Genomic DNA, 57,671 nt, shown 5'->3' on the forward strand with positions numbered 1-57,671 from the left:
ATATTGGTTGGTAAATTGATAATAAATTCGAGGTTCTTATCATAAGCCTGGTAGGCAAACATGTCTGCAAGGTTACTTAACACTTCCTCTAAATCAAAAGGAATCGCTTCAATAGTTAATTTGCCAGCCTCGATTTTGGCAAAGTCGAGCATGTCATTAACAATACCTAATAAAATGCGAGAGGAGCTTTCAATAGAGCGCAAGTAACCGCGCTGTTGCTCGTCTAAGTTGGTTTTTAAGCTAAGCTGTGTCATTCCCAGAATTGCATTGATCGGGGTGCGAATTTCATGGCTCATATTTGCCAAAAACTCACTTTTAGCTTGGTTTGCTGCTGCAGCGTCTTGCAACTCACGCTCTCGTTCGGCTAAGCGGGTTGCATTAATAGAAAGGTCGTCACGTTGCTGGGTTGAGAAAAAACGTTGGCACAACCTTTTAAGAAAAGACTGAGACAATTGTGTTTGTTGCCGCTGTTTAGCCATATCAGACGCTAACCCTTTGGATAATCTATATGGCTTCTATCATGCCACGGTGAGGGTTCGCTGCCAATGCCAAACCATGATCAACTGCAATGGACGACAGCGCAATAAAACAGTACTATTTCGCTATCACTTATGGCTTGACGATATAAGGCAGGGAAAAAATTTGCAGTCATTATTTGCCGATGCGTTAGCACAACTTTCGCGCCCCGAAAACACCCACACGCTTCGCGATATTCACCGTGGTGTGGAACGTGAAACTTTACGAATTACTAAACAAGGAAGGCTAGCGCCGACTGGGCATCCAAAGCAACTCGGCTCGGCGTTTAAACACCCATTAATTACCACCGATTACTCAGAAGCCCTGATGGAGTTTATCACGCCTGTTGCCAATGATATTTCGATAACAATGCAGCAGCTCGAAGACATTCATGCGCATGCGTACCGTCATTTGGGCGATGAATTGTTATGGCCTCTTAGCATGCCGTGTTTTGTCGGAGATGAGAGCGATATTGTTATCGCGCAATACGGTAGCTCTCACAGTGGGCGTATGAAAACTCTATATCGTCAGGGCTTAACCCATCGATATGGCGGTGCGATGCAAATTATTGCTGGGGTGCATTACAACTTTTCGCTTCCCGAAAGCGTGTGGAAGGTGCTTGCCGAGCAGCAGGGCGAGCCACTAACTCAGTCATTTATTTCACAGCGATACTTTCACCTTATTCGTAACTACAAACGCGTTAGTTGGGTTATACCTTATTTATTTGGCGCCTCGCCGGCAATTTGTAAGTCATTTTTGCAGCACACGGAAGATAACATCGAATTCTCTGAAATGGGTAAGGGGACCGTTTATCGACCTTACGGTACGTCGTTGCGGATGAGCGACTTAGGGTATACCAATAAAGAGCAAGCTGACCTGAAAATTACCTATAACACGCTCGATGAGTATGTCGCTGGGCTGCGCCGTGCAATTTCGACTCCGTCGTCAAGGTTTAGCAAAATTGGTGTTAAAGTTGACGGTGAATATCGTCAACTGAACAGCAATATTCTACAAATAGAAAATGAGTTTTATTCGCCGATTCGGCCAAAACGAGTGACGCGAGCCGGCGAAACACCGACGCAAGCACTTGAACGAGGTGGTGTTGAATACATTGAAGTGCGCGCTTTAGATGTAAACCCGTTTAGCCCTGTAGGTATTACCGCGGAACAAATGCGCATGTTAGACGTATTGCTTGTTTACTGTGCATTAAAACCAAGCCCTGAGTTGAGCTGGGATGAACAAGTTCTTACAGATAAAAATTTTAATCGGGTTGTTATGGACGGTCGTAATCCACGCTTGACCCTTTTAGATCAAGGTTATGAGCGACCAATTTCAGACTGGCTTGAAGAGATGTTTGCCGACTTTCATGAAGTGGCCACCTTATTAGATAAAGCGCATCAGGCAACAGATTTTTCCCTGGCGGTTACCGCGCAGTACCGTTCAGTTCTAAATCCGGAGCTGACATTGTCAGGGCAGTTTATGGCGCTATTGCGTGACAATAAATGGGATAACAGTGAGTTAGGTATGAAACTTGCGCAACAATACAAAGCGCAGTTAACGCCAGCGCCATTGCATTACTTCACTGAGCATGAATTTGAGAAGTTACGGGATGCATCACTAAGTGCGCAACACGAACTTGAGAGACAAGATGCAAGTACAAGTTTTGATGTGTTTTTACAGGAGTACTTCCGGCGTGCTGAGTGCAAAACACCAACCTGTGAGTAGCCGGAGTGTGAAGTAATGAAGTTTAAAGTATTACTTTTAACCGCCGTTGTGACGTTAGCTGGATGTGCTTCGGCACCACCGAAAGAACCCGAAAATCTGTGTCGGATTTTTTATGAAAAACGCGATTGGTATGATGCGGCCGCAGATATGCGAGACAAGTGGGGCGTGCCTATTCAAGTTCCAATGGCAATGATGTATCAAGAGAGCTCGTTCAAACACGATGCGGTGCCGCCTCGAGATTATATTCTTTGGATTATCCCTTGGGGTCGGGTAAGCAGTGCGTATGGTTATTCGCAGGCAAAAACAGGAACTTGGGATGATTACGTCCGTGAAACGGGTAATTCGTGGTCGTCACGTTCAGATTTTGCGGATGCCATAGACTTTATGGGGTGGTTTATTAGTAAGACCCACCAAATCAATGGGGTATCCAAGTGGGATGCTTACGGGCAATACTTAAATTATCACGAGGGGTGGGGGGGCTACCGTCGGCAAACCTATCGTAATAAACAATGGTTGGTAAACACTTCGCAGCGTGTTAAAGATCGCGCTAGTCGCTATGGTGCACAACTACGCAGTTGTGAAGAAGATTTGCAGCGCGGATGGTTATGGCGTTTATTTTTCGGCTAAACGTCAACGTATTCACGAAAGTATTTATGACAGTGGGTATGTGCCTGAAGCTTCAAGAGAACAGGCACATTTCGTCAGTCACTATTGGTTAGGCAAAAAGCGGACCAACTTAACCAAGTTATCGCTGCTTTCTACAATTTCTAGAGCGTAACCGTTTATACGTAAGCACAAAGGCGCCTGTGGAATATCACCGAGCTGCTCAATAATAAGGCCGCTGACCGTTTTTGGACCGTCCGTCGGTAATTCCCAGTTCATTTCTTTGTTTAACTCACGAATATTGGCAATGCCTTCAATCAAGACTGAACCATCCGGTTGAATTTTGGATGTTTCACTCGGTGCTGGCGCTATATTCGTGGTAAAGTCCCCAACAATTTCTTCCAATATATCTTCCAAGGTGACTAGCCCTTGAATATCACCGTATTCATCGACGACTAAGCCAATACGTTCTTTATTGCGCTGAAATTTTAGTAACTGCACATTAAGCGGCGTTCCTTCGGGAATGTAATAAATATCACGCGCCGCGCGAATTATTTCGGACTTGTCGATATCTGAGTTATTCTTGGTCATTATTTGCATGATGTCACGGGCATGCAAAAATCCAATTGCGTCATCTATTTCATTGCGATAGAGCAAAATGCGCGTGTACTGAGCTTGGCCTAGTTGCTTGATAATAGATTTTACGTCGTCTTGTACATCAATTCCGGAAATATCAGCGCGGGGAATCATCACATCTTCCACCGTCACTTTCTCTAAATCCAAAATACTCAAGAGCATTTCTTGGTGACTTGAAGGGATCATTGAGTTGGCTTCATTGACCACGGTACGAAGCTCTTCTGAACTCAATGCATCGCCACCGTTTGCCGCACTAGGGTTTATCCCGAGTAGCCGCATAAAGCCATTCGTTATAAAATTCACCGCGGCAACAAATGGATACATAATTGTCAGCAACGGCTTCAAGATAATTGAACTTGGAAATGCCACCCGTTCAGGATGTAATGCAGCGATGGTTTTCGGCGTAACTTCGGAGAAAATTAAAACGGCTAGGGTTAAGCCAAATGTGGCAACAACAATACCTGCATCGCCAAACAGACGCAGACAAATTATCGTAGCAATTGAAGATGCCGCAATATTGACTAGATTATTACCAATGAGAATAAGCCCGATAAGTCGATCGGGGCGATCTAACAAGTATTGCACCCGGCTGGCACCGGCATTTCCTTGCTGCGCGAGGTGGCGTAAGCGATAACGGTTAACCGACATCATGCCGGTTTCCGAACCCGAGAAGTATGCGGAAAGCAATAGCAACACCCCTAGAATGATAAAGAGGGTTGCGGTGGATATCTCGTCCAAAAAATAATCCTATAACTTAAAACTGAACGCTTAATTTAGCCAGATGACATCACAAGTCAAGTGATTCAGAGCGAATAAGCCCACAACTACACCGAAAGTAGAATATCTTTCACAAAACGGCTGCCAAAATAGGCAAGTGAAAGCAGCGTGCTTGCAACCACACTCGTAATGACCAGCGCCTTACCACGCGAGTGTTTAACCGCGTGCAAAAACAGTACGACAACGTACATACTAAATGCGACTAGGCTCAATATTGTCTTATGAGCTTGTCCTTGGGCAAACATGTCATCTAAGAATATGAAACCACTTAATATCGACACAAATAGCAACAAAGTTCCGGTGCTTAATAACCGGAAAAAATAGCGCTCAACTGTCATTAACGGTGGTAGGTAATTAATCACTAAATGACTACGATGGTGCTTGAGTAGATAATTTAAATACAGCAACTGAATCGCATAAAGAGTTGCGAGCATCAGCACCGCATAAGCTATCAACGATAGTACAATATGAACGACTAGGCCTTGGCTTTCTGCTAGCTGTGCGCCCCAATTGGCTGGGCTAATAACCATTAAGATGACGCTAACAGCAGCAAACACGTAAATGATAGGGGTTAATAACAGGCCGCCCACGTGCCGAGCTCGAACAAAAGCAAGTAATGACAGAAACAATGAGACTGTGCTTAAGCTGGTTGTAATATTGAGATGGTCAAAATCATCATAGTTTAGATATTGCCACAGTAATCCCGCATGGCTAGCAATTGCTAGTAGCGGCGCAGCTACAGTAAGCCAAGTTGACACCGTTGAACGACGCAGCTGACGCCATAAAAGGACGGCGCTTAAGCCGTATAAAAAAACCGTTATTGGAAGCAAAATGGCCATGTTCATTATCGTTTTATAATGCCGATGAAAAAGAATAACCTCAGTATATGCATTGTGCTGGCGAAACCCAATAGGATCAGGAAACTTTGCTTGAATTAGGATATACTCGGCGCCATATCGTTTTCAATTTTATAGACAGTCACCTAAGAAAGTGAGCGAATTCGCATGTTTGAGAATTTAAGCGAACGGTTGTCGCAATCGTTAAAGAATATTACCGGCCGTGGCCGTTTAACTGAAGATAATATTAAAGACACCCTGCGTGAAGTTCGCATGGCGTTGTTAGAAGCCGATGTTGCTTTGCCTGTGGTGCGTGAGTTTGTAAGCCGCGTGAAAGAGCAGGCCCTTGGTGCTGAGGTGAACAAAAGCTTAACGCCGGGCCAAGTGTTCTTAAAAATTGTGCAAAAAGAACTTGAGCATGCCATGGGCGAAGGCAATGCGCCTATCAACTTGGCAGCACAACCACCGGCTGTGATTTTAATGGCAGGTCTGCAAGGTGCTGGTAAAACCACCAGCGTTGGTAAGCTTGGGCGTTATTTGCGTGAAAAGCTGAAGAAAAAAGTTTTGGTTGTTAGTGCCGACGTTTATCGTCCAGCTGCTATTAAACAGCTTGAAACCCTGGCCAATGAAGTGGAGGTTGAGTTTTTCCCATCGTCTACTGAGCAAAAACCAGTAGCTATTGCGCAAGCTGCAATTGACCACGCTCGCAAAAAATTTATTGATGTGGTGTTGGTGGATACCGCCGGTCGTACCGCTATCGATGATGCCATGATGGATGAAATTAAAGCCTTACATCAGGCTATCAATCCAATTGAAACCTTGTTTGTGGTTGACGCCATGACCGGCCAAGACGCCGCGAATACAGCTAAAGCTTTTAGTGAAGCGCTGCCATTGACCGGTGTCATTTTGACGAAAACTGATGGTGATGCCCGTGGTGGTGCCGCTCTTTCCATTCGTCATATTACCGGCAAGCCGATTAAATTTCTGGGCGTTGGTGAGAAAAATACAGCCCTTGAGCCGTTCCACCCGGATCGCGTGGCCTCACGTATTTTGGGCATGGGCGACGTATTATCACTAATTGATGAGCTTGAAACCAAGGTTGATAAAGCCAAAGCCGAGAAAGTTGCCCAAAAGGTTATGAAAGAAGGCAAGTTTTCACTGGAAGACTTCCGCGACCAACTTGCTCAAATGCGAGATATGGGCGGCATGATGGGGCTGATGGATAAATTACCTGGTATGGGCAAAATGACAGCCCAAGTGAAAGGCCAGCTTGATGACAAAGTGACCGTTCGTATGGAAGCCATTATTAATTCAATGACGCCCAAAGAACGTCAGCACCCTGACTTAATCAAAGGCTCACGCAAGCGTCGCATTGCTTTAGGTTCTGGTACGCAAGTACAGGATGTGAACAAATTGCTGAAGCAATTTATGCAGATGCAAAAAATGATGAAGAAAATGAAAGGCGGCGGTATGGCGAAGATGATGCGCGGCCTTGGCGGAATGGGCGGGAAAATGCCCCCAGGAATGTTCCCGAAACGCTAGTAAAAACTTGCATTCGGACCAAATTTCGGGTAAATTCCACGACCTCTTCGACCCCGGTCGGAGACTTTTTTATTTACTTAACATTAGAAACTGTATCGAGGAACGTAATGGTAACCATTCGTTTACAACGTGGTGGCGCTAAAAAACGCCCATTCTACCAAATGGTAGTTACTGACAGTCGCAATGCCCGCGACGGTCGTTTTATTGAAAATGTAGGCTTCTTCAACCCGGTTGCTCGCGGCCAGGAAGAAAAACTGCGCGTAGACTTAGATCGTGTTGATCACTGGGTATCTAACGGTGCTTCATTGTCTGAGCGTGTAGCGAAGTTAGTTAAAGACGCGCGCAGCGCGGCTTAATTAAAGTTTTATTCCGAATTGGGTGACTATGAACAATCCTGCTGAAACCGTCGTTGTTGGTCAACTTGGCGCAGTATATGGCGTAAAAGGCTGGATTAAAGTTCAAAGTTTCACTGACGATCCGGAAGCCATTTTTGAATACCGTCCTTGGCAACTTGTATTACAAGGCAAGGCGCAAGCAGTTCAAGTCGAAGAATGGCGTCGACACAATAAAGGACTGATTGCAAAGCTAGTTGGCGTAGAAGATCGTGACCAAGCACACCGTTTGACGGGCGCTGAAATTGTGATTGCAGCCGAGCTGCTACCTGAATTGCCAGAGGATGAATTTTACTGGCGCGATTTGATTGGTATGGCCGTGGTAAATACCGATGGTTATAACATGGGAGTCGTAGACCAGTTAATGGCCACAGCATCGAACGATGTCATGGTGGTGAAAGCGAATAGCAATGATGCATTTGGTCGTTCTGAACGTTTGATTCCGTTTATTCAGAGTCAATACGTGCAAGAAGTCGACAAAGAAAACAAGCGCATTATTGTGGATTGGCCGTCGGACTTTTAATGAGTGCGAACTTACAGGTTGGGGTGATCAGCCTTTTTCCTGAAATGTTTCAAGCCATTACCGACATCGGTGTGACCGGCAGGGCAGTGCGCGATGGGTTATTGGATATCCAATTAATCAATCCGCGTGACTTCACCCATGACCGCCATCGTACCGTTGATGACCGCCCCTATGGCGGTGGGCCGGGAATGTTGATGATGGTGCAACCGCTCACAGACGCGATTGCTGCCGCCAAGCAACAACTCGGGGCCAATACCAAGGTGATTTATATGTCACCTCAAGGTCGCAAGCTTGACCATGCGGGCGCACAAGAATTAGCGCAACATGGCAAGCTCATTTTAATTGCCGGTCGCTATGAAGGCATCGATGAACGCGTAATAACGCGCCACGTTGATGAAGAATGGTCGATTGGGGATTACGTGTTAAGTGGTGGTGAGTTACCGGCTATGGTGATGATCGACACGGTTGCGCGCTTGATACCCGGGGTTCTTGGGCATCAAGGCTCAGCCAGTGAAGATTCGTTTGCTGAAGGCCTGTTAGATTGCCCACACTATACACGACCAGAAATCTTAGATGGTGAGGCGGTTCCTGCTGTACTACTCAGCGGTAACCACGAAAATATACGTAAGTGGCGTTTGCAACAGTCTTTAGGTAGAACCTGGTTGCGCCGCCCTGAATTGTTAAAACACCTAGCTCTGACTGACGAGCAGAGGCAGTTACTGGATGACTTCATTCAGCAACATCAAGACGCTTCTGATACAGGTTCGGGCAGTTAATCTAGGCAAGTGAGGCTATCATGGCAAAAGTAAATCAAAATTTGATCAAAGCGATCGAAGACGAGCAGTTGAAAACCGACCTTCCGGCGTACGCGCCAGGTGATACAGTGGTCGTTAATGTTAAGGTTGTTGAAGGTAACCGTGAGCGTGTTCAGGCATTTGAAGGCGTGGTTATCGCTAAACGTAATCGTGGCTTACACAGCGCAGTAACCGTTCGTAAAATCTCAAACGGTGAAGGCGTTGAGCGTACTTTCCAAGTACACAGCCCAATTATTGACAGCATCGTTGTGAAGCGTAAAGGTGCGGTACGTCGTGCTAAGCTTTACTACCTACGTGAGCGTTCAGGTAAATCTGCACGTATTCGCGAGAAGTTGTCTTAATATAAGCATTTGCTTAGACGAAAAAACCCGCCGCCGGCGGGTTTTTTTATGGTACAAATGCAACACAGATGAGTGTTGATTAGTTGCTGTGGAGCTGTTGTCATGTCAAACCCTGAACTTGAGCTAGAAAGTTTACGCCAACGTATTGATGAAACCGACAGCGAGTTGGTGCGTTTACTATTGCAACGGCGCGAATTAGCCGCGCATGTTGGGGTTGTGAAACAGCAGCTAGGCCAACCATTATATGTACCCGATCGCGAAGAAAAAATGCTGAAGGCACGCCGCCAACAAGCGGCAGATATGGGCTTGTCGGCAGACTTAATTGAGGATGTATTACGCCGGGTTATTCGCGAGTCATATCAACAGCAACAAGCAGCTGATGTGCACTTACAAGGCAAAAATGTTGTGGTGGTTGGCGGTGCCGGCGCCTTAGGTAAGCTTTTTGTACGCTTGTTTGAGTCAGCCGGAGCGGTGGTAAATGTGTTAGATAAGGGCGATTGGACATTAGCGGCTGCCTACTGTGCTGATGCCGATTTGGTGCTTGTGGCTGTTCCTGTTGCCTTAACCGAAAATGTCATTGAGCAGCTACCAACGCTGCCGCGAAGTTGTGTCTTAGCTGATGTCACTAGTATTAAGCGTCGGCCGTTGGCGGCAATGCTAGCGAAACACAGTGGGCCTGTGGTTGGTTTGCACCCAATGTTTGGGCCGCAGCAGGCGACACTCGCTAAACAACTGATGGTGGTTTGCCATGGCCGCGAGGAAGACAGTTATCAATGGCTATTGCAAAGTATTGAGCGTTGGGGGGCCCAACTACACCATATCGACGCTCATCAACACGATGAGGCAATGGCTTTTGTACAAGTGCTGCGCCATTTATCGACCTTTGTGTATGGCGCGCATTTGGCCGAAGAAAATGCGGACGTGCAGCAACTATTGAATCTTAGCTCGCCGATTTATCGGTTAGAGCTGATGATGGTTGGGCGGTTGTTTGCGCAAAACGCCAACCTATATGCCGATATTATTTTATCAGAACCGCGAAACTTCCAGATGCTGCGACGCTATGTGCGTTTATTTGAGCAAGTTATTGATCAGCTCGAACATGGCAAAAAGCAAGAATTTGTCGAATCTTTCGCCGAAGTTAGGCGTTATTTCGGCGAATTTTCAGATAAATTCTTAGTTGAAAGTCAACGCTTACTCGACACTGCTGGCGATGCGCAATAATTCAGCCAACTCAATTGGTTGTACTGGCTTGTGTAAGCGTTTATTAATACCCGCAGCTTCGCAGCGCTGAGCAAAGTCGTCACCTTGATGGCCGGTAACCATAGCAACTAACGGAATCTGATCACCAAGTTGATCAGCAAGCTGACAATACACATCGATTCCGTCAATATCAGGCAACTCATGGTCGAGCAAAATCAAACGAGGTTTTTCTGCCATTGCAATATCGATAGCTTCTTGACCCGATTGCGCTGTTAGTATTTCGACTGAATACTGACCGACCATAGCTTTTAATACTTCAAGTGAAATAAAATCGTCATCAACAATCAATACTTTATTGGCTGAGTTACTCATCTTACTATCCTATACTTCACCTCAGGTAAGTTATGAATACTATTGAACATAAGGAAGCATCAAAATGCAACGAGTAAAAATTTGGGATGGCTTTGTGCGTTTAGGTCATTGGCTAATGGTATTACTAGTTGTGCTGATGTGGTTTACCGCAGAAGAAGGCTATATGGAGTGGCACTTACGCTTGGCTGCGGTACTAGGCGCTGTGGTTATAACTCGCATACTGTGGGGCTTTTTCGGCAGTGAGTCGGCGCGTTTTTCATATTTTTTAAAGGGGCCTAAAGCGGTTATTCACCACATTAGTGAGTTCAAACAAAGTACATATCAACCATCTAATACTCATAACGCCGCAGGGGGCTGGGCAGTGGTGCTGCTGTTATTGTTATTATTACTGCAGTTTGCTTCAGGTTTATTCGCTACCGATGACATTTTTTATTCGGGGCCTCTGGCAAGCTCGGTGAGCTCTGAGTTCAGCGAGGTTGCTAGTGACATTCATGAAATAGCTTTCAATATGTTGCTGGCGTTAGTTATTGTGCACATCGTTGCAATCGTGCTTTACCGTATCAAAGGCATTAACCTTATTGCTGCCATGTTGCATGGGTATCGTGAAGGTGTTGTTGCACCGCGGTTGGTCTCGGGTTTGCTTGGAATAATTGCGGCAGCATTGATTGCTGCCGCACTTTTCTATTGGATTAACTAACCTTGGTGTCAGTTAGTCTTTGTATTGGTCGTGGCAGCCTTTGCAATTGCGTGCCGCGGCCATAAATGCTTTGCGAATATCACCTTGGTCACCGGCAGCAGCAGCTTCTTGCAATGCTTTAGCGTCGTTTTGAAATTGCTCTGCACGCTCGACAAAGTCATCCCAGTTATCCCAGATAGCAGGGAGTGCATCGGTGTTGTTGCCCGGCTGTGCGCCTGGTTGACTAAAGCCTATCCATGGAATTGCGCTAAGTGCGGCAAAATCAGTGGCGCGCTCGGCAAAAATAACACCGTCAAATTCAATGTCTCCTTTGACCATGTCACCCATCACTGCAAAGTTGTTTTGCATAATAGACAAAGCTTTTTGACGATATTCTACAGCCTTATCAGCGTTGTTAAACGCGTGCTGCGAGGTTGCCGAAAATGACATGGCTAAAAGTGTTGCGCCTACAAGTCCCATTCCTAATTGTGCTGTAAATTTCATAGGTTGCCTCTTTTGTGTTGTTTAACGACTGCAATACGCTTTTCATCCCTAAACGGATTGCGCCGAACTGTCGTTCCCCAGTACTGTAAGCATCATAACCAAAAAATCCACGAAAGGGGAACCAGATGAACGGGAAGAAACACCTAAGTAAGCTGACATTGGCTGTTTGTGCCGCGTTGCCGCTAGTTGCCGCCGCCTCACAAACGACGCCAGTGCGAGGCTTACATGATAATTCTTCGAGCTACGTTGCGTTACAAAATGCGACAATTTATACCGAACCTGGGAAAAAGCTCGAGAATGCGACGCTTGTTATCCGTAACGGTAAAATTGTGAGTGTCGCGAAGAATAACCGAGCCCCTGAAGGCGCTCGAGTGATTGATGCTAGTGGGCATACAATTTATCCCGGCTTTATTGATGCTTATAGCAATTATGGTGTTCCCGCGGCTGAAAAACCTGAGCGTGCCCCATACCGCAGTGCCACTCCTCAGTACAATAACAAACGTGAGGGCGGTAATGCTTCGAATGACGCTATTCACTCACAGGTAGACTGGGTAGATAAATTCGCCACCGACGCAAAGGGCGCAAAAGATTATATTGAGCAAGGTTTTACTGCAGTACAAAGTGCTCGCATTGACGGTATCTTTCAAGGCCAAGCAGTGACAGTATCGTTGGCCGACACGATTGCGAATAACGCGGTATACAATCCGCGAGCGCGGCATTTTGGTTCGTTCGACAAAGGTTCATCGCTGCAGCAATATCCCTCATCATTAATGGGATCTATAGCGCTTATTCGTCAAACCTTGGCCGATGCGAATTGGTATGAGCAAGCGTATGGAAAAGATGCATATAACGGTCCTGTTGAATACAACAACGCATTAGCTGAGCTAGCAAACATAGAACAAGAAGGTATCGTCTTCAAAGTTAGCGACGATAAGTCTTTGTTGCGCGCCCATGATGTGTTTAAAGGCTTTAAGGTTCCCGTTACTTACGTCGGCTCGGGCTATGAATATGCCCGTATAGACGCCATAAAAAATACCCAAGCTTCGGTTATTTTACCGCTGGACTTTCCTGCCGCACCTGACGTGAAAGGTATTGATGAACACTTGGATGTTAGTTTGGCAGACTTGCGCCATTGGGAACGCGCTCCTGGCAATGCTGCGGCCCTTGCGCAGGCGGACATAGACTTTTCCTTTACCTTGCATCAATTAAAAAAAGCAGGTGATTTTTGGCCGAATTTGCGCCGAGCTGTGCAGCACGGTTTAAGTGCCGATAAAGCATTAGCTGCGTTAACAACGGTACCGGCAAAAATAGCCGGTGTGAGCGATAAGGCAGGTAAGTTGGCGCCAGGCTATATGGCTGACTTTGTGATTGCTGAAGGTGACTTGTTCATTAACGGAGATATCAAATCAGTATGGCTGCAAGGCACCCCAGTTGAATTGGCTCCACTGCAGCAAGCTGACTTTGGCGGTTCGTTAACGTTGACTATTGCCAACCAAGAAGCACAATTGAAAATTACCGATGGTCAGCGCGTGTCAGGTTCATTGTCTGTTGGTGAACAAGACAGCAAGTTACGCGACGCAAAGCGTGATGAGTCCATGTTAGAGTTTGTCGTCGACGCTAAATTTGCGGAATTATCAGGCGCTTGGCGCATGCGTTTAGAACAAACGGCTGAAGATAAATTCACTGGTATTGCAATTGCTCCAGATGGTCGGCAGTTACCGCTGCAAGCCCAACGCACTGAGGCTGCAGAAGCGTCGAACAAGGACGATACACAAGCAACAGTCGATTATTTAAGTCGTTTAACTTTCCCGAACGTCGCTTACGGACTAGATGGATTACCTGAACGGCAAGACATCCACATAAAAAATGCCACGGTTTGGACCGCCGATGAAGCAGGCGTGTTGGAAAATACCGATGTGCTGATTCGTGATGGCGAGTTTTACCGAATTGGCAAAGACTTGAGTACGCCACGCGGTTACATCGTCATTGATGGTACCGGCAAACACATTACGCCAGGTATTATCGATGAACATTCACATATTGCTATTGATGGCGGTGTGAACGAAGGTTCAGAAGCAATCACTGCAGAAGTACGTATTGGTGATGTGGTCAACTCGGATGATATCCACATTTATCGTTCGTTAGCTGGTGGCACAACCATGGCGCAATTGCTGCATGGTTCGGCTAACCCAATGGGCGGTCAAGCCCAAGTAATCAAGTTGCGTTGGGGTGCAGATGCAAATACCTTGAAGTTTGATGCGGCACCGCCGAGCATCAAATTTGCGCTCGGTGAAAACGTCAAACAAAGTAACTGGGGAACGCAATATACAGTTCGCTACCCGCAAACTCGTATGGGCGTAGAAGCGGTCATGCGTGATGGTTTTATCGCGGCACGTGAGTACCAACAACGCGTTGATGCATACAACAAGTTAAGTCGTAGTGAAAAGGCCAAGACAGCACCGCCGCGTACTGACTATCGTTTGGATACTTTACTCGAAATTCTGAACAGCGAGCGGTTTGTTCACGCGCACTCGTATGTTCAGTCGGAAATCTTGATGCTCATTCGTTTAGCGGAAGAATTTGATTTCACCTTAGCAACCTTTACGCACATTCTTGAAGGTTACAAAGTAGCCTCAGAAATGGCGAAGCACGGCGCCGGTGGGTCTACCTTTGCCGACTGGTGGGCGTATAAATTTGAGGTTTATGACTCGATTCCGCAAAACGCCTGCTTGATGGCAAATAAAGGTGTACTGACAAGTATCAATTCGGATAGTAACGACTTGCAACGTCGTTTGAACACCGAAGCGGCTAAATCGGTAACCTATTGTGGTATGTCGGAACATGAAGCGTTGCAGATGGTTACCTTGAATCCAGCGAAGCAACTGAAAATCGATAACTATGTGGGCAGCATTAAAGCCGGCAAACATGCCGACTTTGTGGTGTGGAGTGGGCACCCATTGAGTGCGTATTCTCACCCAGAGCAAACCTGGATTAATGCACGTAAATACTTTGACCGTGAGCGTGATCAAAAACTACGAGCAGCGTTAGAAGCTGAGAAGCAAAACTTAGTGCAAAAAGTGTTAGCTAGCCCAGAAAGTGCGCGCAATGGTAATGGCAACGGTTACAAAAAACCGCAGCCAACATGGCATTGCGAAGACAATCTTGACGTGTGGAGTGACCAATTCACTCTGCACGGCGAACACTTGCATTCACACTAAGGAGAGCAACCATGAAAAAATTAATAACGACTATAGTTGCTGCCAGTTTCAGTGTGGCAGCCGCAGCTCACGATATGGTACCGGGCGAGCCTCAGTCACAGCCAATATTGCTGCAGGGCGGCACCTTGCACACCGTAACTCAAGGGGTGCAAGCGAACACCGATATTTTGTTCGAGAATGGCAAAATTACGGCAATGGGTGAGAATCTTTCCGCACCGGAAAATGCCCGCGTGATTGATGTGAGCAATAAACATGTCTATCCAGGTTTAATTGCGTTGGACACCACACTTGGTTTGATTGAAATAGAAGCGGTAAGGGCAACCGACGACACTCGAGAAATTGGCAATGTTACGCCTGAGGTAAGTGGTCACACTGCTTATAACCCTGATTCGGAGGTTATCCCTACAATTCGTTTCAACGGTATCACTCATGCTCAAATTGTGCCTCAACGCAACTTGATTGCTGGCCGCTCTAGTCTGTTGCAAACGGATGGTTGGACTTTCGAAGATGCTGCTGAGGCGTTAAACGTTGGGGTTCATGTCAACTGGCCGCGGGCTGGTTTGAATACTGCTTGGTGGGAGCGTCGTTCTGCCGAGGAACAACGAAAAGCAAACGCTGAGGCACTCAAGAATTTGAAGCAAGCTTTTGTTGACGCAAAAGCATACTTTGATGCGAAACAAGCCGGTAAGCTTAATGGTACCGACGTGCGTTGGGAGGCAATGACTGGGCTGTTTGATGGGTCCAGCAAGCTGTTTGTGCATGCGCACGATCAACGCCAATTAGAGCAAGCGATAGATTTTGCGAAAGAGCAGGGCTTTGAGTTGGTGCTTGTTGGTGCTCGTGATGCATGGCGTATTGCTGATCAATTAGCAGCAGAAGACATCATGGTTGTCTACGGCGAACCATATGGTTTACCAACCCGTCACGACGAAGCCTATGATCAGGCCTATGCAACGCCGGCGGCGCTTGCTGCGGCAGGAGTAAACTTTGCGATAGCCTATTCAACGGGCTACTGGGATATTCGAAACTTAGCATTCGCCGCAGGTAACGCTGTGTCTTATGGTTTGTCGAAAGAACAAGCGCTAGCAGCGATTACAATTAAGCCTGCTGAAGTGATGGGCGTTGCCGACAAAATTGGCTCGCTTGAAGTGGGTAAACACGCCTCCTTGTTTGTTTCAGAAGGTGATGTCATGGACCACCTAGGGCAACAAGTGCAGTTAATGTTTATTGATGGCGCCGAAGTTGATCTTAACAATCGTCATAGTCAGCTTTATCAAAAATATCGCCAAAAGCCTTAATTTTAAGCTTATGTATAAAGCGTTAGCAAAAAGCCGGATGACTATCCGGCTTTTTTTATTGTTTTTTCGTGCAGAATCAAAAGTAACTATTGTGTTAAGGTGCTGCAATTGGCAGTATTTCATTAGAGCGCTATAACGAGGATATACACATGCCATTACACCGCCAGTTTGCCAATGACGGCAAAGAGCTGATTATTGCAATAAAAGGGAAGTTTGACTTTGGGTTAGTACAGGAGTTTCGCCAAGCTTATGGCGATGTTGGTGACCAACAGCCGACAGTGTTTATCGATTTGCGAGAAACGGAATATCTTGATAGTTCAGCGTTGGGCATGTTGCTAAATATGCGCAAGTCTCTCGGTAAGTCAGTAAAGGCAATTCATATTATTAATTGCCGCCCTGAAGTGCGAAGTATTCTTGATATTTCACGCTTTGATAAATTATTCGTGATTGAATAATGTGACTGTAAATGGATATTTATATTGAGCCTCCCATCGATAAAGCGCCAACTTGGCTGATCGTTGATGACTCAACTTTTGCGCAAGATGCGGCAGCACAACTTCAGCAACTTGGGCTGAAGAATTTAAAAATATCATCCTACAAGAACGTCAATCAGCAACACATTCGACCGCCGATGATTTGGCTAATGTCAGCGGCTACATTAAATAACCAAACGGATATAGCACCGCAGGCAAGCCAGTCTCAGGTTGGATTGTTAATCACGGAGGCTGATGTAAATATTGATACTTGGTTGGCGTGCGTACCTGACATCTTATTGTGGCCTGAGCCTTTGGGATTAGTGCGAATGCGCATCGAATTGTTGCGGCGACTGTATGAAAATGAAAGCCAAGTTGATGCCATGCGTCGCTCGCTGGCGTGGCACAAGGCACGAGTTGAGCGAGAACATCAACTGGTTGAGCATATTTTCCAGAATGCACTGAGTCGAAATTATCTTGATTTCGAGTTTGTACAAACGTACTTAACACCAGTGTCAAAATTTAATGGCGACTTGTGCTTAATTTCGCCAGGCCCCTTGGGCAACATCTATATGCTAATGGCTGACTTCACTGGGCACGGGCTGGCTCCCGCAACTGGTGCGCTGCCACTTTCTCAAGCTTTTTTTGCGATGTCAGATCGGGGTGTTTCGGTAGCTGAAATGGTGACCGAGTTTAACTACCGAATGAACCGGTTGCTGCCAAATGATATGTTTTGCGCTGCTATTTTGCTGGAGCTTTCTGCCAATGGTGAACGAGTAACCTATTGGAATGGGGGCATGCCCCCGGCGCTGTTGTTCAATGATACTGGCGAAATTTTGCGACGTCTCAGTCCAGGTCATATGGCATTAGGCGTGGTCGATGACGATGAGTTTGATAGCCGCGTCACTACATTTAGAACCCCAGCTCGTAGTTCCATTGCTCTGTTCACCGACGGTGTTACCGAGCTGCTTGGGCATCAACATCAATTTTTAGGTTCAGAAGCACTCGAGATTTTATTGAGTAAACACCCGCAAGCTGAAGAATTTACTAAAATCGTTGAGGCTCTCGAAGGATTTCGAGGCGAAACCCCCTTACATGATGATTTGTCATTGGCTATTTTGCAGTGCAGGGCAACCGGTTTAGGAGCGGTTCAGCCAGAGGCCGACATGTATGGTTTACCCTTTGAAATAAAGGTAGAGTTGACGCCTGAACACCTCAAAACAATCGATCCGGTAAGTCATATTCTTGCTGCGCTGAGCCAATTGCCGTTTTTGCGTCGCCATCGCACAACTATTTATCTTTTTTTGGCCGAGGCATTTAATAATGCCTTGGAGCACGGACTGTTGGGCTTAGACTCGTCAATAAAGCAAGATGTAGACGGTTTTGCTCACTACTATCAACTGCGCCATGAGCGTCTTGCAGAGCTTGACCAAGGGCATATCACGATTAGCGTAGCCTTTGCCACGGAACAACGACAATTGCGTGTTAGCGTGGCCGATAGCGGACATGGTTTTGCCGCTACGGCCAATAAACACGATTTAACCAAAAGTTATGGACGCGGCCTTGATTTACTTCGTCAAATGACAAGTAATTTGTGCTGGGACCAAGAGAAACGTGAAGTATCCTTTAATTATCAGCTTTAGCCGCCGGCAAGCTTAACGGAAAAGCCTTTTTGCTCAAGCCAACGCTTCGCTTTTTCTCGTTGGTCGCCTTGTAATTCGATCGTATCGTCTTTTACAGCCCCCCCTACGCCGCAAAGTTTACGCAATGCCGATGCGTACTCTTGCAGGAGAGCCGGCTGGGTTGGCAGCTCGAAAATTACCGTGACGCCTTTACCTTTTCGTCCTTTGGTTTGCCTTTGAATTCGCACAGGTACCGAAGTGTCAGGTGTCTCGTTATTGCGGGTTGAGTCTGCAGCGTTCGTTTCAGACTCATCGGGCGGAGCCTTAAAACCGAGATTTTTCAACTGTTCTTGTAAACTGCTCACTATTTCCTCAAATTCGTCTTGGAATAAATAGCTAAGGTGTTATATATTTTTGGCATAAGCATTTAACTTTGGATCAAGCCATGAAGTTGCAGCAACTGCGCTATATTGTCGAAGTATTAAATCATAATCTCAACGTTTCAGCGACTGCTGATAGTTTGTATACCTCGCAACCAGGTATAAGTAAGCAGGTGCGCATGCTTGAAGATGAACTTGGCATTCAAATATTTGAGCGCAGTGGCAAGCATTTGACGCATGTCACGGCTGCCGGCCATGAGGTGATTCAAATTGCTCGAAATATACTGTCTCAGGTGGAATCTATTCGTGCCGTGGCCGGCGAGTATACGCAGCCCAATCAAGGCAAACTGAACATAGCCACAACCCATACTCAAGCACGTTACGCACTACCAGCAATGATTAAAGACTTTATGCTGCGCTACCCCGAGGTTTCGTTGCACATGCATCAAGGCTCTCCTGAACAAATTAGTGAAGCTGCGGCAAAGGGCAGGGCTGATTTTGCAATCGCAACCGAAGCGCTGCATTTGTATCAAGACTTGATAATGTTGCCTTGTTACCACTGGAACCGTTCAATTATTGCGCCGCCAGACCACCCGTTAGGGCAATTAGACAAGGTGAGTGTAACCGACTTAGGGCAATACCCGATTGTGACTTATGTGCATGGTTTTACTGGGCGTTCAGAGTTAGATAAAGCCTTTAGTGAAGCTGGAATCAAACCCAATGTGGTATTTACGGCAACCGATGCTGACGTTATTAAAACCTACGTGCGTATGGGTTTAGGAGTTGGTGTGGTGGCAAGTATGGCAATAGATAAAAACCACGATAGTGACTTATTAAGTATTTCAGCAGGGCACTTGTTTACCTCGAGTACGACTAAAATTGGCTTCCGCAAAGGCACTTTTTTACGTGGCTATATGTATGACTTTCTGGAAGGTTTTGCGCCTCATCTCACCCGTTCGCGGGTGGATGAGGCGATGACCAAGAAATCGCAAGAAGAAATCGATAAACTATTTAAAAATATCGAGTTACCCTTACTTTAAGCGGGCCGTGTTAACACTCAATAATGTTCACGGCTAAGCCGCCACGTGCGGTTTCTTTGTACTTGGTTTTCATGTCGTTGCCGGTGTCCCACATGGTCTTAATAACCTTATCTAGGGAAACTTTGTGATCACCGCTGCCGCGCAACGCAAGTCGTGCGGCATTAATGGCTTTAATGGAGCCCATAGCATTACGCTCAATACAAGGCACCTGAACTAAGCCACCTACAGGATCACAGGTTAATCCTAAGTTGTGTTCCATGCCAATTTCAGCCGCGCATTCAACCGAGCTCACATTACCACCCATTAGCTCAGCTAAAGCGCCGGCAGCCATGGAGCAGGCCACGCCCACTTCACCTTGGCAGCCAACTTCAGCGCCGGAAATAGAAGCGTTTTTCTTGTACAAAATACCAATGGCAGCAGAGGTTAATAAGAATCGCACCACGGTTTCTTCATCTAACGGGGCAATGAATTTATCGGCGTATTTCATAACCGCCGGAATAATTCCTGCAGCACCATTTGTGGGTGCGGTAACTACGCGCCCGCCCGCGGCGTTTTCTTCGTTCACGGCTAACGCAAATAAATCGACCCAGTCCATGGTTTGCATGGGGTCGGTCGATTTTTCGTTTTTCAGGCGTTGATATAAACCAGGCGCCCGACGACGAACCTTCAAGCCGCCTGGCAAGATACCTTCGGTGCGAATACCACGGTCAATGCATTCATCCATGGTTTTCCAAATGTGCATTAAGCCACTGCGAATATCAGCTTCGCTGCGAAATACTTTTTCGTTGGCCAGCATTAACGAGCTGATTCGTAAACCGTGTTCGTTACAGTGTTGCAGTAATTCATCGCAGCTATCGAACGGATAAGGAATTGGCTTGCTTGATTGCTCGATGGCCTCTTCAAGGCTGTCTTCAAAATCTGCATCGCGAACAATAAAACCACCGCCAATGGAGTAATATAAATCTTGGTAGATAACCTCGTCGCCTTTATACAGACGAAGCTCCATAGCATTAGCGTGCCGCGGCATGGTTTTACGGCGATGAAAAACAATAGCGCCTTCGCGCGGGAATTTGATCTGGTGTGTGCCTAACAGGGCCAAAGTTTGGTTTTCGTCGGTGCGTTGTAAGAAGTCATCAACCGTGGTGGTGTCTACCGTCTCTGGCTGTTCTCCGGCCAACCCTAAAATAACCGCTTTACCGGTGCCGTGACCTTTACCGGTTTGGCCTAACGAACCGAATAGTTCAACCAGAATACCGTCGGCATTGGTTAAACCAACGGCCTTATCTGCCGCGTGCAAGAATTCATAGGCAGCGCGCATAGGGCCCACGGTATGTGAGCTGGAAGGACCAATTCCGACTTTGTAGATATCAAACACACTAATCATAAATTTTTCTAATTCCGTTAGTCATTAAGTGGACGATACATAAATTGCCGCTCAGGATACACGTGATCGGCTAGTTCACGCAAAATTCCAGCGGTTGCTCCCCAAATATTTCGTTGTTGGTAGGGGATAAAGTATACCTGATCATAAATAAAACGCCGTAGCCGATACACATAATGCTGGTGTTGATGCAGTACTTCACGCAGCGGCACGGTAAAAATTTCGGCAACTTCTCGTGCTTCGCGTACAAAGGGTTGGCTAGGTTCAGCAAATACCACAAATGGTCGAATTAAGAAGTTGCTAATAACCGGATAGTCTTGTAGTTGCCCAAGCAGCGTCACTGCGCTTGGGTCAAGGCCTATTTCTTCGTGCGCTTCGCGTAGTGCGGTGGTATATAGATCTTTGTCTTGCGGCTCTTGTCGCCCACCGGGAAAGCTAATTTGTCCGGCATGATGACGCAGCTGCGCACTGCGTTGCGTGAGCACCACGTGCAGTTCGCCATGTTGCTCAAGCAATACGACGAGCACCGCAGCCGGGCGTAAACGCTTGAGTAACGGTCGCTTTAGTTGCGGCGCTGGGTTGAGCTGAAAGCGGTGCAAAAACTCGTCACGGGTCATACTGGTGGCGACTCCGCGCTCAACACTGGCAGAATTCGGGCCACCTTATCGAAGGTTTCTTGGTATTCAGCGGCACATTCAGAATCAGCCACCAAACCGCCACCGGCCCAGCAATAGATATGGCCAGTCTGTGGGTTCTGCTGCACCGCAACCAGAGTACGTATGGCGATATTGGTATCGGCGTGACCATGTTGTGAAAAATAACCAAAACTACCGCAATAATAGCTGCGGCGATGAGGCTCAAGCTCGTCAATAATTTCCATGGCGCGAATTTTCGGGGCGCCGGTAATAGAGCCGCCGGGAAAGCACTGAGCAAGTAAGTGAATACCTTGCTTGGTATCCGCTAATTCGCCAACCACAGTGCTTACTAAATGATGCACAGCAGGATACGACTCAATAGCAAATAATTGAGGTACTTTAACGCTACTAGGTTTACATACGCGGCTAAGATCATTGCGCAGCAAGTCAACGATCATGACATTTTCGGCACGGTCTTTGGTTGAGTGTCGCAATGCTTCGGCCATGGCTTGATCTTGAACCGGATCGGTTTGTCGAGGCCGGGTGCCTTTAATGGGCTTGGTTTCCACATGGCCGTTGGTATCAATGGCTAAAAAACGCTCCGGTGATAACGACAGTAGGGCGCCCTCGGGGAACTTAAAGTAGGCCGAAAACGGCGCATTATTGTGGGCCCGCAGGTTTTTATAGGCCGACCATGTAGTGCCTTGATAGTTCGCTTGAAAACGCTGGGCTAGATTAACCTGATAACAATCACCGGCGAGCAAGTAGTTCTGTACTTGCTTGAATTTGTCAGCATAGTGCTCAGCTGTCATATTGCTTTGCCAAGCGCTCTTTAGGGTAAAATGTTGCTGTGCCGGTTGCTCAGCGGCAAGCCAGTAGTCGCTTAATGCCTTTATTTGTGATGCCTCGGCCAAGAGCCAAGTTTCGCCGGTTACACGCTGTTGCATCAGTGCTTGCGTGTATAAACCAACGGCTATGTCTGGCAGCGAAATATCGGCCTCAGCTTGCGTGGGTAACTGTTCTAATGCTCGCCCTGCATCGTAACTCCAAGCACCCGCTAAACCGCCTTGAAATGGCAAATGCTGAGGGCCTTCGTAGCTTGGTGTTTGGGCAAGCAAAGCCGCCAGCTGGCTTGGCCAATCGTTGATGTCGGTAACTAGGCTTACCGGTTGGCGAAAAATCATGTCCCATTGCCCTGCAGCGCTGTCACAGCTGTCTAACAGCAATGCCCAAGGTTCGTGCGCACAGCGCTCGAAAACCTCGGCTAAAGGTGAATTGATCGGCAATTGAACGGCGACTAACGGCACTGCAAAACCTCCATGGTAAATCTGCCGTGAAGCATATCATAATCTCTACAAGAAGCTGTGCTGAAAACTGGTCAGCGTGGTGACAAAAGGCTATGATAGCGTCAACTTTACGTTACCCCCTTAAAAAGAAACTTAAGCGAATTCCGAGGTATTCATGGCTATTATTCGTCAGGCAGACTTTATTGAAAGCATTGAAGATGCGTTGCAGTACATTTCGTATTATCACCCGCTAGATTTCGTACAGGCGCTCGAAAAAGCCTACCACCGCGAACAAAGTGACGCGGCGAAGAACGCCATTGCCCAGGTACTGACGAACTCACGGATGTCGGCCCAAGGCCGGCGGCCAATTTGCCAAGACACGGGTATTGTCACCTGCTTTGTAAAAGTAGGGATGGGGGTGCAGTGGGACAAAACTGACATGACCGTGCAACAAATGGTAGATGAAGGCACTCGTCGCGCTTACACCAACCCAGAAAACCCGCTGCGAGCTTCTATTGTTGCCGACCCGGCAGGAAAGCGTAAAAACACCGGCGATAACACGCCAGCTGTGGTGCACATTGATATGGTGCCGGGCGATAACATTGAAGTGATGATTGCGGCCAAAGGTGGCGGTTCAGAAAATAAATCGAAAATGGTGATGCTGAATCCAAGTGACAATATCGCTGATTGGGTGGTCGAAACCATGCCTAAATTAGGAGCTGGCTGGTGCCCGCCAGGTATGATTGGCTTGGGTATTGGTGGTACGGCCGAGAAATCAGCGGTATTGGCCAAAGAAGCACTGATGGACCCAGTAGACATTCAAGAGTTGCTTGATCGCGGCCCACAAAATGCCGAAGAAGAGCTGCGTTTAGAAATTTATCATCGTGTGAATAAGCTTGGTATCGGCGCACAAGGCTTAGGCGGCGTGACCACGGTGATGGACGTGAAAATTAAAAGCGCACCAACCCATGCGGCTTCCAAGCCGGTAACCCTCATTCCAAACTGTGCGGCAACACGTCACGCGCATTTTGTGCTAGACGGTTCAGGCCCGGCAGACTTGCAGCCACCTAAACTAGAAGACTGGCCGGATATTACTTTTGAGCTTGGTGACGATGCGCGCCGTGTGAATTTGGATACGGTGACTCAGGCCGATATTGAAAGCTGGAAAACCGGCGAAACCGTATTGCTTTCAGGCAAAATGCTGACTGGTCGTGATGCTGCGCACAAGCGTATTAAAGACATGCTTGATCGTGGCGAGCAATTGCCGGTCGACTTTACCAACAAGTTTATTTACTACGTTGGCCCAGTAGACCCTGTGGGTGATGAAGTGGTTGGCCCTGCCGGCCCAACGACAGCCACCCGGATGGATAAATTCACCGACATGATGCTCGATAAAACCGGTATTTTGGGCATGATTGGTAAAGCTGAGCGTGGCCCAGCTACCGTCGAGAGTATCAAGCAACATAAAGCGGTGTATTTAATGGCGGTAGGTGGTGCTGCATACCTGGTGGCTAAAGCCATTAAAAAAGCCCGTGTGGTTGCCTTTGAAGACTTAGGTATGGAAGCCATTTATGAGTTTGACGTGGAATACATGCCAGTGACTGTCGCGGTAGACAGTACGGGCGAAAATGCGCACGAAACCGGGCCTGCTATTTGGCGCGTGAAACTGGAAGCCGCTGATGCTTAGTCTTGCGCTTTGGCATGTGATAGCAGCGGTTAGCGCCGCTGCTATTATTGGCGTTGCAATCACTTGGTTGTGGTTAGGGCCGCGGCAAAAAATGTTGGCTAGCCAACTTAGCGATGCCCGCGAGCAACTGCAGCAGCAGCGAGATTCGTACGAAACTCGGGTAAACACCGTAACCGAGCAACTACAACACACTCAGCAGCTACGCAGCAACTTGCAGGCAGAGCTAGCAGCGGTGCGCGCCGAGCTTGGCGCTAAATTGCAAAACGCGACAGAAAAGCAACAGCTATTAGAAGCCAGTGAAGAGCGATTAAAGAAAGAGTTTGAGCGCTTAGCCCAGCAAATTTTTGAACAAAAATCTGAGCGTTTACAAGCGAACAGCAAACAAACCTTAGAAACCACGCTGGCTCCGTTTAAACAGCAGCTTGAAGCGTTTAAAACCCAAGTGACTCAGCAGTACACGGAAGAGCTTAAGCAGCGTTCAGCGTTAACCGAGCAAGTGAATTCGTTACGCGACTTGAATAAGCAAATGGCCGCTGAAGCCGAAGCCTTAACCCGCGCTTTAAAAGGCGACACCAAAGCACAAGGTACCTGGGGCGAGGTGGTATTAGAGCGTATTCTCAATCAATCGGGCTTGCGCGAAGGGCAAGAATACGAAACCCAGTCGCATCATCGTGACGAAGACGGCAAAAGCTTTAAGCCTGACGTTGTGGTGCACTTGCCAAACGACAAAGACGTGGTCATCGACTCAAAAGTGTCGCTCGTTGCTTATGAGCGTTACTTTAATAGCGATGATGATGCCGAGCGCGAAAGCGCAATGACTGATCATGTCACCTCACTGCGGAATCACATTAAAGGGTTAGGTAAGAAGAACTATCAGCAGTTGGAAAGTGTGCGAACGCTTGATTATGTGCTGATGTTTATTCCTATTGAACCAGCGTTTTTGTTGGCTGTCGACCGTGATCCTGAGTTGATTCGCTTAGCACTCGATAACAATATTATGCTGGTAAGCCCGACCAATTTGCTGGTTGCACTGCGTACGGTTAATAACATTTGGCAATATGAATATCAGAATCAAAATGCGCAAGTTATTGCCAACGAAGCCACCAAACTCTATGACAAATTTGTTGGCTTTATTGACGATATGCAAAAAATTGGCAACGCCATTGACAGTGTTCGCAAGCATTATGATGGTGCAATGAATAAGCTCTCTAGTGGCCGTGGTAACTTAGTTGGGCGCGTTGAAAACTTTAAAAAACTAGGCGTTCAGTCATCTAAGCAAATTGACCGTAAACTATTGAACAATGGTGACAAAGATGACGATGATGAATCATAAAAAAGCGCACGGTTAACCGTGCGCTACGTTGATTATCTCTATTCTCTGCTGCCCTCGAGGGCTATCCCATTCAATTTGTTGGCCTTCAGCTAAGCCCAAAATTGCAGCTCCGATTGGAGCAAACACCGAAATTCCGTTTTCAACCTGTTCTGCATCGCGGGGCAGGCAGAGTACTTTGGTGAAAGTGGCGCCTGTTGCGACAATTTTGAACGTTACCGTGCTACCAATAGCAACTACATTTTCAGGTAACTCTGCTGACTTAACGACTTTGGCGCGGGCAAGTTCTCCTTCGAGCGCGTCCACACAGTCGGGTTTTTTAGTTGGCGTTGCAAGCAAGCCTTCAATTTGTTCAAGATCATGTTGTGTGATCATAATATCCGGTTGATTCATGATATTTTCCTCGTTCATCACGAAAATGTAATAGCCAGTAGCGATTCGTTGTTTATGGGGTAGTTATTTGATGTTTGGTGTGCACAAACAGCACAATGTGCCGGACGTAAGAAAGTACGCCCGGCTTAACTAGGTAAGGTAAGAACAGTAATAAAAACGCTACGCGTATAGTTCAGCATAAAGCCGTTTAATTTCCTTTAAGCTTAAGAAACAGAACTTGCTATCAGATGAGTAAATAATAGAGCCGCCAAAAATAAAGGCAAGTGAAATATTCACTTGCCTTGCGGTGAATGAGTTAGCTTTCTGCGTAGCAATTTTTAACGCTGCACAGTGCCCCATAAATCATATTCATCGGCATGTTCAATCAACACGTCAACCATGTCACCCGGGGCGACGTTCTGCTCACCGTTTAAGTAAACCAAGCCGTCAATTTCAGGTGCATCAGCGTAACTGCGGCCAATGGCTCCTTCGTCATCAACTTCGTCAATGAGAATACGCAGGGTGCGGCCAATTTTGGCTTGTAAACGCGCCGCACTAATTTGTTGCTGAACTTCCATAAAGCGCGCATAACGTTCTTGCTTGATATGCTCGGGTACTGGATCAGGCAACTCGTTCGCTTTGGCGCCCTCAACGTCGGAGTAGGTGAAGCAACCGACACGGTCAAGTTGTGCTTCACGCAAAAACTGAAGTAGTTCTTCAAATTCTTCTTCCGTTTCACCAGGAAAGCCAACAATAAATGTGCTGCGAATGATTAAGTCAGGGCAAATTTCACGCCATTTTTGAATGCGCTCAAGAGTGCGTTCGGCTGAACCTGGGCGCTTCATGAGGCGTAAAATACGCTTATTTGCGTGCTGTAACGGAATGTCCAAATAAGGCAATAACTTGCCTTCAGCCATTAATGGAATGACATCATCAACCGATGGGTACGGGTACACATAGTGCAGACGAACCCAAATGCCTAGTTTACCCAAGGCTTCGCAAAGTGCTTGCATGCTGGTTTTCACCGGTTGGCCATCCCAAAACCCGGTTTTGTTTTTTACATCAACGCCATAGGCGCTAGTGTCTTGTGAAATAACCAGCAGCTCTTTGACGCCGGCGTTCGCTAAGCGCTGGGCTTCGCTTAATACATCACCAATTGGACGGCTGACTAAGTCACCGCGCATGGAAGGAATAATACAGAACGTACAACGATGGTTGCAGCCTTCAGATATTTTCAAATACGCAAAATGCCGTGGTGTCAGTTTCACCCCAGTTTCTGGCACTAAGTTTTCAAATGGAATTTTTTCAGGTTTAGGCACATGTTGATGTACATGCCCCATCACTTCTTCATAGGCATGCGGGCCAGTAATAGCCAGCACATTGGGGTGTACTTCACGAATTTCATCGTCTTTAGCGCCAAGACACCCAGTGACTATAACTTTGCCATTTTCGTTTAATGCTTCACCAATGGCGTCAAGCGACTCTTGAACGGCCGAGTCAATAAAGCCGCAGGTATTTACAATAACCATATCGGCATTGTCGTAACTGTTAACGATATCGTACCCTTCGGTGCGAAGTTGGGTAAGAATACGCTCAGAGTCCACCAAGTTTTTCGGGCAGCCAAGGCTAACAAAACCTATTTTTGCCGAGTTTGACGAGGTGTTCGGGGTAAATTGTTCAACAGTCATTGTGCGCTCATGTGCTTATTAAAACGAAGCGCAGATTATATCACGGCTGAATTGGCTCTAACCACTGTTTCAAAGTTTGTTGAAAAGCTGGGTCTTGCTGTACTTGTGGAATGGCCGAATTTATGCGCTGTATTACTTCTGAACCCCAGTCATTGCGAGTGCAGGCTACAGCGCCTTTGATACGTTCTCCAGCTAACTGAGCAATGGGTAGGAAAGCTAAATTTCCGCCTTCGGTTTGTTCGTAATAAGCTTTGATCATTGGGTAATCAATCGTGAAATCAATGCGCTCGCGAAGAATCATGGATAGCATGGCGGTGTTCGCGTTATCGCTCGTTAAATCAAGGTGTAGTGACGTATCTAGCACGTATTGTTCAAGTAAACTTTGTAACTGCCCGTACATACGGCCAATGGGCTGAACGAATCTATAACTACGATCAGCTAGCATCAACTCAAGATCAACAGGATCGCCATACTTTTTAGTTAAAGTGTCGGCAAGGGCTGGGCGAGTAATAATTCCGTGTGATGGGTAGTCGTGGGTTGGTTCTGAATAAATAATTAACTGTTGGTCATTAGCCGGGCGGTGAATCATACACGGGTAACACAAGTTTTGCTCATTCTCCCACAACATACCAATTCGCGCTTGAGGCAAGTATTCTACTTGGTGTTGTGTATTTGGCATTGCACGCTTAAATGAGTCGACAAGCACATCGCAAACACCTTGGTGAGCAAGTTCACCGTCAATAATATGAAAGGGCGGTGCGACATTGGCCGACCAGAGGATGTAGTCGTCTGCTGGTCGATTCGGTTTAAGACTGTCTGCTGTCGCGAGGGCACTGCCCGCGGTGCACATGAGTAGCATGCCCACCAGCGACATCATAAGGTGCCCCAACGAAATCTGACTTTTCATTCTGCAACACTGCTCGATTGCTTAACATGTTAAAAAATTATAAACAGGTCGAGAGCTATTTCATAGTGTCATTCGTCGCGAATCTTATGTGATCTACCCACATTGCCGTGGCGCCGCAAACCGCGACTGGAATCATCACTAAGTTAACGATAGGAATACTAGCCAGAACGGCGACAATACAGCCAAAACTTAGGCTTTTCCCTGAGCGCTGCCAGAGTTCTGCGCGCATGGTTCGAAACGGCACTTTATGGTTGTCGAAGGGGTAGTCGGCATACTGAATTGTCATCATCCAACCGCCGAATAGAAACCACAGCAGTTGGCCGACTATTGGAACGAACAGCAGCAATAGGCCAAAACCAATAATTCGTGGTAAGAAATAGATGATTTTTTGGAGCTCACGGCCAATAATCCGTGGAATGTCGCGCACCATACCGCTAACACCACCGTCGACCGGGGCAATACCGGTGAGCTTATATTCTACTTTTTCAGCGAGCAAACTATTAAATGGGGACGCAATAATATTGGCAACGCTTGTGAAGGTAAGGGCGAACACCAACACTACACCAATAATGACCAACGGCCACAGTAATACTTCTAGCCACTGTAAATAGCCAGGCAGCCATGCCATGAGGTCAGCCACCCACAAGGTTGCGTAATGAAACGTGTAATAAATGGCAACACTAAATAGCACTATATTTATTATCAGCGGCACCCAAACGTAACGACGCACACCTTTTTGAAAGGCAAGTTCAAAACCGCGGGCAACATAACTACCGCCAAATTCACTATAAATCGGCATATTAATCCTTTGCGTTTTTACATTTATTTATAGTCGCGATTATAACGTAGACAAGCAACTTGTTTGGCAACGAACTGTAAGTAAATATTATCTTATTGAGATTGTTCTAGAACGTGTAAATCTGTTACAAAATAGCTGATTATCTGCTAATGTCGAAGCCATTTAGCACGAACAACCTTATCTTCATTTGGTAGCGAACATATAACGACTATAAATGCGCCTTAAACATATAAAACTGGTTGGCTTTAAATCATTTGTCGACCCTACAAAAGTACCCTTTCCGCACCAAATGACCTGTGTGGTGGGCCCGAATGGCTGTGGCAAGTCAAATGTCATTGACGCGGTGCGCTGGGTGCTAGGCGAAAGTTCGGCGAAAAACTTGCGCGGCGACGCCATGACCGACGTGATTTTTAACGGCTCAAATGCTCGTAAACCGGTTTCTCAAGCCAGTGTTGAGTTGGTTTTTGATAATACCTCTGGGCGCATTCAAGGTGAATACGCTAACTATGCTGAGATTTCGGTTAAACGTTTGGTAACGCGTGATGGTCGCTCGGATTATTTTTTGAATGGCAGTAAGTGTCGGCGCCGTGATATTACCGACCTGTTTTTAGGTACTGGTTTAGGCCCACGTAGCTACGCCATAATTGAGCAGGGCATGATTTCACGGCTGATTGAGTCAAAACCCCAAGAGCTGCGCGTATTTCTTGAAGAAGCGGCAGGCATTTCGAAATACAAAGAGCGCCGCCGTGAAACTGAAAACCGCATGCAGCATACACGCGACAATCTTGATCGTTTAAACGATGTGCGTGATGAACTCGGTAGTCAGTTAGATAAATTACAACGCCAAGCTGCCGCTGCTCGCCGCTACAAAGATTTAAAAGCACAAGAACGCAAGTACAAAGCCGAGTTGCAAGCGCTGCGCTGGTTAGCACAAGAGCAGCAAGCTGAAGTTATTCGAGCCAAAATTCGTGAACAAGAAACAGAGCTAGAGCGGTGGCTGGCTGAACAGCGTGGGAGCGAACGCGGTACCACCGAGTTGCGCGAGCAAGCTGAAGAAAGTAAGCAAAAGTTAGATGCCGTGCAGCAGCAGTATTATCAGTTAGGCAATGACGTTACTCGTACCGAACATCAATTACAAACCCAACGCCAGCAACTGCAACAGCGTGAACAGCGCCGCGGCCAATTACAAGCTGAATTAGACCAGTTGCAGCAAACCCTTGCCGATGACCAGTTACAGCGTGAAGAGCTAGAGGCCACGGTGCTCGAACTACAGCCACAACACGAAGCGGCAGAGCAAGCCGTTGCTGCAGCTAGCGAGCGTTTTGAACAGGATGAATCGGCTTGGTTAAAGTGGCAGGACGATTATCAGCAACACCTTGATGCATTGCAGCGCCGCCGTGAACAACAACAGCAGTTACAATTGCAGCAGCAGCGCTTAGAACATCAGCAACAGCGACTTAGCGACGAATTAACTCGCGCTAAAACCGCCATTGACGAATTGCAACGCGAACAACAGCAATTAGACAGCAGCGATTTGCAAACGCAGATTGCGAAACTGACAGAACAGGCAGAATTGCAGCAGCAGCGTGTACTGCAAGCGCAATCACAACAACAGCAATTGCACGCTGAACTTGAGCAACTATTCGTTGAGCGCGACGAACAAAAGTCGACTCAACAACAGCTGCTCGGGCGCCAAAGCTCCTTGGAACATTTATTAAAAGCCGCTCAAGCGCAAGACTGGCCAGCGGCCCTACAGCAATGGCTGCAACAACACAACATCAAGCCACTCGGGCAGGTTCGAGACTTGCTGCAAGCCGATACCGACTGGCAACTGGCCGTTGAACAAGTTATTGCCCCTTGGCTAGATGCTTGGGTGGTAGAAAAATTACCCGCCCAATGGCCACAGCAGCTCGGTGCGCGTTTAATTACCCTAAGCGCTCGTAACGTTGAAGCGACTAGCTTGGCAAGTAAAGTGACGGGGCCATTGGCGCGGTGGGCATTATTGCAGGGCATAACCTGTGTCGACAATGCAGATAGCGAAACGCCTAGTGACGCTTGGATAACGGCAGAAGGCCAATGGCTACATCGCGGTGGTTTTCAGGTAGCGAATTTTACTGCCGCAGACAGCCAGCTCGCGCAACAACAAGAGCTGGCTGATGTGCTGGCGTCACAGCAACAAGCAGAACAACGCTTAGCGACCATTGAGCAGCAACGCCAACAGCTACAGCAACAACTTGAAGAAGTGCAACACCAACATAGCCAGACTCAAGATAGCCTACGAGAGGTGCAGGCGCAGCTAGCAAGCCGCCAAGAAAAACTGAAGTGGCAGCAGCAACAAGCGCAAGCGTTAGGGCTTAAGCAGCAACAATTGAGCGAGCAATTCGAGCAATGGCAGCAAGAGCAAGAAACGCTCGCTTTGACCCAGCAAGAGGTTGAGCAGCAGCTATTGCAGCTAAGCGAACAGCAACCCACCGGCGATGACGATAGTTGGCAAGCAAAACGCAGTGAACTGCAGTTGGCGCGGCAGCAATCGCGAGATGCTTTAACGACCGCGCAACAACAGTTACAACAATTGACCATGCAACTGCAGCAGGCGCAAACCCAGTTGCAACACCATCAAACGCTGATAAGTCGTGTTGCGCAGCAACAGCAGCAATTACACGAACAGTTACAACAGTTCAACGAACCCGATGTTGAAGGCCAAGAACAGCTTGAATTGTTAGCCATGCAGCTTGAGGAATTGTTGCAAACGCGCGAACAGGTGGACGAAGAGCGGCGCACTTGGGCGAATACATTGAGTGAGCAAGAAGCCAAAATTCGTGAAATTAGCCAAGGCGCACAAGGCGTGCATGGGCAGGTGGAAAAAGTTCGCGCGCAATTGCAAAGTAGCCAGATGGAGCTTGCCGCGCTGCAAGAACGCACACGCAATGTGTTAGCTGTATTACAAGAAATGAACCAACCGTTAAAACCAGTGCTTGAGCAGTTGCCAGAAACCGCTGATGAAAAAGCTTGGCAAACAGAATTAGAGCGTTTACAAAACGCCATCCAACGTCTTGGAGCCATTAACTTAGCAGCCATCGAGGAAGCGGAAACCCTCGCAGAGCGCAAGCAATATCTGGATCAGCAAAACGACGATTTATCGGCGGCATTGGAAACTCTTGAAACGGCTATTCGAAAAATTGACAAAGAAACGCGACATCGTTTCCGCACCACATACGATGCGGTAAACAGTGGCTTGCAAGAGTTATTTCCAAAGGTGTTTGGCGGCGGCAGTGCCTACTTAGAACTGACCGACGACGACCTGTTGGAAACCGGTGTGAGCATTATGGCGAGGCCGCCGGGTAAGAAAAACAGCACAATTCACTTGCTTTCGGGTGGTGAAAAAGCGCTGACCGCTTTATCATTAGTTTTTGCGATATTTCGTTTGAATCCGGCTCCGTTTTGTTTGCTAGATGAAGTGGACGCGCCGCTAGACGATGCTAACGTGGGACGCTTCTGTCGACTCGTTGAGGAAATGTCTGCGAGCGTGCAATTTATTTATATTAGTCACAATAAAGTGGCGATGGAAATGGCCTCCCATTTAGCTGGGGTAACCATGCAAGAAGCTGGCGTATCGCGGCTTGTTGCTGTGGATATAGATGAAGCCGTGGCGCTTACAGAAGCGTCTTGACAACAATTACGATTAGGCAAGTGAGTTGCATGATATGAGTACGATGCAGATAGTTTTTAGTATCATCGGGTTAGTGCTAATCGCCGCGATTATTGGTCACGGTATATGGACCATTCGGCGTAATGAAAAAGCGCAACAACAACGCGCCGAAATGATCGAACAAAAACGTCGTCAAGTAGACAACCAAGGCTTTGATGATGATGGTGTTGGCGCCGTTCGGGTGGTTAAAAGCGCGCCGCGAAAAGCCGCCGAAAGTGTTCCTGAACCTCGGTTAGAATCAATTGATGAAACGCCGGAAACGCCAGAGCATAAGGCTGTGAAACACGAGGACCAGCCCGAAGTAGCTATTCGAGCCAGTGATGATGAGCCTGAACTTGATTTGCCGGAAGTGAAAGTCGAGCACGAGGAGTTGCTCGAGCGGTCGCAGAAAAAATCTGCAGAGCCTACGCTGGTAAGTGCCGGCCAAAAAGCGGCTGCCAAGCCTAGCGCTGAATCATCGAACTCGTCACAACCAGCAACGACAAATGCATCACAACCATCTCAGCAAAGCATGGAACTACCGCTTGAGCGCAGCGATGACGAGCCAATGCTAAATGACGAACCTGACGAAGTTATAGTTTTGCACGTAAGCGGAGATATTCAAGGTGCTGTGTTGTTGCAACAAATGACCGAGCTTGGCTTTAAGTTCGGTGATTTTGACATATTCCACCGCCACGTAGATACAGCCGGAAATGGCGCGGTGTTGTTCAGTTTAGCAAACATGTATAACCCGGGTAGCTTTAACATTGATACCATAGAAACTTTCCAAACGGACGGCGTCGCATTGTTTTTGGCGTTACCAATAAAAAGTAACTCGTTGCAGGCATTTAACATGATGCATAACGCAGCAGTGAAGCTGGCAGCTGCAGTAGGGCGTGGGCAGGTACTTGATGAACATCGTAACCCGTTGACCCGCCAAGCCGTGCAACACATTCATCAGCGGATACGTGAATTTGAACGCAAACGACTGATCAAACATTCAAGCTAAACGGACATCATGAACAGAGATTTATTTGAACAAGAAAGCGCTGATAGTTCTAACTTAGAGCAGCGAGTCGCTCAGTTGCGAGCGTTGTTGACACGCTATAACCGTGAGTACTACGAACTCGATCAGCCGACGGTGCCTGATGCCGAGTATGATCGCCTGTTTCGCGAATTAGTTGATTTAGAACAACGGCATCCTGAGCTTCAAAGTGATGCTTCACCCACGCAAAAAGTTGGCGGCAAAGCGCTAGATGCGTTTACCCAAGTCGCCCACGAAACGCCCATGCTGAGCCTTGATAATGCTTTTTCTGCGGAGGAGTTTGAGACGTTTGCAACGCGCGTAGCGGAGCGTTTAGATAGCGCGACAGCCATTGCATTTTGTTGTGAGCCCAAACTCGATGGAGCAGCGGTTAGTATTTTGTATGAAGGCGGAGAACTAGTTCGCGCTGCGACTCGTGGTGACGGGCAAACAGGCGAAGATATTACCGCGAATGTACGCACTATTCGCAATGTGCCGCTGCAATTGCAAGGCGAATTTCCAACTCGAGTAGAAGTGCGCGGCGAGGTGTTTATGCCGACCAACGCATTTGAAAAGTACAATGAGAAGGCACTCGCTGCGGGTGAAAAAACCTTTGCTAATCCACGAAATGCTGCTGCGGGCAGTCTGCGGCAATTAGATTCGCATATTACCGCCAAACGGCCATTACATTTTTATGCGTATAGCATGGGCGTAGTTAGTGAGGATGTTGACCTAGCTGACACGCATTTTGGTCGCCTTGAACAGCTACAAAGTTGGGGGCTGCCTATTAGCGATGAAGTAAAAGTTGTCGCGCAAAGCAGCGATTGTAAGACCTATTATGATGATATCTTGGCGCGTCGCGCAGACTTGCGTTATGAAATTGATGGCATTGTACTTAAGGTAAACAGTATTGCCCTTCAGCAAGACTTGGGGTTCGTTTCGCGAGCTCCGCGTTGGGCTATCGCATGGAAGTTTCCTGCGCAAGAAGAGTTAACCGTTATTCGAGGTGTCGATTTCCAAGTTGGCCGTACCGGCGCTATTACCCCAGTAGCTCGGCTTGAGCCTGTTGCTGTTGGTGGGGTAACGGTTTCTAATGCAACGTTACACAATGCCGACGAAATAGAGCGCTTGGATATTCGCATCGGCGACACGGTGATAATTAGACGCGCGGGAGATGTTATTCCACAAGTCGTGCAAGTGGTGTTTGAGCGACGTCCTGAAAACACCCAGAAAATTGAATTTCCGCAGCATTGTCCAGTATGTAACTCGCACGTAGAACGGGCAGAAGGTGAAGCCGTTGCACGCTGCACGGGCGGGCTGATTTGTGCTGCGCAGCGGCGTGAGGCCATCAAGCATTTTGCAGCTCGAAAAGCCATGGATATCGATGGACTCGGCGATAAACTGATTGAACAATTGGTGGAACGCGAGTGGGTAAAATCACCAGCCGACCTATATCGTTTGTCGGTTCGAGAGTTAGCCCACTTACCTCGTATGGGGCAAAAGTCAGCTGAAAAAATCAGTAGCGCTATAGCGGCTAGCAAAACAACAACGTTACCGAGATTTTTGTATGCACTAGGTATTCGTGAAGTGGGTGAGGCGACAGCGGCAAACTTAGCAACGCATTTTGCGTCGCTAGAAGCATTAAGCAACGCTGATATTGACGCATTAGAAGCTGTTAGCGACGTAGGAACTGTGGTCGCTAGCCATATTTACCAATTCTTCCGCGAACCTCATAACCAAGAGGTTATTAACGAATTGCTGGAGCTTGGTATCCATTGGCCGGCGGTTGAGAAATTAGCACAGAGCGAAGCCACTTTGGCTGGTAATACTTACGTGTTGACTGGTACCTTGAGTCAAATGACCAGAGATGAAGCGAAGCATGCATTACAAGCTCGTGGCGCAAAAGTTTCTGGCAGTGTGTCGGCTAAAACGACGGCAGTGATTGCCGGCGATAATGCTGGGTCAAAACTAACCAAAGCGGAACAACTCGGGGTAACCATACTCAGCGAGGCCGATTTAATCGACCTGCTGAATAGTTAATTACTCAGGACTGTGTATTTAACCGGGTGACATCGACAAACAGCTTAAGTTGCTGGCCCGGTTGCAGGTAATTGTTGCGATTGATTTGGTTCCATTTCTCAATATCAGTAATACTCACATTGAAGCGCGAGGCAATTCGCGCTAACGAATCACCCGAGCGGACTTTATAATGCAGGCTGCGGACAACGCCCGCTGGCTTTTCTGAGTGTGGCAACCAAACGACTAATTTTTTACCGGGGCGCAGTGGGTCGGTCGGCGCCATGCCATTCCAACTCGCCAACGATCGTAAATTTACATTATATTCGCGACTAATATCCCAGAGCGTATCTCCGCTAACGACTAAATGCTCTACTTTGTACGCGCCACGTGACTGTGATTGCTTACTGACTAAGCGTTGCTCTGCTGAGAGGTTGTATTCATCAAGATCACGCGTGGCGACAGGCACCAATAAATGATCACCGGCGCGAATAATATGGCCGGAAATATTATTGGCTTGCTGAATTGCTTTTGCCGTGGTGTGGTATTGCTTGGCAATAACCAACAAGCTTTCGCCAGATTTTACTTGATGGCGAGTCCACTGCACTAGCTCTTTGCTGTCGGCGGTAGCTAACCAGGTTTGTAATTTACTTGCATTTTCTATCGGCAACAATAAACGGTGTGGCCCTACAGGGTCAGTAGCCCAGCGATTATAAGCCGAGTTGTAATGATGCAACGTATCCAGATCAAGTTCAGCTATTTCTGCTGCTTTAGCTAAGTCAATTTGGCTATGTGCTTCAACAACAGCTAAGTAGGGCTTGTTGTCAATGGGAAGCCAATGTTTGGCATAGTCATCGTAATTTTTGAGAATGTCGGCAAGTGCGAGTAGTTTCGGCACATAAGCACGGGTTTCCCGCGGTAGGTCCAGCGACCAAAAGTCGGTTGGTTTACCGGCTCGCTTATTACGGCGGATTGAACTCGCAACGCGGCCTTCACCTGAATTGTAGGCAGCTAAAGCATGCAGCCAGTCACCGTCGAAACGTTTTTGCAGAGCATCAAGGTAATCGAGAGCTGCGTGGGTTGCTGCATAGACATCACGACGGCCGTCATACCACCAATTGATTTCTAAGCCATAGTGGCGCGCTGTACCTGGAATAAATTGCCAAACACCAGCGGCACGACCGTGCGAGTACGCAAAAGGGTCAAACGCGCTTTCCACAATAGGTAACAAGGCTAACTCTAACGGCATGCCACGACGTTCAATTTCATCCACAATCAGGTACATGAATGGTTGTGCGCGTTTAGCCACACGTTCCATGTAATAGGGATTATTTAAATACCAATTACGCTGACTGACTAAGCGTGGAAGCTCTGGTGCTTCCATGGTTAACTGGCGACGAATACGTTGCCATAAATCGGCTTCTTGCTGAGGGCTAAGCTCGATGATTTCGGGCACGACTTCGTTCTGCGCAACGATAGCCTCAGCCTCGGTTACAGCATTCGTTTCAACCGGTTCTGCAACTGGCTTCGCAGGAACTGTTTGTATAGTCTCATTAGCAGCAGAGTCGGTTTGCCAAGGCGTTAACGAGCAGCCCGTTGCCAAAGTGCTCGAAATTGCCAGTGCTATCCATTTTTTCATGTACATCATTCCAAAACTCTAATTTGTCGGCAGTTTACGGGATTAGAACTGGTCTTTCCACCGCCGCAGCTCAGCAAAATGCTCAGAACTTTTGGCCCGTAAAAATGGATTAATGGCTTTCTCAATGCCAATTGTGCTTGGCAATGTTTTTAACCTGTGTTCGCGCAGTGCTCGAACTTGTTCGGCATATTGACGTAATGCGTCATTCGTTGGTTCAGCTGCTAGCGCGAATTTTACGTTCGCTTCTGTGTATTCGTGTGCACAATAGACGCTGGTCACGTCAGGTAGTTCAGCTAAGCACTGTAAAGATTCATAAAACTGTTTAGGCGAGCCTTCAAACATGCGGCCACAGCCTGCAGAAAATAATGTGTCGCCCACAAAAGCATGGCCTGGCGTATAGAAGCATATGTGATCTAGAGTATGGCCAGGGGTAGCAAAAACGGTAAACGTAACATCACCCATTAAACTGAAGCGGTCGCCATGCCCAACGGGATGACTAACCCCTTCGATATTGCTAATTCGGGGGCCATATACGGCAACAGGGTAATCTTCAAGTAGTGGTAACAAGCCTCGGGTGTGATCCCAGTGGTGGTGGGTGATCAGAATGGCATTAATTCCTACATCGTGATGGCGCAGCCATTCGCGAACCGGTTGATCGTCACCAGGATCAACAATAATGGCATCAGCGCCATCGTATGGCTGAATGGCCCAAATGTAGTTATCATCAAAGGCCGGAATTGCGGACACGTGCATAATTCACCATCCTATGAACGAACGTAAGCTAATAAACGTAGTTATACGTTGTCATTATAACGAGGGCAAGCAACGATGTTAAAGCCAGCACGCCGTGAAAAAGTTACCAAGGCGCCATTAAATTGGCAGCAGTTACCTCATGGTTTATGGCTGAAGCAGCAGTTAAGCGAAGCGCTGGCGCCACATACGGCAAAAATGTTTGGCTATTACTCAGCTCGCTTGGGGCATTTAGCCGCGCAATTGGAATTACCTGAGTTACGACTGCAACATGATTTTTCAGTGGCTGCGGATGCCGAGCCCAAGATTAGAGCCGAGTTGGAACATTTGCCGTTTGCTGAGTCCACATTGGATGCGGTATTTTTAGTCGGGCAACTTGAATTTGAACGAGATCCACACCAAGTATTAAGGGAAGTAAGCCGCAGTTTAATTGCCGACGGCTACGTGGTGATTGCCGGCTTTAATCCGCTATCACCAGCATTGTTGGCTGGATTATGGCCGACTAATTTACAGCAGCTACCGTGGTGTGGACGCTATTTTACTAAGGCTCGCGTGTACGACTGGCTGTCACTATTAAATTTTGAGGTGATCGCATCGGGTTATGCGGGCGCCACATTGATGTGGTCCGCCACTAAAAGCCCGGATTTTGGGCTGGCACGACTGAGCCAAATGCTGCCGCCAGTACGTAGCATGTACTATCTTGTGGCACGCAAACGCGAGTTCCCGTTGACTGTGGTTCGTGTGCGTCAACGAGCAAAACCACGTATGAGTTCAATGCCCGTTGCAAATCGCGTTAAATAAAAACTTGTTGATGAAATAGGAGTTGTTGATGTTAAGTCCAAAGGAATACTGTGCCCAAGCACAAGCGAACGTAACCGAAGTAGATGTTCATGCACTGCAACAGAAAATTGCCGAGGGAGCTCGCGTGATTGATGTACGGGAGCCAGGTGAATTTGCCGCTGGGCATATCCGTCAAGCCGTGAACATGCCTCGTGGCGTGTTAGAAATGCAAATTAATCAACACCCTGCGGTAGCCGGATATGACGACGCATTGCAGCGCATTGCCGAAGAACCCTTGTATTTAATTTGTCGTTCAGGCGGGCGCTCAGCATTAGCAGCTCAGTCATTAGTACGTATGGGCTTTGATAAAACAAAGGTCATTTCTGTCGCCGGCGGCATGCAGGCTTGGGAAGAAGCCAAATACCCACAAGTTGCCGGCGAATAAATTAGGCGTCTGGTTTAAACCCGTTGTCCTCAAGCAGTGTTTTGCTGCTTGCGGCGACGCGGGCAAGCTCGTCACAGCGCTCATTTTGTGGGTGACCAGCATGGCCCTTCACCCAGTCCCAACGCACCGAGTGATGACGCTGCGCTGCTTGATCAAGGGCTTGCCATAAATCGGCGTTTTTCACCGGCTTGCGGTTTGATGTACGCCAACCGTTTTTCTTCCAGTTATGAATCCAGCTTTGAATGCCTTGGCGCAGGTACTGGCTATCCGTGGTTAACACCACGTCACAGGGGCGTGTGAGAGCTTCTAATCCTTTCACTGCTGCAAGCATTTCCATGCGATTATTCGTCGTTAATTTATAGCCTTGCGACAATTCTTTTTGGTGTTCACCGTATTCTATAACCACACCATAGCCACCAGGCCCAGGGTTACCTAAACATGAACCATCGGTATAAATATGCACCTTTTTCGACATTAGCGTGTTACTCGTTTTTCGTGCGCTGCGCTGTTGGTCCGCTGCGCTGTTCGTTGTTCGTAAAAAGACGAGTCTAACAGAATTTTAGAACCAAGTCGGTTTGATCTTTTTTAGTGTATTTACTTGTTACAACCAAGCAAAACAAGCAAACTAGTCAGCAATGATGACTGACAGCGCTTCGCGCTACCCGGCGTAGAACGCCGGGCTACGGATAACGGATAACGCCGATGAGACAAATAGTTCTTGATACAGAAACCACGGGCTTAGATCCTGCACAAGGCCATCGCATCATTGAAATTGGTGCCGTTGAAGTGATTCGCCGAAAACTAACCGGTCGAACCTTTCATGTTTACATCAACCCTCAGCGTGTAGTTGAGCAAGAAGCGATTGAAGTGCATGGTATCACTAATGAATTTTTGCAGGACAAACCCGTATTTGCGCAAATCGCGGATGATTTTCTAGATTTTATTGACGGTGCTGAGTTAGTGATTCACAACGCAGCATTCGACGTTGGCTTTATGGATCATGAGTTTTCATTGTTGCGTAACGGCACCGGGAAAACGACGGATTACTGCACCGTGCTTGATACGCTGATGTTAGCGCGAGAAATGCGACCCGGGCAGAAGAATAATTTGGATGCGCTGTGTCGAGCCTATGGTATTGATAATTCAAATCGAACCTTTCACGGCGCATTACTTGACGCCGAGTTGTTAGCCGATGTTTATCTGATGATGACCGGCGGGCAAACCAAACTCGAGCTAGCTGGGCAACATAAAAATCAGCAGGGTTCACACAATACAGGGTGGACGCGCATTGAAAATAAACCCGCACTGAAAGTGGTGCGTGCCAACGCAGATGAAGAGCAAGCTCATCAGCAGCGATTAGCTATAATTGAAAATCATTTGTGGCAATAGTTTTTGGTATTTTAGGGTCGACTAGGTTATAGAGTTAGCTACTTTTGCAACGTTTTGCGCATTTTTCAGGCAAACGATACAAAAGTTGAAAAAAAAGGTTGACGATAGAATGCCGCACTCGTAATATTCGCTCCGCATTCAGGGGCACCCACCCGGGTTACCCAGAATCAGGAAAGCGGAGCGGTAGTTCAGTTGGTTAGAATACCGGCCTGTCACGCCGGGGGTCGCGGGTTCGAGTCCCGTCCGCTCCGCCACTTTCCTGAAATAGATTAAATAACGCTGCGGAGCGGTAGTTCAGTTGGTTAGAATACCGGCCTGTCACGCCGGGGGTCGCGGGTTCGAGTCCCGTCCGCTCCGCCATTTCAAACGATTATCTAGTCTCTTTATTGGAGTGTCGTGCGATGAGTTTGGCTAACGCCTGCTTGACGTGTGGGGCTTGCTGCGCGTCTTATCGTGTGTCTTTTTATTGGGGCGAAGCTACTGGCGCTCCCGAAGGCTATGTTCCTAGCGAACTTACCGAATCTTTTCATCCCCATTTGCTGTGTATGCAAGGCACCAATAATAAACAGCCGCGCTGTGTAGCGTTAGAGGGTGAAATTGGCCAGCAGGTCAACTGCACCATATATCAAAATCGACCGAGTCCATGTCGGGAGTTTGATATCTCTATCAATGGCTCAAATCCCTATTGCGACAAAGCGCGAGCTAAATATGGTTTAGCTGCGCTTATTCCTGTGCAAGAAGTAGCCTGATATACCGCATGAATGGGGTAAATTGTTACAATTGCGCCACGAATGGCTCTTGAGCCGATCTGCATAGGGGGTTACATTAGTAGGGTTAAATACAACCACAAGGGAGATACCTTATGCGCAAGAGCCTAATCGCTGTTGCTATTGGCGCGACATTAACGGTCGCTGCATGTTCTGATAAAGAAGCAACGCAAGCTGTGAATGAAACAGCTCAAACCGAACAAACACAAGCAGTTGAATTTAATCAAAGCAACCCATTTTATGCTGAGAGCTCGCTGCCTTTCCACGCGCCAGATTTTTCAAAGATCAAATTTGAGCATTACAAGCCAGCATTATTGGCAGGTATGGAAGCGCATAGCAAAGAAATTGAAGCTATTGCGAATAACGCTGAAGCACCAACCTTTGAAAACACGATCGTTGAAATGGAGCGCTCTGGTGCTTTATTAAGCCGTGTTGCATCAGTTTTCTATAACGTTGCTGGTTCAAACGGTAATGATCAGACCCGCGCTTTGCAAGGCGAGTTGGCGCCATTAATGGCCGCTCATGGTGATAGTATTTCATTAAACCCGAAATTATTCGCTCGCGTTAAAGCCGTATACGAAAACCGCGACAGCCTTGAAGGCGAAGCATTGCGTTTAGTGGAAGACACCTACAAAGGTTTTGTGCGTTCAGGTGCAGAGCTAAGCGAAGAAGCAAAAGACAAAATTCGCGCAATTAATACCGAATTATCGTCATTAACTACTGAGTTTCAGCGTAACTTAATGGCGCTGGCCAAAGAAAATATGGTGATTGTTGATGACAAAGCGCAACTTGCGGGTTTAAGCGACACTGAAATTCAGCAGCTTGCTGACGCTGCAAAAGCGGCAGGGCACGAAGGCAAGTATGCTATTTCAATTACTAACACCACGCGTCAGCCAATTTTATCGTCGCTCGAAAATCGTGAAGTTCGTCAGCGCGTGTGGGAAGCTTCGGCTTATCGTGGTACCGGTAACACCGAAACTGACAACCGCCCGTTAGTGAAACGCTTAGCGCAATTACGTGCAGAAAAAGCACAGTTGTTGGGTTACAACACATGGGGTGATTACGTTCTTGAAACCAGCATGGCTGGTAGCCCGCAAGCTGCACAAAAAATGTTGCGTGACTTAGTACCAGCAGTTGTCAGCAACGTTGAAGCTGAAAAAGCTGAAATTCAAGCCATGATCAACAGCGAAGGCGGTGATTTTGAAGTTCAGCCTTGGGACTGGGCTTACTATGCAGAAAAAGTGCGTGCTGAAAAATATGCACTAAATGCAGAAGAAGTTAAACAATATTTCGAATTTAACCGTGTCGTTGAAGACGGCGTATTTTATGCCATGAACCAGCTGTTTGGAATTAGCTTTGAGCAGCGTGATGACATTCCTACCTACGGCGACAACATCCGCGTTTATGAAGTAAAAGACATTGACGGCGAGACACTTGGTTTATTCTATGGCGACTGGTTTACCCGTGACGGTAAGCGAGGTGGTGCATGGATGAGCTCATTTGTTAGCCAGTCTGGTTTACTAGGAAACAAACCGGTAATTCTGAACAACCAAAACATCAAAAAAGCTGCAGAAGGCCCGACTTTCTTGAGCTTTGATGAAGTAAGCACCATGTTCCATGAAATGGGACACGGCTTGCACGGTATGTTCTCTGACGTGATGTATCCATCATTGGCAGGTACGTCAGTATCGCGTGATTACGTTGAGTTCCCTTCAACGTTCCAAGAAGACTGGATGTTAAACGAAAAAGTGCTAAACAACTTTGCCAAGCATTATGAAACTGGCGAACCCATGCCAAAAGAATTGCTTGATAAAGTCATGGCTGCAAAAAATTTCAACATGGGTTATGACACACTTGAATACATTTCGTCAGCCTTGTTGGACTTTGAGTACCACACATTAACGCCTGAAGCAGCAGCAAGCATTGAAGATGTTGCCGCATTTGAGGCTGCAGCACTTGAGCGCAATGGTGTAGCAATTGACGCTGTACCGCCGCGTTATAAATCAACCTTCTTCGCGCACGTGTTTGCCGGTGGTTATTCTGCTGGATATTACGCGTATATGTGGTCAGAAATTTTGGCTGCTGATGCGTTCAAATACATGCAAGAGCAGGGCGGTTTAACGCTCGAAAATGGTCAGAAATTCCGTGACACTATTTTGTCAAAAGGTAACAGCAAAGACCCAATGCAACAGTACATTGACTTCCGTGGCCAAGAGCCAACAGGTGAAGCGTTACTTGAGCGTCGCGGCTTAACCACACCAAAAATTGATTAATCATTCAATTTATCGGTATTGAAAAACAGAGCTTCGGCTCTGTTTTTTTTTGTGCAAATAAAATTTCTTTATAAAGTTAATAAATAGTTAAGCCTGTTAATTAAATTGATTTTTTTCAAATTTGTTTCATAAATAAGTAAGCAACTCATGAAGTTGCGACAACAACAGATAACATTACCAGGGAATGTATTTATGAAAAAAATCAATTTACCTTTCGGGGTGTCGCTGTGTGCCATAGCAGTGGCTACCGCGCTGCCGCAAGTAGCGTTGGCGCAAGACAATTCAGAAGCAAATGAAGTTGAAGCGCAAGAGCGCATCACGGTTACCGGCTCTCGTATTAATCGAACCGATATGGAAACGGCCTCTCCAGTAGAAATTATTTCTCGTGACGATATTGAAGCTTCGGGGTTTTCCAATCTTCAGCAGTTATTAGAACGCTCCCCCGCGGCCGGTGTTGGCACCTTTTCGACCCGCGGCAACAGTCAAGACTCAACCGCCAATGGCGGGGCCGCGGTAAGCTTACGAGGCTTTGGTGCTGATGCGACCTTGGTGCTGGTGAATGGTCGCCGCGTTAACGTGTCTGCGTTTGCTGAAGGTGTTGCCAATTCATTTGTTGATATCAACACAATACCGGTGGCCGCCATTGAGCGTATCGATATCTTGAAAGATGGTGCGTCAGCTATTTATGGTTCAGATGCAGTGGCGGGTGTGGTGAACGTTATTCTGCGCAAAGACTACGAAGGTATGGAGCTTAGTTTGAGCCATGGCGCCACGACAGGGCCTAGCTATGACGAAACTTCAGTCAGTACAGTTTGGGGGACAGGTTCAGCAACGAGCAACACCACGGTGATTTTTGACTACTATAAAAACACGTCGATTATGGGGTCAGAAATGGGGCGCTTTGGTACCGCCAACCAAGCTCCTTATGGTGGTAATGACTTCCGCTCTTCTCGTGGTTATCCAGGAAACTTCATTCTGAACGGTCAAGTGGTGATTGATCCAGACTGTCCGCCAGAACAAACTTTTGGTCAAACTTGTGTCTACGATTATGGGCCAGCCACCATGACTTGGCCTGAAGCTGAGCGAGTTGGTGCTATGGTGTTGTCTAACTTTCAAATTACGAGTGACATGGATGCCTACATCGAGTTTGCCGCTCAGCACAACAGTTCGAAGGCTGGCGGGGCCGCAACGCCGTTAGATGGCGATGCGGGCTTGTATGTACCGGCAAATCATCCAAACAATCCATGGGGTGAACGGGTAGAAATTAACCGTTATCGTACTGTCGATGCTGGTAACCGAGTGTGGGATATTGAGTCAGATACCTTACGGTTTGTGGCTGGCTTACGCGGCTATCTTGATACGTGGGCATGGGATGTCTCAGCCACTAAAGCGCGTAGTCGTGGCCTGCAAACAGGTAGCAAAGATCAAGGCTGGGTGCGCACCGACTTTCTACAAGAGGAAATTAATGCAGGCCGATATAACCCGTTTGGCGGAGTAACCAATGATCCTGCGGTTATTGATGCGATTACCACGAGTTTAGTGCGCCGTGGCGAATCGCACCTTACTGCAGTGGATGCGAGTATTAGTGGTGAGCTGTTCAAGCTGGGAAATAATATGGTTTCGATGGCCGCTGGTTTTGAATACCGCGAAGAAGACGTGGTAGATACTCCAGATGATCAGTTCCAACGCGGGCTTATTTTTGGTACGGAGTCGGTTTCCGCCCAGGCTGAGCGTGACCAATGGGCCGCATATGCCGAGTTTCTGGTGCCCTTGGCAGATACGCTTGAGTTAAGCTTAGCGCTACGTCACGATGATTACAGTGATTTTGGTTCAAGTACCAATCCGCAAGCCAAAATACAGTGGTTTGTGTCTGATGACATTACCGTTCGAGCATCGGCGGGCACAGGTTTCCGTGCGCCATCGCTTGCTCAAATTGGTTTAGGCCCATCGCAAGTATCGCAGTTTTTCACCGATACTTATCGTTGTCCAACGCCAGATCCGAACAACCCAGCCTGTGCCGCAACTGACTACACAATTGTTTTTGGTGGTAATCCAAACCTTGAGGCGGAAGAGTCTGAAAGCTGGAACATTGGTGGTGTTTGGCAAGTAAACGATAGCTGGGATGTTAGTTTAGATTATTGGTCAATTGTGCAAGACAATAAAATTGATCGAAACAACTATGAGCTGGTTTATGCAGCTGAGTGTAATGATCAAAATAGCACCATTTGTGTGCGCTTACCGCCGCTGCCAGGTGAAACCTTAGGTTCGCTATCAACCTTGTACAACAGCTATATCAACATCAGTTCGCAAGAAGCAACCGGGCTTGATGTGTCAACCAACTATCTGTTGCCCATTAGTGACTTTGGCGATCTTAAATTCGGTCTAGGTTGGACGTACATGACCAAGTTTGAGAAAAACGGTATCGATTATGCGGGTGAGTATAACTATCCACAACATCGCTGGATTGGTAGCGTAGATTGGTCACGCGATGCCTGGGGCGCTACCGCAATTATCACCTACATAGGCGAGTTCGAAGACTATCAGTCACCGCAAGATGTCGAAAGCTCGAAGGCACGTACGATTGATGCCCATATGGTGTTGGACTTACAAATGCGTTATGACATCAGCCAATCCACACGGTTTAGTGTTGGGGTAAATAATATCCTTGATGAAGAGCCACCATTTGCTATTGGTGATGGCGATGGCGACTTGTATGGATATGCATCAAGCGTTCATAACCCACGCGGAGCTTTTGCTTATGCGAAGTTGAACTTTAAGTTTTAACCTTTGCTAAAAATCATGCAAAAGGGGACAGAGCTAGCTCTGTCCTCTTTTTTTTGGTATATAGTGACGTAAAATAAATGTGAAAGAGAGTAATGGAATGCCAGACACTTTGTTCGCCTCACAGCCTATTTACGACCATAAAGGTAAAATCTACGCGCATGAGTTACTCTACCGTCATGAGGACGGGATTACTGCGTTTGAAGTTGGCGATAGTGTCGCAACAAGCGAAGTTTTATATAACTTATGCACAGGGCTGCTGGATTACGTTGAGCACATAAAATTACCAGTCTGTGTGAATGTATCGACTGAGTTTTTGCTGTCTGGTCTATTTTTACCTTTGGCACCAGAACACGTTATTGTTGAGCTGGTTGAACGAATTGAGCCAACCGATGAAATAGTTGACGCTATTCAGCGCTGGGTGGCCAAAGGCTTTCGTTTTGCGTTAGATGATTTTGAGTTTCAAGATAGTTGGCAGCCATTACTGGAATTAGCCACAATTATTAAAGTTGATATTGAACGCACGCCGTTTGAAGTGGCCCAGCAACGTTATACAGAACTGCAGCATTTAAACGTATTGTGGTTAGCCGAACGTATTGAAGACGAAGCCACATTAAATCGCTACAAAGAACTCGGCTTTGATTTATTTCAAGGCTATTTTTTAGCCAAACCGACAGTGGTTGAAGGCAAACGTGTACCGTCAGCAGCAGCTACGCAGCTGACTTTAGTCATCAATCAATTATTCTCTGAAGAGCCCGAACTTTACGAAATAGTTGCTGCGTTACAGACCGACCCAGTGTTGGTGGTGAATTTATTACGAATTGCCAACAGCCCTTATTATGGCGTGACGCGCAAAATTGAATCGCTTAAAGAAGTCGTCATGCTGCTTGGGCTTGAGCCGCTTCGTAAATGGGTTCTATTAATTGTCTCGGTGAAAGGACAGGCTCCTGAACAAACAAAGTTTGTACTAACCCGTGCGTACATGTGCAGCGAGTTAGCGCGCAAAAAAGATCCTTTTAACCGCTTATCAGGGCCTGCGTTTTTAGTCGGGTTACTAGCAGGCTCAGATGTTTTATTAGGCATTGATAAAGAAACTTTTCTGCAAGACCTCAACATTTCAGAAGCGGTTCGTGCAGCGGTATTGCAAAGCGAGGGCGATCTAGGTGAGTACCTCAAAGCGGTTGAAGATTTTGAATATGATCTTGCTATGAAGAACCCATTAGAAAAGCATGGTGATTTATTTGATGTCTATCAGCAATGCCATTTCTTGGTCAACGAACTGCTAAACAACGTTACTATTGAACAGTAAGCTTGAGCTAGTGATTTGAGCTGTATCCTGCTATAATTCGGGCCACTTTTTTCTGTCCTGAACTAATGAATAGGAATCACTATGTCGACTGATAGTTCAAAGATTATTTACACTGAAACTGATGAAGCACCACGTTTAGCAACCTATTCGTTGTTGCCAATTATTCGTGCGTTTACTGATGCCGCAGGCGTTAGTGTTGAAACACGCGACATCTCATTAGCTGGCCGCATTATTGCGAACTTCCCTGAGTTCTTGAACGAAGATCAGCGCATTGGTGATGCGTTAGCTGAACTTGGTGAACTTGCGAAAACGCCAGAAGCGAACATTATCAAGCTTCCGAATATCAGTGCATCTATTCCTCAGTTGACTGCAGCCATTAAAGAGCTACAGCAACAGGGCTACAACCTGCCAAACTATCCATTTGAGCCGCAAACCGACGAAGAGCGCGATGTGAAAGCGCGTTATGACAAAATTAAAGGTTCAGCGGTGAACCCAGTATTGCGTGAAGGTAACTCTGACCGTCGTGCACCAACGTCAGTAAAAAATTACGCCAAAAAACATCCGCATCGTATGGGTGCATGGTCTAGTGACTCACAAACTCACGTTGCGCACATGAGCGACGGCGATTTTTACAGCAGCGAACAGTCAACGACCTTTGCACAAGCGGATGACTTAAAAATTGTATTAAATACGCCTGCTGGCCAAACCGTACTGAAAGACTCAGTGAAAGTATTGGCTGGTGAAGTGGTAGACGCAGCGCGTATGAGCGCAGCTCAGTTACAAGCGTTTTTTGCCAAAGAAACAGCCGCGGCAAAAGAAGAAGGCATTTTGTTGTCGTTGCACTTAAAAGCAACCATGATGAAAGTGTCAGACCCAATTATGTTTGGCCATGCGGTGAAAGTTTATTTTGCTGATGTGTTTGCTAAGCACGCTGAAACTTTCAAGCAATTAGGCGTTGATGCAACCAACGGTTTTGGCGATGTTTTAGCGAAAATTGCTGAGTTACCAGCAGACGAGCGCGCAGCTATTGAAGCGGACATTCAAGCGGTATATGACAGCCAGCCTGAATTAGCTATGGTGAATTCAGACAAGGGCATTACCAACCTGCACGTACCAAGCGACGTCATTATTGATGCCTCAATGCCTGCGATGATTCGTGATGGCGGCAAAATGTGGGACCGTCAAGGCAAAACCCAAGACACCAAAGCGATGATTCCAGATCGTTGCTATGCTGGCGTGTATCAGGCCACTATCGATTTCTGTAAAGCCAATGGCGCATTTGACCCAGCGACTATGGGCACAGTGCCAAATGTTGGCTTAATGGCACAAAAAGCCGAAGAATATGGCTCTCACGATAAAACCTTCGAAATTCCAGCCGATGGTACCGTGGTTGTATTAAACCAAGCGGGTGAAACGGTATTCTCACACGACGTACAAAAAGGCGATATCTGGCGTATGTGTCAGGTAAAAGACGCGCCAATTCGTGACTGGGTTAAGTTGGCAGTGAATCGTTCACGCTTAAGCGGTATGCCAGCGGTGTTCTGGTTAGACGAAAACCGCGCTCATGACGCGCAGTTGATCAAAAAGGTGAACACTTACCTTAAAGAGCATGACACTGACGGTTTAGATTTACGCATTATGGCGCCAACTGAAGCGACCGAGCACACCTTAGCGCGCATGAAAGATGGCCAAGACACCATTTCAGTAACCGGTAACGTGTTGCGTGACTACTTAACCGACTTGTTCCCAATTCTTGAACTGGGTACTTCAGCGAAAATGTTGTCAATTGTGCCACTAATGAACGGTGGTGGTTTGTTTGAAACGGGCGCTGGTGGTTCTGCACCGAAGCACGTGCAACAGTTTGTTGAAGAGAACTACCTGCGTTGGGATTCACTCGGTGAATTTTTAGCGTTAGCTGCGTCGTTAGAGCATTTGGCGCAACGGAACAACAATGACCGCGCACAAATTTTAGCGGATACGTTAGACGCGGCAACGGCTAAGTTCCTTGAGAACGACAAGTCGCCAGCGCGTAAGCTTGGTCAAATTGACAACCGTGGCAGCCATTTCTACCTAGGTATGTACTGGGCCGAAGCATTAGCTGCGCAAACTAAAGACAGCGCATTAGCCGAACGTTTTGGTAAATTAGCCAACGCAATGCAAGCCAACGAAGCCAAAATTATTGAAGAACTTAACGGCGTGCATGGTAACAGCGTAGAAATTGGTGGTTATTATCAGCCTAACGCTAAGTTAGTCGATAAAGCGATGCGCCCATCAGCCACGCTTAACAGCGCTTTAGCAAGTCTTTAATACCGAACCTTTAACCATTCGGTGTAATATAAAAGGGTGTCAGTGTTGTGCTGGCACCCTTATTTTTTGATACAAGGATTAGGCCATGACAGACAACGTAGAATATATTCAAAGCCCATTGTGCCAGCAGTATAGCGATGGTGGCCAAACGGTAGATATTGATATATACCGCACCGAAGACTCGGGTTGGATTTTGGAAATTGTCGACAGTGGTAATAACTCGACGGTTTGGGAAGACCCATTTGAAACCGACCAAGATGCTTTGGATGAAGCTTTAGATGCGCTAAAACAAGAAGGCATTGAAGCCTTTGTAGGCACCTTTGAATAAGCAACGCGAGCCGTTGATAATCAGTTATGTATGACATTATCGGTGACGTACATGGCCATGCAGACCAGCTACTGACGTTACTGAAAAAGCTTGGCTATGAGAAAAAGTTTGGTGTTTGGCGACACGCTGAGCGCCAACTTATATCTGTTGGCGACTTAATAGACCGTGGTCCTGGGCAACGGGAAACGGTCGATACCTTGCGAGCTATGGTTGATGCCGGTAGCGCGCAAGTGATCATGGGCAATCATGAACTCAATGCAGTGGCTTGGGCATTACCCGATGGGCAAGGTGACTACTTACGCAAGCACAGTGCGGGTAACCTTAAGCATCATCGTGAGTTTTTGTTGCAAGCAAAACCAGAGTCAGATTGGTACAACAGCACCTTAGCCTGGTTTCGTCAGTTGCCTTTGTATTTAGACTTACCCGAATGCCGAATTGTACATGCGTGCTGGCACGAGCCGTCAAAGCAAGTTGTTGATGACCACACCGGCCCAGCAAACAGGCTACGCGATGAAGCCGCTTGGTATGCAGCCCATGATCACGAGCATCAGCTGCACCACGCAATCGAAACGCTCTGCAAAGGCTTGGAGGTGGCGTTACCCGATGGCTTGCATTTTCACGACAAGGCTGGGGTTAAACGCACCGCCATGCGCACCCGTTGGTGGCAAGAACACAGTGCCAAATATCGTGACTTAGCCTTGGGCGTGGAACCGTTGCATAGTTTACCCGACCGTGAAATTCCGAATACCGTTATGCCTGGCTATGCCGCCGATAAGCCGGTATTTTTTGGGCATTATTGGATGCGCGGCGCACCCCATGTACTGACCCCGCAGGTTGCTTGCCTTGATTGGTCTGTTACGCAGCCAAATGGCCGGCTGGTAGCGTATCGCTACGATGGCGAGCAGCAATTAAGTAATGACAAGTTTATTTGGGTCATGACATAGCCGCGCGCTTGCGGCACAATACCTCAATAATAACTGACAATAGTGTATGAACTAAGCGCATGAGCGAAAACAACAAGCGACCACCTCAATTTATCCATCTGCGAGTTCACAGCGACTTTTCCATGGTCGATGGCTTAGCTAAGGTCAAGCCTATCTGTGAAGATGTTGCTGCCAAAGGGATGCCAGCCGTTGCGCTAACCGACCAAATGAATATGTGTGGTTTGGTACGTTTTTATCGCACCGCACATGGCAACGGCTTAAAGCCAATTGTCGGCTGTGACTTATGGGTGCTTCCAGAAGGCTGGAGTAGTGATTCACAGGAACAACCGTTTCGACTGACCGCTATCGCTATGAATAATCACGGTTATCAGCAGTTAACGCAGTTGATCAGTCGTGGTTACTTGGCTGGTCATCGCGCTGGCCGGCCTTGTGTTGATCAAGCTTGGTTAGCTGAGCACCAACAAGGTTTATTATTATTGTCCGGTGGTCGCGAGGGTGATATTGGCCTCAAATTACTACAAAACCGCCATGCTGAAGCTCGCGAAGCTCTCGCTTTTTATCAACAACACTTTGCCGATCGGTTTTTTCTTGAACTGCAACGTACCGGGCGCCCTGGTGAAGATGATTATGTGCATGCCGCTGTTGCCTTAGCCGCTGAATGTGATGTGCCGGTGGTTGCCACTAACGAAGTCATGTTCTTAAAGCCAGAAGACTTCAATGCTCATGAAGTACGCGTTGCGGTTGCCGATGGTTATACACTTGATGATAAACGCCGGCCGAAGAAATACAGCGCTGAACAATATTTGAAAAGCCCTGAAGAAATGCTTGAGTTATTTGCCGATATTCCTGAGGCCATTGAAAATACCGTAGAAATAGCTAAGCGTTGCAATGTCACGGTCAAGCTTGACGAATATGTATTGCCCGAGTTTCCAACCGGAGGAATGACCCCTGAAGACTTTTTGGTGAAGAAATCCCAAGAAGGCTTGGAGGAGCGTCTGCAAGTGTTGTTTCCTGATGAACAAGAGCGTCAACAGCAACGCAAACCTTACGATGAGCGTCTGCAAATTGAACTCGATGTCATCAACCAAATGGGCTTTCCCGGTTACTTTTTGATCGTGATGGAATTTATTCAGTGGTCAAAAGATAACAATATTCCTGTGGGCCCAGGCCGGGGTTCTGGTGCGGGATCCTTGGTGGCCTACGCGCTAAAAATTACCGATTTGGACCCACTGGAACTCGATCTTCTCTTCGAACGGTTCTTGAACCCAGAGCGGGTATCGATGCCTGACTTTGATATCGACTTCTGCATGGATCGTCGTGATGAAGTTATTGATCACGTCGCCGACTTATATGGCCGCGAAGCGGTTTCGCAAATCATTACCTTCGGTACCATGGCAGCCAAGGCTTCAATACGTGACGTAGGCCGCGTACTTGGGCACCCGTATGGGTTTGTTGATAAAATTACCAAGTTAGTGCCGGGTGACCCAGGCATGACCCTCGAAAAAGCCTTTGAAGTTGAGCCGCGCTTGGTTGAAATGTATGAGCAAGATGACGATGTGCGTGAAATTATCGACATGGCTCGCATTCTAGAAGGGGTGACGCGTAATGCGGGTAAGCACGCGGGCGGGGTGGTTATTGCTCCCGAAAAAATCACCGACTTTTCGCCCTTGTATTGCGACGAAGAAGGCAAACAACCAGTTACCCAATTCGATAAAAACGACGTTGAAGCCGCCGGCTTGGTGAAATTCGACTTTCTGGGCTTGCGCACGCTAACTATTATTCAGTGGGCGCTTGATATGGTGAATGCAAATCGCCAACGCGATGGCAAAGCCCCCATTGATATCAACCACATTCCACTTGACGATCCGCGCTGCTTTAGACTGCTTAAAAAGGCATCGACCACCGCGGTATTCCAGCTTGAATCATCGGGCATGAAGCAGCTAATTAAAAAGCTACTGCCGGACAGTTTTGAAGACATCATCGCACTGGTGGCCTTGTTCCGCCCAGGCCCATTGCAGTCGGGCATGGTTGATAACTTTATTGACCGTAAACATGGCCGCGAAGAAATATCGTACCCAGATAAAGACTATCAACATGAACTGTTGAAGCCGATATTAGAGCCGACCTACGGCGTTATTTTGTACCAAGAGCAGGTTATGCAAATAGCGCAGGTACTGGCTGGCTATTCGCTAGGCGGCGCCGACCTGTTGCGTCGTGCCATGGGTAAGAAAAAGCCAGAGGAAATGGCCAAACAACGCGCGGTATTTGAAGAAGGTGCGCGTAAGAACGGCATTGACGGTGAGCTGGCAATCAAAATTTTCGACTTGGTGGAAAAATTTGCCGGGTATGGTTTTAACAAATCACACTCAGCTGCTTATGCTTTGGTGTCGTACCAAACGCTGTGGATGAAAACCCACTTTCCAGCTGAGTTTATGGCGGCCGTCATGTCCGCTGATATGGATAACACCGACAAAATTGTGACCTTAGTTGATGAATGCGAAAACATGGGGCTTAAACTATTACCGCCCGATGTGAACGTGGGGCAGTATAAGTTCACGGTAGATGCCGAACAACGCATTGTGTACGGCATTGGTGCCATTAAAGGTGTTGGTGAGGGCCCCATTGAAGCGATTTTAGCCGCACGTGCTGACGGCCCGTTTACCGACTTATTTGATTTCTGCTGTCGGGTTGACCTGAAGAAGCTTAATCGTCGGGTGCTAGAAAAACTGATTAAAGCTGGCGCCATGGACTCGCTCGGCCCACACCGCGCAACCATTATGGCCAGCTTAGAAAAAGCCATGCGTCAGGCAGAGCAACATGCGCGCGCTGAGGCGATTGGTCAAAGTGATTTGTTTGGGGTTTTAGCGACCGCCAACGACGACGTTGAAATTGAACATGAGTTTGTGCAAGTTGCGCCATGGCAAGAAGCCATGTGGCTTGAAGGCGAACGTGAAACGCTTGGGCTATACTTAACAGGGCACCCAGTAAACCGTTATCGTGGCGAGTTAAAAAACTATGTGCCATGTGTGTTGGCTGACGTGAAACCGACAGGGCGCGATCAGACCACTACGGTGGCTGGGTTAGTGGTTGACGTTCGAACTATGCTGAACCGACAAAACCAGCGCTGGGCAATTGTGACTTTGCATGATAAAACGGCACGTTTTGATGTACGGTTCTATGCTAAAGATTATGAAAATTATCAGCATTTGCTCGAAAAAGACCAAATTTTAGTGATAAAAGGAGAGGTCAGCTTTGATGATTACTCCGCAGCCAATACAATGACGGCTCGCGAAGTGATGACCATCATCGGTATGCGAGAGCAATACGCCAAGACGTTACGCATATCGGTTCGTCCAGAGCACCTTGAAGGGCAGGGTTTAATGCAGCTAAAACAGCTGATTGAGCCACATAAAGAGGGCGCTTGCCCACTGCACATACGTTATGTGCGGCCCGATGTTGAAGCCGAATATGTTGCGGCCACAGAATGGTATGTGACCCCAACCGATGAATTGATTTACGAATTACAACAACGATTAGGTAATCAAGCTGTTGAATTAGAGTTTTAATGGCAACTTAATTAGTGGCAAACAGGAGCCATAATGAGTCTTAAATTTTTAGATTTTGAACAGCCCATTGCTGAGCTTCAGGCACAAATCGAAGAATTAAAAGCAGTAGGCGCAAAAGGCGACTTTGATATTTCCATTGAAGAGGAAATTGCTAAGCTGCAGGAAAAACGTGAGCAGCTGGTTGAGAAAATTTTTGGTGATCTTGGCGCTTGGCAAGTCGCGCAGTTGGCCCGCCACCCATTGCGGCCATACACGCTCGACTACATTAAACACCTGTTTGATGACTTTGACGAGCTAGCGGGTGATCGTACCTTTGCTAACGATGAGGCTATTGTTGGTGGTACCGCGCGTTTGAATGGCACGCCAGTGATGATTATCGGCCACCAAAAAGGCCGTGAAACCAAAGAAAAAATTCGCCGTAACTTCGGTATGCCAAAGCCAGAAGGTTATCGCAAAGCCTTGCGCTTAATGGAAATGGCTGAGCGATTTAAAATGCCAATTATTACCTTCATTGATACACCAGGGGCCTACCCAGGCATTGGTGCGGAAGAGCGTGGTCAATCGGAAGCTATTGCCCGTAATTTGAAAGTAATGGCACGTTTAAATACGCCAATTATTTGTACGGTTATTGGCGAAGGTGGCTCTGGTGGTGCCCTGGCGATTGGCGTGGGTGACCGTGTGAATATGTTGCAGTATTCAACCTACTCGGTTATTTCACCAGAAGGTTGTGCGTCTATTTTATGGAAAAGTGCCGAAAAAGCGCCGTTAGCGGCTGAGGCCATGGGTGTGACCGCGCAGCGCTCAAAGGAACTTGGTTTAATTGACACCATTATTGCTGAGCCCATTGGTGGCGCCCATCGTGATCATGAAGAAATGGCCCGTCGCTTGAAGAAGCAATTACAGGCTGACCTTGATGCACTGGTTAATCTAGACAGCGCATCGCGTCTTGAGCAGCGTTATCAGAAATTAATGTCATTTGGCTACTGTTAACAAACCTGTCGGGAGTCACGACACCAGTGACTCCCTTTACGCGTTATTCAAACAACGCTTGCTCACCCTACAATTAGCTGAGCAACAGCAACTTATTGCCTGCTTAGGCGGTGGCGCAGATTCACAAACCATTCTTGATTTGCTGGATCGCTTTCGCCACGATTTTCCGCATTATCGTTACCTAGCTATTCATCTTGACCATGCATTTCACCCAAGTTCAGGCGAGTGGGCACAAGGCTTAGTTGCAGACTGTCAACGGCGCAATTTCCCAATGCTGTGCGAAGCCTTACCGGTAAAAACCGGCGCCCGTATTAGCAAGGAAGCCGCGGGGCGTGAAGCACGCTACCAGCGCTTAAGTGAACTGGGCGACAGCAACGCGGTGTTTTTGCTGGGGCAGCACCGCAATGACCAAATTGAAACCTTCTTATTGCAGCTAAAACGAGGTTCTGGGCCCAAAGGGTTAGCGGCAATGGCACCGCTGTCGCAGCGTGGCAGCGAGGGAAAAATGCAGCAATGGTTTCGGCCATTACTGGATGTCAGTAAACAGGCCATTTATGACTACGCACATGCCCGTCAGCTTCATTGGATTGAAGACGATACCAATTACGACACTACCATTGAGCGTAATTTTCTGCGGCACGATATTATTCCAAAGCTTGAACAGCGCTGGCCGCACTTTGGTGATGCGGTACTACGAAGTGCACAATTGTGCGCAGAAACCCAAGGTTTGTTGGAGCAATTATTGGCGGACCGCGTAAACCCGCATATGCAAACCGATGGTGCGTTGGCTACGCGTTGGTTACAGACCGCTAGCCCCGATTTACAGCGCGGTGTTCTGCGCTATTGGTTACAAGTGCAGCAAGCGACCATGCCGTCATACGCGCAGTTAGAGCAATTGCGCACGCAAATGTTGTTAACCACCAATGACACCCAGCCTCAAGTGTGCTGGGCAAATTGTTGCGTGGTACGTGAAGTTGCCGAAAATAAAGATCGGCTGTTGCGACTGCAAGCCCGCCCATGAAAGACCAACGTAAAGCCATTGCCTTCGCATTAAGCGCAGTGTTGCTGTGGTCGACCGTTGCAACCGCGTTTAAGATAGCG

Annotated in this window: 49 protein-coding genes and 2 tRNA genes (2 of these 51 cut by a window edge); 35 read left to right on the forward strand and 16 right to left on the reverse strand. The window is 47.4% G+C overall.

Annotation, left to right across the window (positions count from 1 at the left end):
* Nucleotides 1-479: the start of a response regulator gene (locus BM334_RS08655; protein WP_092840826.1), read on the reverse strand. The gene continues 1,639 nt to the left of window position 1, outside the view; 479 of the gene's 2,118 nt are visible here — the first part of the coding sequence; the start codon lies at nt 477-479; its stop codon lies beyond the left edge, outside the window.
* A gap of 163 nt (nt 480-642) precedes the next feature.
* Here BM334_RS08655 and gshA point away from each other — a divergent pair, with 163 nt between their 5' ends.
* Nucleotides 643-2,241 (forward strand): glutamate--cysteine ligase, encoded by a 1,599-nt coding sequence (gene gshA / locus BM334_RS08660; protein ID WP_241970970.1) that lies wholly within the window; start codon nt 643-645, stop codon nt 2,239-2,241.
* A gap of 15 nt (nt 2,242-2,256) precedes the next feature.
* Nucleotides 2,257-2,868 carry a transglycosylase SLT domain-containing protein gene (locus BM334_RS08665; RefSeq protein WP_092840830.1) on the forward strand — a complete coding sequence of 204 codons (612 nt, stop codon included), beginning with the start codon at nt 2,257-2,259 and terminating at the stop codon, nt 2,866-2,868.
* A gap of 81 nt (nt 2,869-2,949) precedes the next feature.
* Here BM334_RS08665 and BM334_RS08670 read toward each other — a convergent pair whose 3' ends face one another.
* Both BM334_RS08670 and BM334_RS08675 read right to left on the reverse strand, forming a co-directional pair.
* Nucleotides 2,950-4,218: an HlyC/CorC family transporter gene (locus tag BM334_RS08670; protein ID WP_092840832.1), complete on the reverse strand. Its 1,269-nt coding sequence runs from the start codon at nt 4,216-4,218 to the stop codon at nt 2,950-2,952.
* Between the two features lie 86 nt (nt 4,219-4,304).
* Nucleotides 4,305-5,096, reverse strand: coding sequence for a cytochrome C assembly family protein (locus BM334_RS08675; protein ID WP_241970971.1), 792 nt, complete (start codon nt 5,094-5,096; stop codon nt 4,305-4,307).
* 165 nt (nt 5,097-5,261) lie between these two features.
* Here BM334_RS08675 and ffh point away from each other — a divergent pair, with 165 nt between their 5' ends.
* From ffh to tyrA, 6 genes are all read left to right on the forward strand, one after another.
* Nucleotides 5,262-6,635 (forward strand): signal recognition particle protein, encoded by a 1,374-nt coding sequence (gene ffh / locus BM334_RS08680; protein ID WP_092840836.1) that lies wholly within the window; start codon nt 5,262-5,264, stop codon nt 6,633-6,635.
* Between the two features lie 107 nt (nt 6,636-6,742).
* A complete protein-coding gene (gene rpsP / locus BM334_RS08685; protein ID WP_055438631.1) occupies nt 6,743-6,991 on the forward strand; it encodes a 30S ribosomal protein S16 in 249 nt (82 codons plus the stop codon).
* Between the two features lie 28 nt (nt 6,992-7,019).
* Nucleotides 7,020-7,550 (forward strand): ribosome maturation factor RimM, encoded by a 531-nt coding sequence (gene rimM / locus BM334_RS08690; RefSeq protein ID WP_092840838.1) that lies wholly within the window; start codon nt 7,020-7,022, stop codon nt 7,548-7,550.
* On the forward strand, nt 7,550-8,326 hold the full coding sequence (trmD, locus tag BM334_RS08695) for a tRNA (guanosine(37)-N1)-methyltransferase TrmD (RefSeq protein ID WP_092840840.1): 777 nt from the start codon (nt 7,550-7,552) through the stop codon (nt 8,324-8,326). The genes rimM and trmD overlap by 1 nt, the downstream gene beginning before the upstream one ends.
* A 20-nt stretch (nt 8,327-8,346) precedes the next feature.
* The gene (gene rplS, locus BM334_RS08700) at nt 8,347-8,706 is read left to right on the forward strand and encodes a 50S ribosomal protein L19 (RefSeq protein WP_055438634.1); all 360 of its coding nucleotides are present in this window, start codon (nt 8,347-8,349) and stop codon (nt 8,704-8,706) included.
* Between the two features lie 102 nt (nt 8,707-8,808).
* On the forward strand, nt 8,809-9,927 hold the full coding sequence (tyrA, locus tag BM334_RS08705) for a bifunctional chorismate mutase/prephenate dehydrogenase (protein ID WP_092840842.1): 1,119 nt from the start codon (nt 8,809-8,811) through the stop codon (nt 9,925-9,927).
* On the opposite strand, the gene BM334_RS08710 is transcribed toward tyrA, so the two are convergent.
* The gene (locus BM334_RS08710) at nt 9,898-10,278 is read right to left on the reverse strand and encodes a response regulator (protein ID WP_092840844.1); all 381 of its coding nucleotides are present in this window, start codon (nt 10,276-10,278) and stop codon (nt 9,898-9,900) included. The two genes, tyrA and BM334_RS08710, sit on opposite strands and share 30 nt — an antisense overlap.
* Nucleotides 10,279-10,342: 64 nt before the next feature.
* On the opposite strand from BM334_RS08710, the gene BM334_RS08715 reads away from it, so the two are divergent.
* Entirely contained in the window at nt 10,343-10,975 is a 633-nt protein-coding gene (locus BM334_RS08715) for a cytochrome b/b6 domain-containing protein (protein WP_092840846.1), read from the forward strand.
* Between the two features lie 12 nt (nt 10,976-10,987).
* On the opposite strand, the gene BM334_RS08720 is transcribed toward BM334_RS08715, so the two are convergent.
* Nucleotides 10,988-11,458 (reverse strand): c-type cytochrome, encoded by a 471-nt coding sequence (locus BM334_RS08720; RefSeq protein ID WP_241970972.1) that lies wholly within the window; start codon nt 11,456-11,458, stop codon nt 10,988-10,990.
* A 125-nt stretch (nt 11,459-11,583) separates the two neighbouring features.
* On the opposite strand from BM334_RS08720, the gene BM334_RS08725 reads away from it, so the two are divergent.
* The 4 genes from BM334_RS08725 to BM334_RS08740 all read left to right on the forward strand — a co-directional run bounded on the left by BM334_RS08725 (nt 11,584) and on the right by BM334_RS08740 (nt 18,090).
* Entirely contained in the window at nt 11,584-14,676 is a 3,093-nt protein-coding gene (locus tag BM334_RS08725) for an amidohydrolase family protein (RefSeq protein ID WP_092840848.1), read from the forward strand.
* 884 nt (nt 14,677-15,560) lie between these two features.
* Nucleotides 15,561-15,974 carry an amidohydrolase family protein gene (locus tag BM334_RS13010; protein WP_417664456.1) on the forward strand — a complete coding sequence of 138 codons (414 nt, stop codon included), beginning with the start codon at nt 15,561-15,563 and terminating at the stop codon, nt 15,972-15,974.
* A gap of 149 nt (nt 15,975-16,123) precedes the next feature.
* Nucleotides 16,124-16,429: an STAS domain-containing protein gene (locus BM334_RS08735; RefSeq protein WP_055438640.1), complete on the forward strand. Its 306-nt coding sequence runs from the start codon at nt 16,124-16,126 to the stop codon at nt 16,427-16,429.
* An 11-nt stretch (nt 16,430-16,440) separates the two neighbouring features.
* Nucleotides 16,441-18,090, forward strand: coding sequence for an ATP-binding SpoIIE family protein phosphatase (locus BM334_RS08740; protein WP_092840852.1), 1,650 nt, complete (start codon nt 16,441-16,443; stop codon nt 18,088-18,090).
* Here the strand turns inward: BM334_RS08740 and BM334_RS08745 are convergent.
* Complete coding sequence (locus BM334_RS08745) at nt 18,087-18,434, reverse strand: translation initiation factor (RefSeq protein WP_198677374.1); 348 nt, start codon at nt 18,432-18,434, stop codon at nt 18,087-18,089. The genes BM334_RS08740 and BM334_RS08745 overlap by 4 nt on opposite strands.
* 80 nt (nt 18,435-18,514) lie before the next feature.
* On the opposite strand from BM334_RS08745, the gene cysB reads away from it, so the two are divergent.
* A complete protein-coding gene (cysB, locus tag BM334_RS08750; protein WP_092840854.1) occupies nt 18,515-19,489 on the forward strand; it encodes an HTH-type transcriptional regulator CysB in 975 nt (324 codons plus the stop codon).
* 10 nt (nt 19,490-19,499) lie between these two features.
* Here cysB and BM334_RS08755 read toward each other — a convergent pair whose 3' ends face one another.
* From BM334_RS08755 to pabB, 3 genes are read right to left on the reverse strand one after another with little or no spacing between them, the layout of a single operon-like run.
* Nucleotides 19,500-20,873 (reverse strand): L-serine ammonia-lyase, encoded by a 1,374-nt coding sequence (locus tag BM334_RS08755; RefSeq protein ID WP_092840856.1) that lies wholly within the window; start codon nt 20,871-20,873, stop codon nt 19,500-19,502.
* A gap of 17 nt (nt 20,874-20,890) precedes the next feature.
* Nucleotides 20,891-21,487, reverse strand: coding sequence for a CoA pyrophosphatase (locus tag BM334_RS08760; RefSeq protein WP_092840858.1), 597 nt, complete (start codon nt 21,485-21,487; stop codon nt 20,891-20,893).
* Complete coding sequence (gene pabB, locus BM334_RS08765; RefSeq protein ID WP_198677375.1) at nt 21,484-22,812, reverse strand: aminodeoxychorismate synthase component I; 1,329 nt, start codon at nt 22,810-22,812, stop codon at nt 21,484-21,486. The genes BM334_RS08760 and pabB overlap by 4 nt, the downstream gene beginning before the upstream one ends.
* 154 nt (nt 22,813-22,966) lie before the next feature.
* On the opposite strand from pabB, the gene BM334_RS08770 reads away from it, so the two are divergent.
* A complete protein-coding gene (locus BM334_RS08770; protein WP_092840860.1) occupies nt 22,967-24,478 on the forward strand; it encodes a fumarate hydratase in 1,512 nt (503 codons plus the stop codon).
* Nucleotides 24,471-25,811: a DNA recombination protein RmuC gene (gene rmuC / locus BM334_RS08775; protein ID WP_092840862.1), complete on the forward strand. Its 1,341-nt coding sequence runs from the start codon at nt 24,471-24,473 to the stop codon at nt 25,809-25,811. The genes BM334_RS08770 and rmuC overlap by 8 nt, the downstream gene beginning before the upstream one ends.
* A gap of 12 nt (nt 25,812-25,823) precedes the next feature.
* Here the strand turns inward: rmuC and rnk are convergent, their stop codons facing one another.
* From rnk to cysZ, 4 genes are all read right to left on the reverse strand, one after another.
* Nucleotides 25,824-26,201: a nucleoside diphosphate kinase regulator gene (rnk, locus tag BM334_RS08780; protein WP_092840864.1), complete on the reverse strand. Its 378-nt coding sequence runs from the start codon at nt 26,199-26,201 to the stop codon at nt 25,824-25,826.
* A 317-nt stretch (nt 26,202-26,518) separates the two neighbouring features.
* Entirely contained in the window at nt 26,519-27,868 is a 1,350-nt protein-coding gene (rimO, locus tag BM334_RS08790) for a 30S ribosomal protein S12 methylthiotransferase RimO (protein ID WP_092840868.1), read from the reverse strand.
* Between the two features lie 40 nt (nt 27,869-27,908).
* Nucleotides 27,909-28,775, reverse strand: coding sequence for a hypothetical protein (locus tag BM334_RS08795; protein WP_126801848.1), 867 nt, complete (start codon nt 28,773-28,775; stop codon nt 27,909-27,911).
* 55 nt (nt 28,776-28,830) lie between these two features.
* Nucleotides 28,831-29,574: a sulfate transporter CysZ gene (cysZ, locus tag BM334_RS08800; RefSeq protein WP_092840871.1), complete on the reverse strand. Its 744-nt coding sequence runs from the start codon at nt 29,572-29,574 to the stop codon at nt 28,831-28,833.
* Between the two features lie 214 nt (nt 29,575-29,788).
* Here cysZ and smc point away from each other — a divergent pair, with 214 nt between their 5' ends.
* Genes smc through ligA form a run of 3 tightly spaced genes read left to right on the forward strand, consistent with a single transcriptional unit; the run spans nt 29,789 to nt 36,326 of the window.
* On the forward strand, nt 29,789-33,244 hold the full coding sequence (smc, locus tag BM334_RS08805; protein ID WP_092840873.1) for a chromosome segregation protein SMC: 3,456 nt from the start codon (nt 29,789-29,791) through the stop codon (nt 33,242-33,244).
* A 34-nt stretch (nt 33,245-33,278) separates the two neighbouring features.
* Nucleotides 33,279-34,271 (forward strand): cell division protein ZipA, encoded by a 993-nt coding sequence (gene zipA / locus BM334_RS08810; protein ID WP_092840875.1) that lies wholly within the window; start codon nt 33,279-33,281, stop codon nt 34,269-34,271.
* 9 nt (nt 34,272-34,280) lie between these two features.
* Nucleotides 34,281-36,326 carry an NAD-dependent DNA ligase LigA gene (gene ligA, locus BM334_RS08815; protein WP_092840877.1) on the forward strand — a complete coding sequence of 682 codons (2,046 nt, stop codon included), beginning with the start codon at nt 34,281-34,283 and terminating at the stop codon, nt 36,324-36,326.
* A gap of 4 nt (nt 36,327-36,330) precedes the next feature.
* Here the strand turns inward: ligA and BM334_RS08820 are convergent, their stop codons facing one another.
* Together BM334_RS08820 and gloB are read right to left on the reverse strand one after the other, a co-directional pair.
* Nucleotides 36,331-37,941, reverse strand: a complete 1,611-nt coding sequence (locus tag BM334_RS08820; protein ID WP_417664449.1) for a LysM peptidoglycan-binding domain-containing protein — start codon at nt 37,939-37,941, stop codon at nt 36,331-36,333.
* A 42-nt stretch (nt 37,942-37,983) separates the two neighbouring features.
* Nucleotides 37,984-38,694 (reverse strand): hydroxyacylglutathione hydrolase, encoded by a 711-nt coding sequence (gene gloB / locus BM334_RS08825; protein WP_241970973.1) that lies wholly within the window; start codon nt 38,692-38,694, stop codon nt 37,984-37,986.
* 75 nt (nt 38,695-38,769) lie between these two features.
* Between gloB and BM334_RS08830 the strand changes: the two genes are divergently transcribed.
* Both BM334_RS08830 and BM334_RS08835 read left to right on the forward strand, forming a co-directional pair.
* Complete coding sequence (locus BM334_RS08830; protein ID WP_092840881.1) at nt 38,770-39,492, forward strand: methyltransferase domain-containing protein; 723 nt, start codon at nt 38,770-38,772, stop codon at nt 39,490-39,492.
* Between the two features lie 28 nt (nt 39,493-39,520).
* Nucleotides 39,521-39,916, forward strand: a complete 396-nt coding sequence (locus BM334_RS08835; protein WP_092840883.1) for a rhodanese-like domain-containing protein — start codon at nt 39,521-39,523, stop codon at nt 39,914-39,916.
* A 1-nt stretch (nt 39,917) separates the two neighbouring features.
* Here BM334_RS08835 and rnhA read toward each other — a convergent pair whose 3' ends face one another.
* Nucleotides 39,918-40,391: a ribonuclease HI gene (rnhA, locus tag BM334_RS08840; RefSeq protein ID WP_092840885.1), complete on the reverse strand. Its 474-nt coding sequence runs from the start codon at nt 40,389-40,391 to the stop codon at nt 39,918-39,920.
* A gap of 227 nt (nt 40,392-40,618) precedes the next feature.
* On the opposite strand from rnhA, the gene dnaQ reads away from it, so the two are divergent.
* The 14 genes from dnaQ to BM334_RS08910 form a co-directional block, all read left to right on the forward strand.
* Nucleotides 40,619-41,305: a DNA polymerase III subunit epsilon gene (gene dnaQ, locus BM334_RS08845; protein WP_092840887.1), complete on the forward strand. Its 687-nt coding sequence runs from the start codon at nt 40,619-40,621 to the stop codon at nt 41,303-41,305.
* Between the two features lie 177 nt (nt 41,306-41,482).
* Nucleotides 41,483-41,559: transfer RNA gene (locus BM334_RS08850), tRNA-Asp, on the forward strand.
* 29 nt (nt 41,560-41,588) lie between these two features.
* Nucleotides 41,589-41,665 (forward strand) — tRNA-Asp (locus BM334_RS08855).
* A 41-nt stretch (nt 41,666-41,706) separates the two neighbouring features.
* Nucleotides 41,707-42,054 carry a YkgJ family cysteine cluster protein gene (locus BM334_RS08860; protein ID WP_092840890.1) on the forward strand — a complete coding sequence of 116 codons (348 nt, stop codon included), beginning with the start codon at nt 41,707-41,709 and terminating at the stop codon, nt 42,052-42,054.
* 113 nt (nt 42,055-42,167) lie between these two features.
* Nucleotides 42,168-44,345, forward strand: a complete 2,178-nt coding sequence (locus tag BM334_RS08865) for a M3 family metallopeptidase (protein ID WP_092840892.1) — start codon at nt 42,168-42,170, stop codon at nt 44,343-44,345.
* A 192-nt stretch (nt 44,346-44,537) separates the two neighbouring features.
* Nucleotides 44,538-47,129, forward strand: a complete 2,592-nt coding sequence (locus BM334_RS08870; protein ID WP_177215065.1) for a TonB-dependent receptor — start codon at nt 44,538-44,540, stop codon at nt 47,127-47,129.
* Nucleotides 47,130-47,226: 97 nt separating this feature from the next.
* Entirely contained in the window at nt 47,227-48,435 is a 1,209-nt protein-coding gene (locus BM334_RS08875) for an EAL and HDOD domain-containing protein (RefSeq protein WP_092840894.1), read from the forward strand.
* 81 nt (nt 48,436-48,516) lie between these two features.
* Nucleotides 48,517-50,742: an NADP-dependent isocitrate dehydrogenase gene (locus tag BM334_RS08880; RefSeq protein WP_092840896.1), complete on the forward strand. Its 2,226-nt coding sequence runs from the start codon at nt 48,517-48,519 to the stop codon at nt 50,740-50,742.
* An 85-nt stretch (nt 50,743-50,827) separates the two neighbouring features.
* On the forward strand, nt 50,828-51,070 hold the full coding sequence (locus BM334_RS08885) for a hypothetical protein (protein ID WP_092840898.1): 243 nt from the start codon (nt 50,828-50,830) through the stop codon (nt 51,068-51,070).
* Nucleotides 51,071-51,096: 26 nt separating this feature from the next.
* Nucleotides 51,097-52,014, forward strand: a complete 918-nt coding sequence (locus BM334_RS08890; RefSeq protein ID WP_092840900.1) for a metallophosphoesterase — start codon at nt 51,097-51,099, stop codon at nt 52,012-52,014.
* Nucleotides 52,015-52,073: 59 nt separating this feature from the next.
* On the forward strand, nt 52,074-55,580 hold the full coding sequence (gene dnaE / locus BM334_RS08895; protein ID WP_092840902.1) for a DNA polymerase III subunit alpha: 3,507 nt from the start codon (nt 52,074-52,076) through the stop codon (nt 55,578-55,580).
* Between the two features lie 33 nt (nt 55,581-55,613).
* Entirely contained in the window at nt 55,614-56,570 is a 957-nt protein-coding gene (gene accA, locus BM334_RS08900) for an acetyl-CoA carboxylase carboxyl transferase subunit alpha (RefSeq protein WP_092840904.1), read from the forward strand.
* Nucleotides 56,557-57,591, forward strand: a complete 1,035-nt coding sequence (tilS, locus tag BM334_RS08905) for a tRNA lysidine(34) synthetase TilS (RefSeq protein ID WP_092840906.1) — start codon at nt 56,557-56,559, stop codon at nt 57,589-57,591. Before accA ends, tilS begins: the two co-directional genes overlap by 14 nt.
* Nucleotides 57,588-57,671, forward strand: partial view of a DMT family transporter gene (locus BM334_RS08910; protein ID WP_092840908.1) — the 5' portion only. The gene runs 819 nt beyond the window's last position; the window shows 84 of its 903 coding nt (coding positions 1-84); the start codon lies at nt 57,588-57,590; its stop codon lies beyond the right edge, outside the window. Before tilS ends, BM334_RS08910 begins: the two co-directional genes overlap by 4 nt.

The sequence above is a fragment of the Pseudidiomarina donghaiensis genome, assembly GCF_900116895.1.
GTDB classification, from domain to species: Bacteria; Pseudomonadota; Gammaproteobacteria; order Enterobacterales; family Alteromonadaceae; genus Pseudidiomarina; species Pseudidiomarina donghaiensis.

Excerpts from the sequence above, each read along its gene's own strand:
- BM334_RS08665 (WP_092840830.1), top strand. The coding sequence starts at position 2,257 with ATGAAGTTTAAAGTATTACTTTTAACCGCCGTTGTGACGTTAGCTGGA.
- BM334_RS08675 (WP_241970971.1), bottom strand. The coding sequence starts at position 5,096 with ATGGCCATTTTGCTTCCAATAACGGTTTTTTTATACGGCTTAAGCGCC.
- ffh (WP_092840836.1), top strand. The coding sequence starts at position 5,262 with ATGTTTGAGAATTTAAGCGAACGGTTGTCGCAATCGTTAAAGAATATT.
- rpsP (WP_055438631.1), top strand. The coding sequence starts at position 6,743 with ATGGTAACCATTCGTTTACAACGTGGTGGCGCTAAAAAACGCCCATTC.
- rimM (WP_092840838.1), top strand. The coding sequence starts at position 7,020 with ATGAACAATCCTGCTGAAACCGTCGTTGTTGGTCAACTTGGCGCAGTA.
- trmD (WP_092840840.1), top strand. The coding sequence starts at position 7,550 with ATGAGTGCGAACTTACAGGTTGGGGTGATCAGCCTTTTTCCTGAAATG.
- rplS (WP_055438634.1), top strand. The coding sequence starts at position 8,347 with ATGGCAAAAGTAAATCAAAATTTGATCAAAGCGATCGAAGACGAGCAG.
- tyrA (WP_092840842.1), top strand. The coding sequence starts at position 8,809 with ATGTCAAACCCTGAACTTGAGCTAGAAAGTTTACGCCAACGTATTGAT.
- BM334_RS08710 (WP_092840844.1), bottom strand. The coding sequence starts at position 10,278 with ATGAGTAACTCAGCCAATAAAGTATTGATTGTTGATGACGATTTTATT.
- BM334_RS08715 (WP_092840846.1), top strand. The coding sequence starts at position 10,343 with ATGCAACGAGTAAAAATTTGGGATGGCTTTGTGCGTTTAGGTCATTGG.
- BM334_RS08720 (WP_241970972.1), bottom strand. The coding sequence starts at position 11,458 with ATGAAATTTACAGCACAATTAGGAATGGGACTTGTAGGCGCAACACTT.
- BM334_RS08725 (WP_092840848.1), top strand. The coding sequence starts at position 11,584 with ATGAACGGGAAGAAACACCTAAGTAAGCTGACATTGGCTGTTTGTGCC.
- BM334_RS13010 (WP_417664456.1), top strand. The coding sequence starts at position 15,561 with ATGGTTGTCTACGGCGAACCATATGGTTTACCAACCCGTCACGACGAA.
- BM334_RS08735 (WP_055438640.1), top strand. The coding sequence starts at position 16,124 with ATGCCATTACACCGCCAGTTTGCCAATGACGGCAAAGAGCTGATTATT.
- BM334_RS08740 (WP_092840852.1), top strand. The coding sequence starts at position 16,441 with ATGGATATTTATATTGAGCCTCCCATCGATAAAGCGCCAACTTGGCTG.
- cysB (WP_092840854.1), top strand. The coding sequence starts at position 18,515 with ATGAAGTTGCAGCAACTGCGCTATATTGTCGAAGTATTAAATCATAAT.
- BM334_RS08755 (WP_092840856.1), bottom strand. The coding sequence starts at position 20,873 with ATGATTAGTGTGTTTGATATCTACAAAGTCGGAATTGGTCCTTCCAGC.
- BM334_RS08760 (WP_092840858.1), bottom strand. The coding sequence starts at position 21,487 with ATGACCCGTGACGAGTTTTTGCACCGCTTTCAGCTCAACCCAGCGCCG.
- BM334_RS08770 (WP_092840860.1), top strand. The coding sequence starts at position 22,967 with ATGGCTATTATTCGTCAGGCAGACTTTATTGAAAGCATTGAAGATGCG.
- rmuC (WP_092840862.1), top strand. The coding sequence starts at position 24,471 with ATGCTTAGTCTTGCGCTTTGGCATGTGATAGCAGCGGTTAGCGCCGCT.
- rnk (WP_092840864.1), bottom strand. The coding sequence starts at position 26,201 with ATGAATCAACCGGATATTATGATCACACAACATGATCTTGAACAAATT.
- rimO (WP_092840868.1), bottom strand. The coding sequence starts at position 27,868 with ATGACTGTTGAACAATTTACCCCGAACACCTCGTCAAACTCGGCAAAA.
- BM334_RS08795 (WP_126801848.1), bottom strand. The coding sequence starts at position 28,775 with ATGAAAAGTCAGATTTCGTTGGGGCACCTTATGATGTCGCTGGTGGGC.
- cysZ (WP_092840871.1), bottom strand. The coding sequence starts at position 29,574 with ATGCCGATTTATAGTGAATTTGGCGGTAGTTATGTTGCCCGCGGTTTT.
- smc (WP_092840873.1), top strand. The coding sequence starts at position 29,789 with ATGCGCCTTAAACATATAAAACTGGTTGGCTTTAAATCATTTGTCGAC.
- zipA (WP_092840875.1), top strand. The coding sequence starts at position 33,279 with ATGAGTACGATGCAGATAGTTTTTAGTATCATCGGGTTAGTGCTAATC.
- ligA (WP_092840877.1), top strand. The coding sequence starts at position 34,281 with ATGAACAGAGATTTATTTGAACAAGAAAGCGCTGATAGTTCTAACTTA.
- BM334_RS08820 (WP_417664449.1), bottom strand. The coding sequence starts at position 37,941 with ATGAAAAAATGGATAGCACTGGCAATTTCGAGCACTTTGGCAACGGGC.
- gloB (WP_241970973.1), bottom strand. The coding sequence starts at position 38,694 with ATGCACGTGTCCGCAATTCCGGCCTTTGATGATAACTACATTTGGGCC.
- BM334_RS08830 (WP_092840881.1), top strand. The coding sequence starts at position 38,770 with ATGTTAAAGCCAGCACGCCGTGAAAAAGTTACCAAGGCGCCATTAAAT.
- BM334_RS08835 (WP_092840883.1), top strand. The coding sequence starts at position 39,521 with ATGTTAAGTCCAAAGGAATACTGTGCCCAAGCACAAGCGAACGTAACC.
- rnhA (WP_092840885.1), bottom strand. The coding sequence starts at position 40,391 with ATGTCGAAAAAGGTGCATATTTATACCGATGGTTCATGTTTAGGTAAC.
- dnaQ (WP_092840887.1), top strand. The coding sequence starts at position 40,619 with ATGAGACAAATAGTTCTTGATACAGAAACCACGGGCTTAGATCCTGCA.
- BM334_RS08860 (WP_092840890.1), top strand. The coding sequence starts at position 41,707 with ATGAGTTTGGCTAACGCCTGCTTGACGTGTGGGGCTTGCTGCGCGTCT.
- BM334_RS08865 (WP_092840892.1), top strand. The coding sequence starts at position 42,168 with ATGCGCAAGAGCCTAATCGCTGTTGCTATTGGCGCGACATTAACGGTC.
- BM334_RS08870 (WP_177215065.1), top strand. The coding sequence starts at position 44,538 with ATGAAAAAAATCAATTTACCTTTCGGGGTGTCGCTGTGTGCCATAGCA.
- BM334_RS08875 (WP_092840894.1), top strand. The coding sequence starts at position 47,227 with ATGCCAGACACTTTGTTCGCCTCACAGCCTATTTACGACCATAAAGGT.
- BM334_RS08880 (WP_092840896.1), top strand. The coding sequence starts at position 48,517 with ATGTCGACTGATAGTTCAAAGATTATTTACACTGAAACTGATGAAGCA.
- BM334_RS08885 (WP_092840898.1), top strand. The coding sequence starts at position 50,828 with ATGACAGACAACGTAGAATATATTCAAAGCCCATTGTGCCAGCAGTAT.
- BM334_RS08890 (WP_092840900.1), top strand. The coding sequence starts at position 51,097 with ATGTATGACATTATCGGTGACGTACATGGCCATGCAGACCAGCTACTG.
- dnaE (WP_092840902.1), top strand. The coding sequence starts at position 52,074 with ATGAGCGAAAACAACAAGCGACCACCTCAATTTATCCATCTGCGAGTT.
- accA (WP_092840904.1), top strand. The coding sequence starts at position 55,614 with ATGAGTCTTAAATTTTTAGATTTTGAACAGCCCATTGCTGAGCTTCAG.